37 protein-coding genes, 1 pseudogene and 1 other annotated feature (1 of these 39 only partly in view) are annotated in these 41,000 nt (G+C 46.9%); of the genes and pseudogenes, 15 read left to right on the forward strand and 23 right to left on the reverse strand.

Annotated features, from left to right (window positions below):
* From hisB to B5D35_RS06065, 7 genes are all read right to left on the reverse strand, one after another.
* A protein-coding gene (gene hisB, locus B5D35_RS06035) for a bifunctional histidinol-phosphatase/imidazoleglycerol-phosphate dehydratase HisB (RefSeq protein WP_078751694.1) crosses the window boundary here: on the reverse strand, nucleotides 1-310 show its start. The gene continues 758 nt to the left of window position 1, outside the view; the window shows 310 of its 1,068 coding nt (coding positions 1-310); its start codon is at nucleotides 308-310; its stop codon lies beyond the left edge, outside the window.
* Between the two features lie 26 nt (nucleotides 311-336).
* Nucleotides 337-1,377 carry a histidinol-phosphate transaminase gene (gene hisC, locus B5D35_RS06040; protein WP_170915133.1) on the reverse strand — a complete coding sequence of 347 codons (1,041 nt, stop codon included), beginning with the start codon at nucleotides 1,375-1,377 and terminating at the stop codon, nucleotides 337-339.
* 19 nt (nucleotides 1,378-1,396) lie between these two features.
* Entirely contained in the window at nucleotides 1,397-2,692 is a 1,296-nt protein-coding gene (gene hisD, locus B5D35_RS06045; protein ID WP_078751696.1) for a histidinol dehydrogenase, read from the reverse strand.
* A 3-nt stretch (nucleotides 2,693-2,695) separates the two neighbouring features.
* The gene (gene hisG / locus B5D35_RS06050; protein WP_078751697.1) at nucleotides 2,696-3,592 is read right to left on the reverse strand and encodes an ATP phosphoribosyltransferase; all 897 of its coding nucleotides are present in this window, start codon (nucleotides 3,590-3,592) and stop codon (nucleotides 2,696-2,698) included.
* A 72-nt stretch (nucleotides 3,593-3,664) separates the two neighbouring features.
* Nucleotides 3,665-3,802, reverse strand: a sequence feature (His leader region).
* Nucleotides 3,803-4,089: 287 nt separating this feature from the next.
* Nucleotides 4,090-4,275 (reverse strand): hypothetical protein, encoded by a 186-nt coding sequence (locus B5D35_RS06055; RefSeq protein WP_078751698.1) that lies wholly within the window; start codon nucleotides 4,273-4,275, stop codon nucleotides 4,090-4,092.
* Between the two features lie 63 nt (nucleotides 4,276-4,338).
* Entirely contained in the window at nucleotides 4,339-4,815 is a 477-nt protein-coding gene (locus B5D35_RS06060) for a YchJ family metal-binding protein (protein ID WP_078751699.1), read from the reverse strand.
* 76 nt (nucleotides 4,816-4,891) lie between these two features.
* Nucleotides 4,892-6,301, reverse strand: a complete 1,410-nt coding sequence (locus tag B5D35_RS06065) for a glutamine synthetase family protein (protein WP_170915132.1) — start codon at nucleotides 6,299-6,301, stop codon at nucleotides 4,892-4,894.
* A 320-nt stretch (nucleotides 6,302-6,621) separates the two neighbouring features.
* Between B5D35_RS06065 and B5D35_RS06070 the strand changes: the two genes are divergently transcribed.
* From B5D35_RS06070 to B5D35_RS06105, 8 genes are all read left to right on the forward strand, one after another.
* Nucleotides 6,622-7,401 (forward strand): gamma-glutamyl-gamma-aminobutyrate hydrolase family protein, encoded by a 780-nt coding sequence (locus B5D35_RS06070; RefSeq protein ID WP_078751700.1) that lies wholly within the window; start codon nucleotides 6,622-6,624, stop codon nucleotides 7,399-7,401.
* Nucleotides 7,388-8,734 carry a glutamine synthetase family protein gene (locus B5D35_RS06075; RefSeq protein ID WP_078751701.1) on the forward strand — a complete coding sequence of 449 codons (1,347 nt, stop codon included), beginning with the start codon at nucleotides 7,388-7,390 and terminating at the stop codon, nucleotides 8,732-8,734. Before B5D35_RS06070 ends, B5D35_RS06075 begins: the two co-directional genes overlap by 14 nt.
* Nucleotides 8,735-8,789: 55 nt before the next feature.
* Nucleotides 8,790-10,178, forward strand: a complete 1,389-nt coding sequence (locus tag B5D35_RS06080; protein ID WP_078751702.1) for an aspartate aminotransferase family protein — start codon at nucleotides 8,790-8,792, stop codon at nucleotides 10,176-10,178.
* 141 nt (nucleotides 10,179-10,319) lie between these two features.
* Nucleotides 10,320-11,420: a polyamine ABC transporter substrate-binding protein gene (locus B5D35_RS06085; protein WP_078751703.1), complete on the forward strand. Its 1,101-nt coding sequence runs from the start codon at nucleotides 10,320-10,322 to the stop codon at nucleotides 11,418-11,420.
* An 83-nt stretch (nucleotides 11,421-11,503) separates the two neighbouring features.
* On the forward strand, nucleotides 11,504-12,631 hold the full coding sequence (gene potA / locus B5D35_RS06090) for a polyamine ABC transporter ATP-binding protein (RefSeq protein WP_078751704.1): 1,128 nt from the start codon (nucleotides 11,504-11,506) through the stop codon (nucleotides 12,629-12,631).
* Nucleotides 12,628-13,581, forward strand: coding sequence for an ABC transporter permease subunit (locus tag B5D35_RS06095; protein ID WP_078751705.1), 954 nt, complete (start codon nucleotides 12,628-12,630; stop codon nucleotides 13,579-13,581). The genes potA and B5D35_RS06095 overlap by 4 nt, the downstream gene beginning before the upstream one ends.
* Complete coding sequence (locus tag B5D35_RS06100) at nucleotides 13,578-14,423, forward strand: ABC transporter permease subunit (RefSeq protein WP_078751706.1); 846 nt, start codon at nucleotides 13,578-13,580, stop codon at nucleotides 14,421-14,423. Before B5D35_RS06095 ends, B5D35_RS06100 begins: the two co-directional genes overlap by 4 nt.
* A 43-nt stretch (nucleotides 14,424-14,466) precedes the next feature.
* Nucleotides 14,467-15,795 carry an NAD(P)/FAD-dependent oxidoreductase gene (locus tag B5D35_RS06105; protein WP_078751707.1) on the forward strand — a complete coding sequence of 443 codons (1,329 nt, stop codon included), beginning with the start codon at nucleotides 14,467-14,469 and terminating at the stop codon, nucleotides 15,793-15,795.
* A 12-nt stretch (nucleotides 15,796-15,807) separates the two neighbouring features.
* On the opposite strand, the gene B5D35_RS06110 is transcribed toward B5D35_RS06105, so the two are convergent.
* Nucleotides 15,808-16,119, reverse strand: coding sequence for a hypothetical protein (locus tag B5D35_RS06110; RefSeq protein WP_078751708.1), 312 nt, complete (start codon nucleotides 16,117-16,119; stop codon nucleotides 15,808-15,810).
* A gap of 58 nt (nucleotides 16,120-16,177) precedes the next feature.
* The gene (locus B5D35_RS06115; RefSeq protein WP_078751734.1) at nucleotides 16,178-16,726 is read right to left on the reverse strand and encodes a cupin domain-containing protein; all 549 of its coding nucleotides are present in this window, start codon (nucleotides 16,724-16,726) and stop codon (nucleotides 16,178-16,180) included.
* 327 nt (nucleotides 16,727-17,053) lie between these two features.
* Between B5D35_RS06115 and B5D35_RS06120 the strand changes: the two genes are divergently transcribed.
* The gene (locus B5D35_RS06120; RefSeq protein WP_078751709.1) at nucleotides 17,054-18,358 is read left to right on the forward strand and encodes an NAD(P)/FAD-dependent oxidoreductase; all 1,305 of its coding nucleotides are present in this window, start codon (nucleotides 17,054-17,056) and stop codon (nucleotides 18,356-18,358) included.
* Nucleotides 18,359-18,425: 67 nt separating this feature from the next.
* Here the strand turns inward: B5D35_RS06120 and B5D35_RS06125 are convergent, their stop codons facing one another.
* Nucleotides 18,426-19,922, reverse strand: coding sequence for an aldehyde dehydrogenase (locus tag B5D35_RS06125; RefSeq protein WP_078751710.1), 1,497 nt, complete (start codon nucleotides 19,920-19,922; stop codon nucleotides 18,426-18,428).
* A gap of 184 nt (nucleotides 19,923-20,106) precedes the next feature.
* On the opposite strand from B5D35_RS06125, the gene aptA reads away from it, so the two are divergent.
* Together aptA and B5D35_RS06135 are read left to right on the forward strand one after the other, a co-directional pair.
* Nucleotides 20,107-21,441: an omega-aminotransferase AptA gene (gene aptA, locus B5D35_RS06130; protein WP_078751711.1), complete on the forward strand. Its 1,335-nt coding sequence runs from the start codon at nucleotides 20,107-20,109 to the stop codon at nucleotides 21,439-21,441.
* A gap of 18 nt (nucleotides 21,442-21,459) precedes the next feature.
* The gene (locus B5D35_RS06135) at nucleotides 21,460-22,947 is read left to right on the forward strand and encodes a CoA-acylating methylmalonate-semialdehyde dehydrogenase (RefSeq protein ID WP_078751712.1); all 1,488 of its coding nucleotides are present in this window, start codon (nucleotides 21,460-21,462) and stop codon (nucleotides 22,945-22,947) included.
* 37 nt (nucleotides 22,948-22,984) lie between these two features.
* Here B5D35_RS06135 and B5D35_RS06140 read toward each other — a convergent pair whose 3' ends face one another.
* The 3 genes from B5D35_RS06140 to B5D35_RS06150 all read right to left on the reverse strand — a co-directional run bounded on the left by B5D35_RS06140 (nucleotide 22,985) and on the right by B5D35_RS06150 (nucleotide 25,037).
* The gene (locus B5D35_RS06140; protein WP_078751713.1) at nucleotides 22,985-23,599 is read right to left on the reverse strand and encodes an EAL and HDOD domain-containing protein; all 615 of its coding nucleotides are present in this window, start codon (nucleotides 23,597-23,599) and stop codon (nucleotides 22,985-22,987) included.
* Between the two features lie 164 nt (nucleotides 23,600-23,763).
* Nucleotides 23,764-24,501, reverse strand: a complete 738-nt coding sequence (gene lpxH / locus B5D35_RS06145) for a UDP-2,3-diacylglucosamine diphosphatase (RefSeq protein WP_078751714.1) — start codon at nucleotides 24,499-24,501, stop codon at nucleotides 23,764-23,766.
* Nucleotides 24,502-24,539: 38 nt separating this feature from the next.
* A complete protein-coding gene (locus B5D35_RS06150; protein ID WP_078751715.1) occupies nucleotides 24,540-25,037 on the reverse strand; it encodes a peptidylprolyl isomerase in 498 nt (165 codons plus the stop codon).
* A 282-nt stretch (nucleotides 25,038-25,319) separates the two neighbouring features.
* Between B5D35_RS06150 and cysS the strand changes: the two genes are divergently transcribed.
* From cysS to B5D35_RS06165, 3 genes are all read left to right on the forward strand, one after another.
* Nucleotides 25,320-26,705, forward strand: a complete 1,386-nt coding sequence (cysS, locus tag B5D35_RS06155; protein WP_078751716.1) for a cysteine--tRNA ligase — start codon at nucleotides 25,320-25,322, stop codon at nucleotides 26,703-26,705.
* 313 nt (nucleotides 26,706-27,018) lie between these two features.
* Nucleotides 27,019-27,975: a porin gene (locus tag B5D35_RS06160; RefSeq protein ID WP_078751717.1), complete on the forward strand. Its 957-nt coding sequence runs from the start codon at nucleotides 27,019-27,021 to the stop codon at nucleotides 27,973-27,975.
* Nucleotides 27,976-28,481: 506 nt separating this feature from the next.
* On the forward strand, nucleotides 28,482-29,435 hold the full coding sequence (locus B5D35_RS06165) for a porin (protein WP_078751718.1): 954 nt from the start codon (nucleotides 28,482-28,484) through the stop codon (nucleotides 29,433-29,435).
* A 46-nt stretch (nucleotides 29,436-29,481) separates the two neighbouring features.
* Here the strand turns inward: B5D35_RS06165 and B5D35_RS06170 are convergent, their stop codons facing one another.
* Together B5D35_RS06170 and B5D35_RS06175 are read right to left on the reverse strand one after the other, a co-directional pair.
* Nucleotides 29,482-30,300: an ion transporter gene (locus B5D35_RS06170; protein WP_078751719.1), complete on the reverse strand. Its 819-nt coding sequence runs from the start codon at nucleotides 30,298-30,300 to the stop codon at nucleotides 29,482-29,484.
* A gap of 88 nt (nucleotides 30,301-30,388) precedes the next feature.
* Nucleotides 30,389-31,027, reverse strand: a complete 639-nt coding sequence (locus B5D35_RS06175; RefSeq protein ID WP_078751720.1) for a YchE family NAAT transporter — start codon at nucleotides 31,025-31,027, stop codon at nucleotides 30,389-30,391.
* A gap of 594 nt (nucleotides 31,028-31,621) precedes the next feature.
* On the opposite strand from B5D35_RS06175, the gene adhE reads away from it, so the two are divergent.
* Nucleotides 31,622-34,327: a bifunctional acetaldehyde-CoA/alcohol dehydrogenase gene (gene adhE, locus B5D35_RS06180; RefSeq protein WP_078751721.1), complete on the forward strand. Its 2,706-nt coding sequence runs from the start codon at nucleotides 31,622-31,624 to the stop codon at nucleotides 34,325-34,327.
* Between the two features lie 203 nt (nucleotides 34,328-34,530).
* Here the strand turns inward: adhE and B5D35_RS06185 are convergent, their stop codons facing one another.
* The 8 genes and pseudogenes from B5D35_RS06185 to B5D35_RS06230 all read right to left on the reverse strand — a co-directional run.
* Nucleotides 34,531-35,223 carry an SDR family NAD(P)-dependent oxidoreductase gene (locus B5D35_RS06185; protein WP_078751722.1) on the reverse strand — a complete coding sequence of 231 codons (693 nt, stop codon included), beginning with the start codon at nucleotides 35,221-35,223 and terminating at the stop codon, nucleotides 34,531-34,533.
* Between the two features lie 266 nt (nucleotides 35,224-35,489).
* A complete protein-coding gene (locus B5D35_RS06190) occupies nucleotides 35,490-35,999 on the reverse strand; it encodes a VC2046/SO_2500 family protein (protein WP_078751723.1) in 510 nt (169 codons plus the stop codon).
* Nucleotides 36,000-36,155: 156 nt separating this feature from the next.
* Nucleotides 36,156-37,424: an O-acetylhomoserine aminocarboxypropyltransferase/cysteine synthase family protein gene (locus B5D35_RS06195; RefSeq protein WP_078751724.1), complete on the reverse strand. Its 1,269-nt coding sequence runs from the start codon at nucleotides 37,422-37,424 to the stop codon at nucleotides 36,156-36,158.
* 167 nt (nucleotides 37,425-37,591) lie between these two features.
* Nucleotides 37,592-38,263, reverse strand: a complete 672-nt coding sequence (locus tag B5D35_RS06200) for a YoaK family protein (protein WP_078751725.1) — start codon at nucleotides 38,261-38,263, stop codon at nucleotides 37,592-37,594.
* 188 nt (nucleotides 38,264-38,451) lie between these two features.
* Nucleotides 38,452-38,736 carry a 2Fe-2S iron-sulfur cluster-binding protein gene (locus B5D35_RS06205; RefSeq protein WP_078751726.1) on the reverse strand — a complete coding sequence of 95 codons (285 nt, stop codon included), beginning with the start codon at nucleotides 38,734-38,736 and terminating at the stop codon, nucleotides 38,452-38,454.
* Between the two features lie 158 nt (nucleotides 38,737-38,894).
* The gene (locus tag B5D35_RS06210) at nucleotides 38,895-39,218 is read right to left on the reverse strand and encodes an immunity protein Imm33 domain-containing protein (RefSeq protein ID WP_101210068.1); all 324 of its coding nucleotides are present in this window, start codon (nucleotides 39,216-39,218) and stop codon (nucleotides 38,895-38,897) included.
* A 23-nt stretch (nucleotides 39,219-39,241) separates the two neighbouring features.
* Complete coding sequence (locus B5D35_RS06215) at nucleotides 39,242-39,718, reverse strand: hypothetical protein (protein ID WP_078751727.1); 477 nt, start codon at nucleotides 39,716-39,718, stop codon at nucleotides 39,242-39,244.
* A gap of 956 nt (nucleotides 39,719-40,674) precedes the next feature.
* Nucleotides 40,675-41,000 (reverse strand): annotated as a pseudogene (locus B5D35_RS06230) (IS4 family transposase); the annotation flags it as partial.

Here is a 41,000-nt window from a genome sequence, read left to right on the forward strand (position 1 = left end):
GGCAGCTACAGCCTTCGTTGTCAAAGTGAGGACAAATCAGTACATCCGCAAATTTCACGCCTTGAGATTCGAAAATCTCCATCATCATGTCATGCGGTGCATCGAAGTCGGCTTGTGGATAGCTGTCAGTGCCCAAACCGTCTTGGTTAGTGACCATCACCAGCTTGTAGCCTGCATCCTGCAAAGCCAGCAGTGAGGGGATGACGTACGGCTCAAGCTTGAGCTTGTCGAGTCTATCAACCTGAAAATCCACAGGTGGCTCGACAATCAAAGTGCCGTCACGGTCGATAAAGAGGATTTTTTCTTTCACAACAAATTCCTTTTTGTTTCGCGCTTTTATGCCAACTGTTGGCGGATAAAGGTTAACGTTTTTTCGCACTCTTCACGGTTGCCGACGCTGATGCGAATGCAGCCTTCGATTGGAGAACGGCGGAGAATAATGCCGTGATCCCAAAGGGCACTAAATAGCAGTTCAGCGTCAGGGAATTTCACCAGCAGGTAGTTGCCGTATCCATCAAATACTTCCACGCCAGAGAGCATTGAAAGACCTGCTTGTAAGTAAGCGCGATTTGCATTCAAATCCAGCACTTGATACTTCATGCGTGCTAGGCCTGCTTCGTTCAGTGCCTGACAGGCTATCTCAGTGACTGGCACTGGGACTGGGTATGGTGCGATGACTTTTTGCATCAACTGGATGATTTGCTGATTTGCCAGAGTGAAGCCACAGCGCAAACCCGCCAGCGCAAACGCCTTTGACAAAGTGCGAAGGATGGCCAGATTAGGATAGCGAACCAGAAGGTCAACCGTTGACGCTTCCGGACAGAAATCGATGTAGGCTTCATCCATCACAACTAACGCACGACCGGCCGTCATTTCCAGCAACGCTTCGATGTCGTTCCGGTTGATCAAGTTACCGGTTGGGTTATTTGGGCTACATACAAACACCAACTTCACGGTGTCGAGGTTTTTCTCGATTTCTGGCAGGTTAAGCTGCCATTCATCTGTCAGCGGTACGGTCTTACGTGCAACACCCGCTGTTTCTGCACTGATGCTGTACATGCCGTAAGTAGGTGGGCAGAACAGAATGCTGTCTTCGCCTGTTTCACAGAACGTGCGAACGAGAAGCTCAATGCTTTCATCCGCACCGCGCGAGGTCAGTACTTGCTCTGGGCGAACACCTGCATACTCAGCGTAAGCACGGATCAGCTCTTCTGGCTGACAGGTGCTGTAGCGGTTTAGACCCGCACCGTTGATGGTGTATTCATTGTTGAACGGTGATTCGTTGGCATTTAGCCAAACATCACCAGAGCCACCCAAACGACGGGCGGACATGTAAGGGGTCAATGCTTGAACATCCTTACGGGCTAATTTTTCTATGTCCATAGAAACCCCTAAATCACTGTAATTTGTTGAGCTTTTCGACGCGAATAGTCACTGCATTGCGGTGCGCGTCTAAGCCTTCTGCATTGGCCATCGCCACCACGGTGGGGGCGAGAGCCTGTAATCCGTTCGCTGACAGTTCTTGTACCGTCATGCGCTTGCTAAAGTCTGCGAGACCCAAGCTTGAATAGGTTCGGGTGTAACCGTATGTGGGCAATACGTGGTTGGTGCCAGACGCGTAATCCCCCACGGATTCTGGTGACCATGCACCCAAGAAAATTGAGCCTGCATTGTCCAAAAGGGGAAGAAGTTCACGTGGATTTTTAGTCTGAACAATCAAGTGTTCAGGACCGTAATTGTTAGAGATAGCCACGCATTGAGGGAGGCTCTCTGCAATGATGATCACGCTTGAACCCAATGCTTGGCTTGCAATGTCTGCACGCGTTAGCTGTTTCAATTGTTTTTGAACAGCGTCTGCCACTTTCTCGGCGAGCACAGGTGAAGGTGTTACCAGTACAACTTGAGAGTCTGGGCCGTGCTCTGCTTGGCTGAGAAGATCAGCGGCTACGAAATCTGCATCTGCGTCTTCATCCGCAATCACCAATACTTCAGAAGGGCCTGCGGGCATGTCGATTGCCGCGCCTGAATGATCATTGCTGACCTGACGCTTAGCTTCTGTCACGAAGGCATTGCCTGGACCGAAGATTTTGTCGACTTTGCAGACGGTTTCCGTGCCGTAGGCCATTGCTGCTACCGCTTGTGCACCACCAAGGTTGTATACCTGATCGATACCGCAAAGCTTGGCAACATAAAGAATTTCATCCGCAATCGGCGGTGGGGAACACAGCACCACTTTTCGACATCCCGCGATTTGAGACGGCACGCCCAGCATCAATACGGTTGAAGGCAATGGTGCGCTGCCGCCAGGAATATACAAGCCGACACGGTTGATCGGGCGGGTAACCAATTCACAGACGACACCAGGCATGGTTTCAACCGTGAGAGGCTCTGCTTTTTGCGCTTTGTGGAAACAGACGATGTTGTCGTAAGCCTGCTTCAGAGCAGTCTTAATTTCATCGCCCAGACGAGAAGCCGCTGCATCGATTTCTTCCTGAGAAACACGGATGTTTTCAGGGACGACTTTATCGAATTTCTCTGTCAGTGCTTTGAGCGCAGCATCGCCACCCGTGCGGACATCATTAATGACCGATGTCACCGCATCAGTGATTGATGCGCTTTCAGAGATAGCAGGGCGCTCTAAGGCCTTCTCCTGCTGTTGTTCACCGAGCGATTTCCAAACCACTGTTTTCATGGCTTACTCCATCATCTTCTCAATCGGCAGTACCAGAATTGAGCTGGCACCCAGTTCTTTGAGCTTTTCCATGGTTTCCCAGAACAGATTTTCGGTACTCACCAGATGTACAGCGACGCGCTGTTTGTCGTGTGCCAGTGGCAAGATGGTAGGGTCCTCTGCGCCTGGAAGCAGCTCAACAATCTTCTCCAGCGTATCACTTGGCGCATGAAGCATGATGTATTTGGATTCTTTTGCTTGAATCACGCCGTTTATACGGGTCAACAAGCGGTCGATCAGTGCCGCTTTATCTTGGGCAAACTCGCCCGTGCGTTGAATTAGCACTGCTTTTGAACGGAAGATGACTTCAGCTTCTTTCAGACCGTTCGCTTCCAGCGTTGCACCTGTTGAAACCAAGTCACAGATAGCATCAGCCAGACCCGCGCGTGGGGCAACTTCTACTGAACCATTCAACATACAGGTGCTGAATTTCACGTCTTGCTTATCAAGGTAATCTTTAAGAATGTTAGGGTAGGTAGTGGCAATACGTTTGCCTGCCAAATCTTGAGGGCCGTTATACTCTTGGCCTTTTTCGACGGCCACAGAAAGACGACACCCACCAAAACCGAGTCGGCGAAGTTTATTGAATTCGCTTGGTTCTTCTAGTGCAACACGCTCTAGTCGAACTTCTTCCAGTTCGTTTTCGCCAATCACGCCAAGATCTACCACGCCATCCATGATAAGGCCGGGAATGTCATCATCACGAACCAATAACAAATCGATAGGCATGTTCTCTGCGTGAACCACTAAGCGGTCACCGGAAAAGTTGATTTTCACACCGCAACGCTTGAGCAGTTCCTGACACTCTTTCGCAAGGCGGCCTTTTTTCTGAATGGCAATTCTTAGACGTTCTGTTTGCATGATCTATTCCCTGTATCTTTTCGCTCGACCGCTATTTCCTTGAAGTCTGAGCGCAATTTTTAAATCCTAAAAAGTAAAAAACCCCCGGAAGGTGCTCTTCCGGGGGTCTGAAACTTATGTTCGCGTTTTATGACCTTGGAAGAACTTCTCCTCGTCTTCCAGTCGAAACCAACTCTCCCGAAAGACTACTCAGGATGGTGATGATGGTGAATGGTCATTAGCGATTGCTGCATACTGCGTATCTCGTTCCGTGATTCAAATTTGCAGGACGTTTAACGTCTACTTGGTAATCACACTAACAAACTCACTAAATATTGCAACAAGTAATTGAGGGATTTTGCCATTTAGCGGTGCTGTTAACACAGAGCCATAAAAAGTCGGTATTTTGAAAAAAAAGGACGCGAGCATATGAAAGGCAAGTGACGGTAATATATAGGAATAAGTGCAAACGAAGGTGGGGCCGTGCGATGTGCTCGCGCACCCAGAAATAGTATTCGTTATATGTATATATCCAGCAGACTGTTCTTCTTCTTTTGAGTCTCTGATGGCGACGGTTCTTGTTCGACCTCTTCGCGCTCTTCTTCCTCAGTGATTTTCTGCTGCTGTTGTTTTGCTTTATCTTGTTTCAACACCGTGTGCACTTTTTGAGGTGACAGGTCTGAAATTTTGGGGAACCAAGTCATCGCAATGCTCCATGATTTGCTCCCCCATGTTATCGGCTAACTATTGAACTTCTTGAGTGTTTTTTAACCGCAGCACTTTTTGTGCTTTTTACCGCTTCCACAAGGACACGGATCGTTACGTCCTACTTTTTCCGCTTTTGGGTATTCGCCGTCGATATAAAACCAAAGGTTTTTACCGTCTTTTTCTTCATTCAAAAATCGTGACTTTTCATGCAGCGTGTATTGCTTCCCGTCATCAATATAATGGGCTTTAAATTCGACGAAGCCTTGTTTGCCATTGGCGTCTACAGAACTGTTCAGCACTTGGAGCATCAACCATTCGCTGTTAATGGAATCGGCAATGGCATCTCGATGTTGTTCCGCACCGCAGAAAGAGTGATAGGTATTGACGACATAATCGACCAAACCTTTGACGTGCGCACTGTAGCGAGAACGCATCAATTTCTCTGGATGATCGGCTTTCGCGTGATCTAAGTGGATAGGTTCACAGCATTGACTGTAGTTAGCCTGACTACCACAAGGGCAAAGTTCTGCGGTCATGAATAAGACACCGAATTAATAAAAAATCGCGCATATTCTCTGAATCGTTCTCGTGTTAGTCAAGTTGTTCAAGACGCTAAAAGGTTCTTAAGTACCAGTCATATTCCAGCGTTGTAATATGTTGCTCGAACTCTTCCAGTTCCTTCTCTTTGCACGTTACAAAGACATCAATGAAATCTGTGCCCAGATACTGACGGAGAATGTCACAGTCACTCAGTTCTCGCAGCGCATCACGAAGGTTATTTGGCAAGGGAGTATTTGGCACATCGTAGGCATTACCGACGATCTCCGTTGGAGGCTCAATGTTGTTATCCATGCCATGCATGATGGAAGCGAGAAATGCACTCATCATTAAGTAAGGGTTCGCATCCGTGCCAGCTACGCGGTGTTCGATTCGGGTAGCTGCGGGAACATCGCTTGGGATGCGCAACGCTGTTGTGCGGTTTTCTACGCCCCACGTTGCCGCACTGGGGACATAGAAATCAGGGCTGAAACGGCGATAAAAGTTGATGTTTGGACACAGAATGGCGAGGTAATGGGGAAGCAAAGAGAGTAAGCCACCCAGTGCGTGTTTCAAGGTGTCGGTCATCTCGCCTTGCTGCGCGGGTTCAAACACATTGTTACCGTCGTCATCGAGTAAGCTGAGATGAAGATGCATGCCATTGCCCGCTTGATCGGCGTAGAGCTTGGCCATGAAGGTGACATCATATTCGTGGTTATGCGCCACTTGTTTTATGACACGTCGAAGCAGCAGAGCATGATCACAAGATGCAAGTGCGTCATCTGTGTGCTTTAAATTAATCTCAAACTGCCCCGGTGCGGATTCTGCCACTATGGTATCCGTAGGGAGCCCTTGCGCGCGTGCAGCATCAATGATTTCCGTCAGCAGATCGGCATACTCATCGAGATCATCCAGCGAGTAAACTTGTGTGTTTTCAGGACGTTTGCCGGTCACAGGGGAAATAGGGGGTAAGGGAGCTTTACCTGCATCTTTCGCATCGATCAAATAGAACTCCAGTTCAAATGCAGATACTGGCGTTAGACCGCGCGCTTTCATTTGTCTCAGCGTGCGACGGAGGATCATTCTTGGGTCGCCAAAAAAGGGCGTCTCTGGCGATTCGTACATCTCCAGAAGTAATTGAGCAATCACGCGTTTTTGCCATGGCTGGCGTGCAAGCGTGCCTGTGACAGGAAAACAAATGGCGTCCGATTCGCCAATCTCCAGACCTAATCCGGTTTCTTCTACGGGGGTACCTTTGATGTTCATTCCATAGATGGAGATGGGGAGTGCGATACCCAACTCGTAGGCTTTTGTGAGCTTGCCTTTTTCAACACGTTTGCCTCGGACAATCCCATTCATATCCAAAAGCAACAGGTCGACAAACTCAACATCCGGGTTGTCTTTCAGAAACTGAACGGCTTCGTTTATATCCGGTAAATTGGCATCGGCTGAAGTAAACATTTCCCTGTCTGTTTGATATCGCATGTGTCACCTACCTGGGTGTAAATTATATCAATCACTCCAAATGATATCCCTGAGTGAATAGTAAACCGCCCATTTTGTCAACCGAGACCAAGATCACGATTTGCATCTTTTGGCGTTAAATCAATGCGATAAATCCTTATGAATTGGTGGATTACCAATGTTAAGAAAATGTTTGATAATTTAACTGGAAGTGTTGATTAGCTCTCTTGCGTCATTTATTTTTAACGTGTAGCGTGTGAAAAATTGAACGCTTTGTTCATGTGAACGATTTGTCTTTCTGGGTAAGCAGTGCTTTTTAACGATAGGAAGTCGAGGTGTTTATGCCCAAATCTGTCATGCCATGTGTTGGTGTAACAGCGTGTACCAGCCAGCTTGGTCTGCATTCTTTCCATATTGCCGGCGACAAGTATGTCCGAAGCGTTGTAGACGGCGCGGGTTGCTGCCCCATTATTCTTCCTGCTTTGGCAAATACCTTACCCATCGATCAACTTCTTTCTAATGTTGATGGACTGATGTTTGCAGGGTCTCCTTCTAACATCGAACCTCACCATTACGCTGGCGAAGCCAGTGATCCTGATACCCATCATGATCCTGCGCGTGATGCCACCACACTGCCTATGATGAAACGCGCGATCGAGCTAGGTATTCCTGTATTAGCAATTTGCCGAGGTTTCCAAGAAATGAACGTGGCGTTTGGTGGTTCCCTTCATCAAAAATTGCACGATGTGGGTGGCTATATTGAACACCGTGAAGACAAAACAGCACCTGTAGAGGTGCAATATGGTTTGTCTCACACAATTGAAATTGAACCGGGGGGCGTGCTCTGCGAGGTGTGGGGCCGTTCCTCTGCTGATGTTAACTCTGTTCATACTCAAGGCATAGACAGATTAGGCAAGGGATTGCGGCCGGAAGCGTACGCGCCAGATGGTCTCATTGAGGCTGTCTCTGTCATACATGCTAAACATTTTGCTCTAGGGGTTCAGTGGCATCCTGAGTGGGAGGTCACAAAAAATCCTTTTTATTCAGCTATCTTCGAAGTATTCGGAAACGCCTGTCGGCTGAGGGCAAAGGAACGTGAGAAAGACTATGAACAAGCTTAAGAAATGGTTAAAGGACAACGAAATCACCGAGGTGGAGTGTGTCGTCAGCGACCTGTCAGGGATTGCTCGCGGTAAAATTGCACCCGTCGATAAGTTTCTCCACGAAGGAGAAATGAGGCTGCCTGAAAGTGTGCTATTACAAACCGTCACGGGAGACTATGTCGACGACGATTTGTATTATGCATTGCTTGATGAAGCGGACATCGACTTCATTTGTAAGCCCGATGAAGATGCAGTTTACCTGCTCCCATGGACGATTGAGAAAACTGCGCAAATCATTCATGACACCTTCGATAAGATGGGAAATCCTATCGACCTGACACCTCGCAATGTACTGAAGAAAGTGCTGAAGCTATACGAAGACAACAATTGGAAACCTGTTGTTGCGCCTGAAATGGAGTTTTATCTCACGGCGCGTTGCGACGATCCTGATTTGCCGTTGGAACCCCCGATTGGCCGTTCAGGGCGCGTGGAAACGGGGCGTCAGTCATTCTCTATTGATGCTGCCAACGAGTTCGATCCGCTGTTTGAAGACATGTATGACTGGTGTGAAACGCAAGGACTCGCCATTGACACCTTGATCCATGAAGAAGGTGTGGCACAGATGGAGATCAACTTCCGTCATGGTGACCCTCTCGTATTAGCCGACCAGGTGTTTTTGTTTAAACGTACCTTACGTGAAGCGGCTCTCAAGCATGAAGTCGTGGCGACCTTTATGTCCAAACCCATCACGGATGAACCCGGTAGCGCGATGCACCTTCACCAAAGCATTGTGAGTACTGAAACCGGCAAAAATATTTTCACCAACGAAGACGGAACCGGCTCGTCGCTGTTCTATGGGCACATCGCTGGCCTTCAACAATACATTCCGCAAATGCTTCCCATGTTTGCGCCGAATGTGAATTCATTCCGCCGATTCCTTCCTGACACCTCTGCGCCCGTCAATGTGGAGTGGGGAGAAGAAAACCGCACTTGTGGCCTACGTGTTCCCAGTTGTTCGCCACAAAGCCGTCGTGTTGAAAACCGGTTACCGGGAGCGGATGCGAACCCCTATATCGCGATAGCGGCAAGTCTGCTTTGCGGCTACATAGGTATGGTGAAAGACCTCAAACCCACACCACCAGCCCAAGGCAGAAACTATGAACTTCGGAGCCCTGCGTTGCCTTACACCTTAGAAAATGCACTGGAGCGAATGGAGGATTGTGATGAAGTGGCGGAGTACTTAGGTGAATCTTTCGCCCGTGGTTACATCGCCGTGAAACGAAAAGAACAGGAGAATTTCAAACGAGTGATCAGCTCGTGGGAACGTGAATTTCTGCTACTAACAGTGTAATCGGGGACAACCTACAGGTTGCCAATCAGTCACGTACAAGGATGTGGGAGGCGATATGACTCACGCCGCGCAAAATCTAGATACACGATCTCTGCAAGCATTGGACAACGCACATTATTTGCACCCGTTCAGCGATCACAAGTCGCTTCGAGAAAAGGGAGCGAGAATGATTGTGCGTGCGGAAGGCGTCTATATCTGGGACAGCGACGGCAACCGTATTCTTGATGGTATGGCAGGCCTTTGGTGTACCAATATCGGTTATGGTGAAAAACGCCTCGCGGATGTGGCTTACGCCCAAATGATGGAACTCCCTTACTACAACAGTTTCTTTCAGTGTGCGCATCCACCGGTTGTTGAATTGGCAAAAGAAATTGCCGCATTGGCACCTGAGCATATGAACCAAGTGTTCTTTACGGGATCAGGGTCCGAGTCCAACGATACGGTTCTTCGCATGGTGCGTCACTATTGGTCAGTCAAGGGTCAACCTGAAAAGTTCACCATTATCGGACGTCACAATGGCTATCACGGCTCCACTGTCGCGGGTGCCAGCTTGGGTGGCATGAAAGCCATGCACAAACAAGGCGGCCTACCTATTCCTGGAATTCACCATATTCCCCAGCCTTATTGGTTTGGGGAAGGTGGTGATCTTTCTCCTGAAGCGTTCGGTATTCAGGCAGCACAGGAATTGGAAAAAGCGATCCTCGACATTGGAGAAGACAAGGTGGCAGCGTTTATTGCTGAGCCTATTCAAGGCGCGGGTGATGTGGTGATCCCACCGTCAACCTACTGGCCTGAAATCAACCGCATTCTGGCGAAATACGACATCCTAATGATTGCCGATGAAGTTATTTGTGGATTTGGGCGTACTGGCGAATGGTTTGGTAGCCAATATTACGGTATCAAACCTGACTTTATGCCGATTGCGAAAGGAATGACATCGGGATATATGCCGATGGGTGGCGTGATTGTGAGTGATAGAGTTGCCAATGTTTTTGAGGAAAAAGGCGGTGACTTTAACCATGGTTATACCTATTCAGGTCATCCTGTTGCTGCAGCGGTTGCACTGGAAAACCTTAAAGTCATCAAAGAAAAAAACCTCATTCACTATGTAAAAAGTGACATTGGACCTTACCTTCAAGCGAAATGGCAAACACTGGTAGAGCATCCGTTGGTGGGTGAGGCGCGTGGGGTGGGATTGGTTGCTGCAATTGAGCTGGTGAAGGATAAAGCAACACGCACGCGATTTGGCGAAAACGTGGGTATTGGCGAGATTTGCCGGGATCTCAGTGTCGAGAACGGTCTCGTCATGCGTGCCTGCGGTGACACCATGATCATCAGCCCCCCGTTGGTGATCACCCATGAAGAAGTGGACGAATTGATTGAGGAAGCCTGGTTGGCATTGGAATTGACGCTATCGCATTTGCAGGCTCAGGGCGTTGTTTGACGCTTCGTTAAATAGCACCAAAACGGTTTAAAGCGCTGGTGCTCTTGAGCATCAGCAAACCATCAACACTGACGCTCTCTTTAGTGATGAGTTAATCAGTGTGGAGCTAACTCCGAAAAGAAAGCACCCAAAGGAGAGAACATGAAGATGGCAACCCGACTCAAGGTCACGGCAACCGTGCTTGCAGGCCTAATGGTTTCAACTGGGCTACATGCTGAGGAAATTCTTCGTATTTATAATTGGAGCGATTACATCGCCGAAGATACGATTGAAAACTTCGAGAAAGAAACGGGCATCAAAGTCACTTACGATGTCTATGACAGTAACGATGTACTCGAAGCGAAGTTGCTGTCAGGCAACTCAGGCTATGATCTCGTCGTACCGTCGAACAACTTCCTCGCTAAACAAATCAAAGCAGGTGCATTCCAGCCATTGGATAAGGGCCTACTGACGAACAGCGGAAACCTTGATCCAAAACTGATGCAACGCCTTGAAATGGCCGATCCAGGCAACCAATACGCGATCCCCTATATGTGGGGAACCAATGGCATTGGCTATAACGTCGATAAAATCAAAGCGCGCCTTGGCGATGACATTCCAGAGAACAAACTGGATTTACTGCTTAATCCGAAATACGCCGCCAAGCTAAAAGATTGTGGTATTGCGATGGTGGATTCCGCCGATGAAGTTATGCCACAAGTGCTGCAATACATAGGTCACAATCCAAACTCCACGAAGAAAAGTGACTATAAAGAAGCGGGAGAAGCATTAGCGAAAATCCGCCCCTATGTGACCTATTTCCATTCTTCTCGCTATATCACTGACCTTGCAAACGGTGATATTTGTCTTGCTTACGGTTTTTCTGGAGACATTTTCCAAGCCGCATATCGTGCTGAAGAAGCCGGGAATGGGCAGGTCATTGACTACGCCATTCCTAGTGAAGGCGCACAGCTGTGGTTCGACATGATGGCCATTCCTGTTGATGCTAAGAACGCTAAAAATGCACACGCCTTTATGAATTACATCCTGCGCCCTGAAGTGATTGCACCGATCACGGACTACGTGGCGTATGCCAATCCAAATCCAGCATCTAATAAGCTGGTGGATCCTGACGTCCTGAATAACCCTTCCATCTATCCTTCCCAAGAGGTTATGGCGAAGCTTTTCGTGTCCGAAGTGTTACCGCTTAAGATCAGTCGCTTAAACAACCGAACGTGGACCCGAATGAAGACGGGCAGGTAATGAGGAGGGGAAAGTCTATCGTGGGCTTTCCCCCAAATACAAAACCTGAATAAAGCCTGAGAAGTGACAGGGAGGAACGGGGTGTGACCAATAATCTACAGGCCGCCACAGCCGGGCAGCCAAAACAAGAACTGCTAAAGATAGATCGCGTCAGCAAACTTTTTGGTGATGTGCGTGCTGTTGATGATGTTTCATTGACGATTGAACAGGGTGAGATCTTTTCTCTGCTTGGTGGTTCAGGTTCAGGGAAATCAACCTTGTTGCGCATGCTCGCAGGGTTTGAAAAGCCCTCTAGCGGGCGCATTTTTCTCGACGGTGAAGATATCACCGACATGCCGCCGTATGAGCGCCCGATCAATATGATGTTCCAGTCTTACGCGTTGTTTCCTCATATGACCGTGGCTCAAAACATCGCCTTTGGCCTCAAGCAGGACAAGCTGAAAAAAGCCGAAATTGACGAGCGCGTCAGTGAAATGCTGCGTTTGGTTCACATGGATCAATATGCAAAACGTAAGCCTCATCAGCTCTCAGGTGGTCAGCGACAGCGAGTTGCATTGGCACGCTCGTTAGCGAAACGCCCAAAACTTCTGTTACTTGACGAATCCATGGGCGCACTGGACAAAAAACTCCGCACCCAAATGCAACTTGAAGTGGTGGAAATTCTTGAACGTGTCGGCGTGACCTGCGTGATGGTGACCCATGATCAGGAAGAAGCCATGACCATGGCTGGCCGCATTTCCATTATGCATGAAGGATGGATTGCACAGACGGGTACACCTACCGATATCTACGAAAGTCCGAATAGCCGCATGATTGCGGAATTCATTGGCTCAGTGAACCTGTTTGAAGGTGAAATTGTGGTGGATGAAACCGACCACTGCATTATCGAATCTCATGAAACCGTGAAACCCATTTATGTCGGGCACGGCGTTGATACCAATGTGGAAGATAAAAAAATCTGGTTGGCTCTGAGACCAGAGAAAGCCTTGCTGTCTCGCGATGAACCCCAAGAAGACTACAACTGGTCAAAAGGGGTCGTGCATGACATTGCCTATCTCGGTGGTACTTCTGTGTACTACGTAAAACTGCCCAGCAACAAAGTCGTGATGTGTAGCATGGCAAACATATCTCGCCGACAGGAACGCCCTACCTGGGATGATGAAGTGTTTATCAGCTGGGAGGCCACCAGTGGTGTGGTGTTACGCGTATGACCGTATCAACGAAACCCAAAACCTCAGTGTCTGATTTGATCAAAGCGCCCCATAAAAACCGTGTCTTGTTCCCAAAAGGCCGGCACATCACCATGGGGATCCCTTATCTTTGGCTGTCGCTGTTTTTTGCGGTCCCGTTTCTGATTGTTTTCAAAATCAGTTTCTCCATGGCGGCACTGGCGATTCCACCCTATGAAGCTATTTTCGAATACGTTGATGAAGTGATTGAGATTTCACTCAACCTTGAAAACTACCTACGTATTCTCGATGACGATCTCTACTACCTTGCGTATTTAAGCTCACTGAAAATCGCGTTTATTTCGACGCTCGGCTGTTTGTTTCTGGGCTACCCGATGGCGTATGCCATAGCGCGTGCGCCTGCCAAAATGCAGACAGTTTTGCTGCTTCTCATCATGCTCCCTTCATGGACCTCTTTTCTCATTCGCGTTTATGCATGGATGGGGCTGCTGAGTAACACTGGCATCATCAATAATACCTTGATGTGGATTGGCATCATTTCAGAGCCGATCCAAATATTGAACACCAATGTCGCCGTCTATATCGGCATTGTGTATACCTACTTGCCGTTTATGGTGCTGCCTCTCTACGCCAATTTAGTGAAACTGGATGGCAGCCTACTGGAAGCCGCTTCAGACCTCGGCTCCCGCAACTTTAATACCTTCTGGACGGTCACGTTGCCTCTGTCAAAAGGCGGCATTATTGCCGGCTCCATGCTGGTGTTTATTCCTGCTGTCGGGGAAGTGGTTATCCCAGAATTACTGGGTGGCCCGGAAACGCTGATGATCGGCAAAGTGCTGTGGCAGGAATTCTTTAATAACCGTGACTGGCCGGTAGCGTCGGCACTGGCGATAGTGATGCTGTTACTGCTTATTATCCCCATCACGCTGTTCCACCACTATCAGTCCAAGGACATGGAGGCTGACCGATGAAACGCTGGGAGTTTTCCACGGTCATGCTTTGGGTAGGATTAGTGTTTCTCTACCTGCCCATGCTGATCTTGATTATTTATTCTTTCAATGCATCCAAACTGGTGACGGTGTGGGGGGGCTTTTCCGCAAAATGGTATGGAGAGCTGTTCAAAGATGAACAGATACTTCAAGCCGTTTGGACGAGTCTACGCATCGCGTTTTACAGCTCAACCATGGCAGTGATCATCGGCACATTAGCTGCTTTTGTGATGACACGTTTCAGGCGTTCATGGGGCAGGCTAACGCTCTCGAACATGATTACCGCGCCACTCGTTATGCCAGATGTCATCATTGGCCTCTCGCTTCTACTTTTGTTCGTGCAGATGGGAGAGCTCTTCGGTTGGCCAGCAGAGCGAGGCATGACAACGGTGTGGATAGCACACTCTACGTTCTGTGCGGCGTATGTGGCCGTGGTGGTGTCTTCCCGATTACGGGAGCTGGACTTTTCTATTGAGGAAGCGGGAATGGACTTGGGGGCAACGCCACTTAAAGTGTTCTTCGTGATCACTATGCCTATGATTGCCCCCGCGTTAATTGCTGGTTGGTTGCTGAGTTTCAGCTTGTCGTTGGATGATTTGGTGATCGCGAGTTTTGTCTCTGGCCCGGGTTCAACGACTTTGCCTATGGTGGTCTTTTCCTCGGTAAGGCTAGGTGTGTCACCGAAAATTAACGCGTTAGCGACGCTTATTATTGTCGTTGTATCCCTGTTTGCTTTCTTATCTTGGTATATCGCTAAGCGTGCGGAGCAAAAATCGCTGGAAGAAATGAAACGACTGAAAGAGGAAACAGAACAAGCTTCATGAGCATTGCAGCCATTAAAACAGCATAAATCAGGACGGAATCATTATGTTGGAACAAACAGAAACGCTAACGTTGCAGCAAACAAAACAGGCGATTCAAACGGAACATGCGCCGTCCTATTATGCGGCGTCTGCCAACCCTTCGCCCAAAAGAGACATACTGCGTGATGATATTCAGGCCGATGTTTGCATTATCGGTGCGGGTTATACAGGGTTGTCCTCAGCACTACATTTGCTAGAGGCCGGCTTTAATGTTGTCGTGCTAGAAGCTGCTCGGGTTGGGTGGGGCGCATCTGGGCGAAACGGCGGACAGATTGTAAATAGCTACAGTCGCGACATTGATGTAATTGAAAAGACCGTCGGCAAAGAGAAAGCCGTATTGTTTGGTGAAATGGCGTTTGAAGGCGGCCGTATCATTCGAGAGCGCGTCGAGAAGTACAACATTCAATGCGACCTGAAAGACGGTGGCATCTTTGCTGCATTGAATGACAAACAAATGAAAGAGCTGGCGCATCAAAAAGCCCTTTGGGAACGCCATGGGAATAACCAGCTAGAGCTTCTTTCAACCACGGATATTCGCAGCATGGTGAATACAGAGTGCTATGTCGGCGGTTTGCTGGATAAAAGCGGTGGCCACATTCATCCGCTCAACCTTGCTCTGGGTGAAGCTGCGGCGGTTGAAAGTCTGGGTGGGATAATCTACGAGCATTCTGCAGCCGTTCGAATTCAACGTGGAGAGCCTGCGGTTGTATTTACCGAAGAAGGCTCAGTAACGGCGGATTTTCTCATCGTGGCTGGTAACGCGTATCTCGGCGGATTGATGCCAGAGTTGCAAGCCAAATCCATGCCGTGCGGCACGCAAGTGGTCACGACAGAACCTTTGTCCGATGAGATGGCGGCGAGCCTGTTACCACAAGATTACTGCGTCGAAGACTGTAACTACTTGTTGGATTACTTCCGTTTATCGGGCGACAAGCGTCTTATTTACGGTGGTGGTGTGGTTTACGGTGCGCGTGATCCCGCCAACATCGAAGCGATTATTCGTCCCAAAATGCTGAAGACGTTCCCACAGCTCAGGGAGGTAAAAATCGATTATTGCTGGACAGGCAATTTTTTAATGACGTTGTCACGTTTACCCCAAGTGGGGCGAATCGGCTCAAACATATACTATTCCCAAGGTTGCAGCGGTCACGGTGTTACCTATACCCATTTGGCGGGACGCTTGATGTCAGAAGTGCTGCGTGGTCAGGCTGAACGTTTTGATGCGTTTGCCAGCTTGCCGCACTTTCCTTTCCCCGGTGGTCACATGCTAAGTGTGCCATTTTCCGCGCTGGGCGCGTGGTATTACACATTGAGAGATAAGCTGGGGGTTTGATAATGATCGAGGTTAGTCTTGGTCATTATCAATAGGTTGGCAATCATTGCATTGGTCTGTGTGATCGCCAGTGCTCAAAATGATGACCCATGAAAGAAACAACAGATTGACCAAAGGCCATCCCCGCTTCTTAATTTGGGCGATGTCATCTAGCACGGCATAGAGTATGACGCATGGACCTATTACTGGAACCAGCCAGCAAATGGATAAAGCGCCTAGCTTTTGGTAAGCGGTAAAACTGTCGGAAAGCATGACACAGTATGTGACGGCAAGATTGAAATACAGGATGAGTACCAGAGTAATCACTGTCATTGCTTCTGCCATTTTCTGTTCCTCAGGACGCCCCAATAGAGGTCGACTTCAATCAGCGACGTAAATTGCGCTAAAAATTCGCTGGCGTTGTCGCGCTGAAAAGGCGGCATGTCGCATCAAACGGGTTGGCAAATTTGTGCGGCTTATTACTGTCGAAGTAGTAACTGTCGCCCTTTTCCAATACGAAAACCTCTTCGCCCACGGTGAGTTCTAATCGACCTTCAATGACAATGCCGGACTCTTCGCCGTCATGCTGAAGCATGTCGTCACCAGAGTCTGAGCCGGGTGGGTAAATTTCAGAAAGTACAGACAGGGCACGATTTGGAAATTCTTTTCCAACGACTTTCATAGAGACGGTATCAGAGCCGATTTCGAGCAAATCTTCTTGACGATAAACCACGGGCGTCGTGTCGCTTTCTGCTATGTCAGCTGAGAAGAATTCAACCAATGACATTGGAATACCTGACAACACTTTCTTGAGTGAGCTGACAGAGGGACTGACACTGTTTTTCTCAATCATTGAGATGGTGCTGTTGGTGACACCAGCACGTTTTGCCAATTCACGCTGTGAAAGCCCGCGGCCTTTTCGTACTGCCTTGAGGTTTGCACCGATATCCAATGTCTCATGCTCCCTGTGTGTATTTATTGAAATGTAATAGATATTGAACATTTCATCCTACTTACCTAGTGCGCCATATCAAGTTTTTTGTCTCCCTTTGCGGGTTTCGTAAAGAATATCGAGCAAAATGGTGGTTAAGGTGAGATTTGCCAGACGCAACACGCTGTTTATTTTTCACCAACCACCTCTGCCTTTAGGGGTATTCACAAAGAAAATCGGTAACGTGACACAAGCATGATATTGATTGGAATGTGTACAATTTATGCTTCACCCCTTTTGTGAAAATGCGTTAGTCTTTGTTAATTATATTTTACAAAGGAAGTCGTTATGGGTATGCCTCTTACTCAACTCCCTCATACGCAGTCTTACTACGCAGCCACGGCTAAGTACCTGCAGCGATATCCTGAACTGACTGAATCCATCGACGTCGATGTGTGCATCGTCGGTGGGGGGCTTAGCGGGGTGAACAGTGCCATTGAATTGGCGCAAAGAGGCTATTCCGTAGCATTGCTGGAAGCGAACAAGATTGGTTGGGGGGCATCAGGCCGCAATGGCGGTGAACTTATCCGTGGCATCGGTCATGGCATTGAACAGTTCACCAATCAGATCGGTCGAGAAGGGGTGGATGCCATCAACCAAATGGGCGTGGAAGCGGTTCAGATCGTTAAAGATCGCGTTGGTGAATTTAACATCGATTGTGATCTTGTCATGGGATATTGCGATCTCGCGTTGAAACCTTCGCACATGAAGGAACTTCAGGACGATTTTGATTCGTTGGCTGACAGCGGCTATCCCCATGAAATTCGTATGCTTGATAAGGCAGGGCTAGCCGAAGTGATTGGTTCAGAGCGTTATATCGGCGGCATGTTAGATATGGGGAGTGGTCACTTACATCCGCTTAACTTAGTGGCGGGGGAAGCGGTTGCCGCAGCTGGTCTTGGGGTTCAGTTGTTTGAAGACAGCCCAGCGGTTGAAATACAAAAAGGCACTAAGCCACTTATCAAAACGCCCAAAGGACAGGTGACATGCAGTTACGTGTTACTGGCTGGCAATGCGTATATTGGCAATAAACTTGAACCCTACATTGGCGGGAAAGTGCTACCTGCGGGAAGTTATATCATTGCGACGGAACCACTTACCGATGAGCAAGTGACGAGAACGATTCCCAAGAATATGTCGTTCGCTGATCTGAGTATTGCGTTGGACTATTACCACCTTTCTGGTGACAATCGGCTTTTATTTGGTGGTTTGTGCACCTATTCAGGCAAAGACCCGCGTGACATTACCGCAGCGTTATTACCAAACTTAGAGCGGGTGTTTCCGCAGCTAAAAGGTGTGAATATCGACTTTGAATGGGGTGGCATGATTGGCATTGGCGCGAATCGTCTACCTCAAATTGGTACCTTGCCCGACGCACCGAATATCTTCTTCGCTCAGGCATATTCAGGACATGGCCTTAACGCGACACACATGGCGGGTAGAGTGGTCGCAGAAGCGATTTCAGGCACGGCAGAGCGGTTTGATGTGTTTGCCAAGGTAAAGCACATGACCTTCCCTGGGGGACCATTGTTGCGCTCTCCGCTGCTGGCCATCGGGATGACGTATTACAAGATTCTCGAAGCGCTAAAATGATTTTTGTCTTTCCATGAAAAACGCCCCAAATCGGGGCGTTTTTCATTACAGGGTTGTCTATTGCGAACTATATCGAAATCCAAGTCGCCTTCACTTCGGTGTATTTCTCAAAGGCATGCAGCGACTTATCCCGTCCGTTGCCGGATTGCTTATAGCCTCCGAACGGTGCTGTCATATCGCCGCCGTCATAATGGTTAATCCACACCATACCTGTTTTCAACGCTTTGGCCGTTTTATGTGCTTTGCTGATATCTGATGTCCACACCGCAGATGCGAGGCCATAGGCAGTATCGTTTGCTATCGTGATGGCTTCTTCAGGTGAGTTGAACGTAATGACCGACAGAACAGGGCCAAAAATTTCCTCTTGTGCGATCGCCATTTCGTTATTCACATTATCGAACACGGTTGGCGCTACGAACAGACCACCGGTTTCTTCCATAATGGGTTTTCCGCCGCAAAGCAATGCGGCGCCAGCTTCTTGTCCTTTTTCGACATAGGCAAGCACAGTATCGAGTTGCTGTTGGTCTACCATGGCACCGACCTGTGTTTCGGGATCCAGAGGGTGGCCCGGTTGCCACGCCTTAAGTGCTTCAACAACTTTAGAGACGAAGGTGTTTTTGATTGAAGCTTCAACGAGCAAGCGAGAGCCTGCGGTACAAACTTCCCCTTGATTGAAGGCAATTGCTGCGGCAGCAGCCTCTGCGGCGGCATCTAAATCCGGCGCATCTTCAAACACGATGTTAGGGCTCTTTCCGCCAGCTTCGAGCCAGACGCGCTTCATGTTGGATTCGCCTGCATAAATCATCAGTTGCTTGGCGATGCGGGTAGATCCGGTGAACACCAAGGTATCAACGTCCATGTGTAAGGCGAGCGATTTGCCTACCGTGTGCCCAAAGCCCGGAAGAACATTCAGTACGCCTTTTGGCATGCCGGCTTCTAACGCTAATTGGCCTAGCTTAATAGCGGTTAAGGGGGACTTTTCGGACGGCTTAAGGATCACCGAGTTACCGGCAGCGAGCGCTGGGCCGAGCTTCCAACATGCCATCAACATGGGGAAATTCCAAGGAACGATAGCGGCAACAACACCGATAGGCTCACGGGTGATCATGCCGATTTCATTGTGAGGCGTGGGGGCGAGTTCGTCATAGATTTTGTCGACGGCTTCGCCTGACCAGCGAATAGCACGTGCTGCACCGTACACATCTACCGTTTTTGAATAGCGGATAGGCTTACCCATATCGAGCGTTTCAAGCAGTGCCAGTTCATCGCCATTTTCTTCGATGAGCTCAGCGAAGCGGATAACGATTTTTTTCCGTTCAGCGGGTGGAAGGTGAGACCATGCGCCGCTCTCAAAGGTTTCTCGCGCACTGACAGCGGCCTTGTTTGCGTCGTTCAAATCACAACTTGCAACCTTAGCGAGTAATCGTCCATCAATAGGACTAAAGCAGTCAAAGGTGTCACCAGAGGCGGCGTTTTGGTATTCACCATCAATAAATGCACGGCCTTCGATGGTCAGAGTTTGCGCCATCAATTCCCAGTCATTGCGAGACAATCGAGCACTCATAAATTCCATTCCTTTCGTCTGATTTATACCCAACACACACAACGTACTCACTGTGCACCATTTCAAAATATTTTACAATTTCGCAAATTATTCTTTTTATCTTGAACACAGTTTATATACTGTTCATTATATTTGACATGGTGTTGTCTAAACGACAACGTGTAACGAGTAAGGAAACGTGACGATGGCAGTGCAGAAAACACACAGCGAAGGGACGGGTCTGAACAACTTTTGGATGCCGTTTACGGCTAACAGACAGTATAAAGCTACTCCGAGGTTGCTCGTCAAAGCACAAGGTATGTATTACACCGATGTAGAAGGCAATTCGGTGCTGGATTCCACCGCAGGCCTTTGGTGTTGTAATGCCGGACACAGTCGACAGGAAATCACCGAGGCGGTGAGTCGACAAATTTCTGAGCTGGATTATGCGCCGACGTTCCAAATGGGACATCCTCTCCCGTTTGAACTGGCTGAGCGATTGGCTGACATGGCACCCGGTGATTTGAATCATGTTTTCTTTACCAACTCGGGCTCAGAGTCAGGTGATACAGCACTGAAAATTGCGTTAGCGTATCAGCGTGCAAGGGGCCATTCTAACCGCACCATGTTTATCGGTCGTGAGCTTGGTTACCACGGTACTGGCTTTGGCGGGATTTCTGTGGGTGGTATGGTGAATAACCGTAAAGCCTTTAACAGCCAACTCCTTCCGAGTGTTGCCCATCTTCCCCATACTCTCGATATTGAACGCAATGCATTTTCAAAAGGCTTGCCAGAACACGGTATTGAAAAAGCCGATTACCTTGAGCATTTGATAGCGCAGCATGGCGCAGAGAATATCGCCGCTGTGATGGTGGAACCCATGTCTGGCTCGGGTGGTGTTGTTCTTCCACCTGTGGGTTACCTAAAACGCCTTCGCGAAATCACAGCCAAGCACGACATCCTGCTTATTTTTGATGAAGTGATCACGGCATTTGGTCGTGTGGGGGATGCGTTTGCAGCCCAACGTTGGGGCGTGGTACCCGATATGATTACCACGGCTAAAGCACTAACGAACGGTGCGATTCCAATGGGCGCTGTGATTGTCAGCGAGAAAATCTACGACGCGTGTATGCAAGCGCCTGAAGATACCATTGAACTTTTCCACGGTTATACCTATTCCGGACACCCAGTAGCGGCCGCTGCGGCATTGGCAACCATGGACATCTATCGCGATGATAAGTTATTTGAGCGTTCGCGCGAGATGGAAATGGAGTGGCAGGACGCCGTGCACTCATTGGCCGATTTACCTAACGTTATCGATGTGCGAAACACGGGACTTATCGCAGGCATACAGTTTGCGCCAAGTGAAGAGGGCGTTGGCAAGCGTGGCTATGATGTGTTTACACAATGTTTTTATGATGGCCTGTTGGTGCGTGCGTCTGGAGATATTATCGCTATGTCGCCACCGCTCATTATTGAATCGAAACACATTGATCAGATTGTAAGTACGCTAGAAAAAGCGATACGAAACGCAATATAACTTTCAAGGAAGAACAGCATGGCATCAGTAACGCACTATATCGATGGACGACATACGGAACAAAGCGAACGCAAACAGGCATTGTATAACCCAGCGACGGGCGAAATCAGTGGGGAAGTATCTCTAGCATCTGTAAGTGAAACCGAGGCGGCGATTGCCTCTGCCAAAGCAGCGTTTCCAGCATGGTCTGAAATGTCACCACTTCGTCGAGCGCGGGTGCTTTTTAAGTTCAAATCATTGGTGGAAGAAAATATCGACGAGCTTGCCGCGTTGATTACCCAAGAACATGGCAAGGTATTGGATGATGCCAAAGGCGAACTGACGCGTGGTTTGGAAGTGGTGGAATTTGCGTGTGGTATTCCGCATCTGTTGAAAGGTGAAATCACTGAACAAATCGCGAATGGTGTTGATTCGTGGTCGCTCAACCAACCGCTCGGTGTGGTGGCCGGCATTTCCCCGTTTAACTTTCCCGTAATGGTGCCGATGTGGATGTTCCCGATAGCGATCGCGTGCGGTAATTGCTTCATCATGAAGCCGTCAGAAAAAGATCCAAGTTCAACCATGCGTATTGCAGAACTTCTGAAAGAAGCGGGTCTCCCTGATGGTGTCTTTAATGTGGTGAATGGAGACAAAGAAGCCGTCGACGTATTGCTGACGCATCCCGATGTTCAGGCTGTTAGTTTTGTAGGGTCAACCCCGATTGCAGAATACATCTACAGCATGGCCTCACAACACGGTAAACGTGTTCAAGCCTTAGGCGGTGCGAAAAACCACATGGTGGTGATGCCGGATGCAGATTTGGATCAAGCCGTTGCTGCCTTAATGGGCGCTGCATATGGTTCGGCGGGTGAGCGTTGTATGGCAATTTCTGTCGCCGTCGCCGTGGGTAACGTTGCGGATGCTTTGATAGAAAAGCTGACACCAAAAGTTGAAGCTCTGCGCGTTGGCAACGGGGTAATCGAAGGGATGGAAATGGGACCATTGGTGACCGCTGACCATCTTAGAAAAGTCGAAGGTTATGTTGCCGCTGGTGTGGAAGAAGGTGCCACGCTGGTGGTCGATGGACGTGGTGTTGAACCTGAAGGTGGCGAAGGCTTCTTCCTTGGCGGCTGTTTGTTCGATAACGTCACGCCGGAGATGACGATTTATCGCGATGAAATCTTTGGTCCGGTGCTTGCCGTCGTGCGTGTGCCAGATTATGCCACCGCAGTGACACTGATTAATGAGCACGAGTTTGGCAATGGTACGGCCATTTTCACCCAAAATGGTGATGCAGCCCGTCAGTTCTGTCATGAAATTCAAGTGGGGATGGTGGGTGTCAATGTACCTATTCCGGTGCCGATGGCGTTTCATAGCTTTGGCGGTTGGAAACGCTCTTTGTTTGGGCCATTACATATGCATGGACCCGATGGCGTGCGTTTCTATACCAGACGCAAAGCCATCACAGCACGTTGGCCCACGGGGTTAAGGGCTCAAGCAGATTTTATTATGCCCACAATGAAATAGGTCGAAACAATGAGAAAGGAGCCACTGGCTCCTTTTTTCATGCGACTTTTGAGGCTTCAGCGTGTTCGAGACGTTCTGGCTTACTAAGCTGGTACCCTTGAAACAAATCAAACCCTAAATCAAAAGCAAACTCATATTCAGCTTTTGTCTCAACTTTTTCAGCTAACAGTTGGAAAGATAGGGCGTTCCGGTACTCGTTAACGAAAGCTTCAATTTCCATAAACGACAGCTGTTGAAAATCCAGTTTGATGATATCCGCGAGAGGGATAAACGACAGCCAGCGTTCGCTCGGTACAAAATCATCGAACGCAATTTTATAGCCATGGGATTTGAGCGTAGTGAGCGCCGAAAACAGGGCAGCATTGGGTTCGCAATCTTCTAATACTTCGACGATGAGAGAATCTTTTGGGTATTGCAACGCGGTGCCGTCCACCAGACTTTCAAAACCAAAATTGATGAAAACGGGCTTATTGTCTGACAGTGAGATTGGTTGCAACCCTTGGCAAAACAAAATATCCAACACTGATTGAGTGGCATACCTTGAAGGTACACAAGGAAAGCAATCACTTTGACCTTCGCGAAAGAGGAGTTCGTAAGCCACAACGTTGTGTTGTCGGTCGAAAATGGCTTGTCGTGCGATGCGAGAACTCATAAAAAATTCGATGTGCCTTGAAATTAAGATACGAGACTAAGTGTATAAAATATCATCAATGATGAGAGTGTTAATTAAGTCTGATATTTCGCGATGAAAATTAACGGCGTAAACCATACTTTTCTCATCTTGATCTGGCAAACTTTTCTTTATGAGATTTATCGTTAAGGAGGTATCGCGTCAAATGCGCGGGTTTCTAACTCGCATCCATTGGCGGTGCAACGCAATATGGATCCTTGCGTATACCAGTCACCAAGTACAATTCGACGTGCAGATTGATTGCCAATATTCATCTCATGCTTAGCAGGGCGATGGGTATGACCGTGAATCATTTGGGTTACGTTTTCATCATTCATTACACGAACAACTTCGGCAGGGTCCACGTCCATGATGTCATACGACTTGTATTGATTACTGTCACTACTGCTTTGGCGTAGCTTCTCTCCAATATTCTTTCGTATACGTAAAGGCAAGCGGAAGAATAGCCATTGAATCAGTCTGTTATGTACTTTTTTACGGTATCTTTGGTAGGCTTCATCTTGAATGCAAAGCGTATCACCGTGCATGATCAGTGTCGGTTTACCAAACAAGTCAATGACGCAATGCTCTGGCAGTAAGGTCATTTCCGCCAATTTTGCAAAACGCTTTCCAACCAGAAAATCACGGTTGCCGTGAATGAAATACACGGGAACACCATGATCGTGCAAAGACTTAAACGCCGCTGCAACACTCAAGTGTAAGGGGGTTTCATCATCATCGCCTATCCAAGACTCGAAAAGATCACCTAACACATAAAGTGCAGATGCCTTTGTTGCCTCTTCCTTTAAGAACCGAAAAAAGCAATGTGTTATTTCCGGATGAGATGGGCTGAGATGGAGATCTGAAATAAATAGTACGGTCATAGAAAGAGGACAGTGGAATTCCACTGTCCCTCAGAGTCTTATTCTTCGATGGTAACGCTTTCGATGATAACTTCTTCTACAGGTACGTCTTGGTGAACGTAACCCCAGTTACCTGTTGCAACATCTTTGATTTTGTTCACGATGTCCATGCCTTCAACGACTTCTGCGAAAACACAGTAGCCCCAACCGTCCATAGACTCAGATTTGAAGTCTAGGAAATTGTTGTTGTTCACGTTGATGAAGAACTGAGAGCTTGCTGAGTGTGGTTCCATAGTACGCGCCATCGCCAGCGTACCAATTTTGTTGCTCAGACCGTTGTTTGCTTCGTTCTTGATCGATGCGCGAGTTTCTTTCTCTTCCATGCCAGAAGCCATGCCGCCGCCTTGGATCATGAAACCATCGATTACACGGTGGAACAGCGTACCGTTGTAGAAACCGTCGCGGCAGTATTGCAGGAAGTTTTCTGCAGTTACTGGTGCTTTCTCAGTGTTAAGTTGGATTTTGATGTCACCAAAGTTGGTATGAAGCGTAACCATGATATGTTCCTAATGACGGACTGTTAACGTTGCAACCCAAGGACTCAACATGTAGCAACACAGGTCCCTGAACGCATTTGGCTTTAAACGGTCGATTCTATCGTAGTGGTAGGTACATTCAACCGATCTCAGTAGAAAAAAGCAGATAGATCGCGCCAAGTGCTTTTCTCTTGGTCGAATTCTTTAACCTTCCCCTGTATTGCCTTGCCTAAAACGGATGGAAAGGGTGTAATATGCCTTTATCATTTTCACTGTTTTATTGTAATGGGTAATCCGACTACCATGTTGAAGATCTACAACTCCCTCACCAAGCAAAAAGAAGAATTTAAACCTATTCAGCCTGGCAAGGTTGGCATGTATGTGTGTGGGGTTACCATTTACGATTTGTGTCACATCGGCCACGGTCGTACTTTCGTTTCATTTGACGTGGTTTCTCGTTATCTACGTTTTTTGGGTTACGACCTGAATTTTGTTCGCAACATCACCGACATTGATGACAAGATCATCAAACGTGCTGCCGAGAATGGTGAAAGCTGTGATTCACTCACTAACCGTTTGATTGGCGAAATGCATGCAGATTTTGATGCGTTGAACATGAAACGTCCTGATGTTGAACCGCGTGCGACGCAATTCATTGCCGAAATCATTGAGCTGGTAGAGCGTTTGATTGAACGTGGCTTTGCATACGTTGCATCCAACGGTGACGTATTGTTTGAAGTGGCGAAATTTGATGAATACGGCAAATTGTCTCGTCAAGATCTAGACCAACTTCAAGCGGGTGCACGTGTTGATGTAGAAGAAGCCAAAAAGAGCCCGCTGGACTTTGTGCTTTGGAAAATGTCTAAGCCAGGCGAACCAACGTGGGAATCACCTTGGGGGCCAGGTCGTCCAGGTTGGCACATTGAATGTTCTGCAATGAACTCTGCCATTTTGGGTAACCATTTCGATATTCACGGTGGCGGCTCAGATCTGACTTTCCCGCACCACGAAAATGAAATTGCACAATCTTGCTGCGCACATGACACCCAGTACGTAAATACGTGGATGCACAGCGGTATGGTGATGGTTGACCGCGAGAAAATGTCAAAGTCTCTGGGTAACTTCTTCACTATCCGTGATGTTCTGGCACATTACGATGCAGAAACGGTTCGTTACTTCCTGATGTCCGGTCATTACCGTAGCCAACTAAACTACAGCGAAGAAAACCTGAAACAAGCGCGTGCTTCGGTTGAGCGTTTGTATACGGCAATGCGTGGTCTTGATTTGTCTGTGGTTGCTGAAGGCGGAGAAGCATTCGTTGAGCGCTTCAAAGCTGCGATGGATGACGACTTTAACACACCAGAAGCATATTCAGTGCTGTTTGAAATGGCGCGTGAAATTAACCGCATCAAAGCGGAAGACGTCGTTGCAGCATCTAAGTTGGCGGTACGCATGCGTGAACTGGCGGATGTGTTAGGTCTGTTGGGCCAAGAGCCAGAGGCATTCCTACAAGGTAATGCGCAAGGCGGAGATGATGAAGTGGCCGAAATCGAAGCACTGATCAAAGCGCGTAACGATGCGCGTGCAAGCAAAGATTGGGCCGCAGCAGATGTGGCGCGTGATGCGCTGACGGCAATGGGTATCGTCCTTGAAGATGGTGCGGCAGGCACGACTTGGCGTCGTAAGTAATTCGAAACTTTCTTCTCAAAACGGCGCATTCGCGCCGTTTTTTCTAGCTCAATCCGTGACTTAAAAGTTGTATTTCTCATACAGAATCCAATGCCGCACCGCTAACAATTCTTTCCGTGTTATGGAACAGGATTACTATCTTTCGCTGTTTCTCACTAGTTAGAACTAAAGAGTGGCTGTTATCGACAATCCTTCACTGGTGGTCTTATGATCAAAGGTGGCTTTGCGTGGCGGCGAGTGTTGGATAAAGCATAAACCTATTCCTACATGCACCTGAGCCATCGTTTTCAAGTTCGGATTTGAGGAAGGAAGTATGAACAAGCTAACGACTATCGCATTCTTAATCAGCAGTACGATTAGCTTTGGTGCACAAGCAGTCAATATCTACAAAACCGCAGATGCGTCATTAGACATAGGTGGCCGGGTTGAACCTCGTTTTAATATATCAGATGCCAACGAACTGAATTCGAGCAGTTCAAGTTCATTTGATGACATCAGTCGTGCTCGCCTTTACATCGACGGTAAAACAAAAGTCACTGATAATATTCATGTTTTTGGTTATTACAATGGGGAAATGTATTCGGGGAGCTCCGATATCAAAAATCGCTATATGTACGCAGGTATTGGTACGGCGTATGGTGCCTTCTCTTATGGTATTCAAGATTCAGCGCAGGTCATTGTCACTAACGTGACCGATATTATGGAAACATTTGGTGGTAACTCGGCAGATATCTTGAACGGCAATGCGGATGAACAAGAAAACAATTTTGTTTACCTCGCTCAGCTTCCGATGGATCTGACGCTGACACTGAACTACATCAAAGATGATGACAAAGGAAATTACACGGGCGGTGGGTCGGTATTTTACACGTCACCGATCGGCATACAGGTAGGTTTGGGTTATATCTCTGGTGAACAAAGTAGCGTCGATGCTAACCAATATAACTTTGCCCTAGCTTATACATGGGAAGACTTTTATATCGGCGCACTATATGTATCAGGGGATATAGATAAAGTAGACGTTGAAGGTTATGAAATTGCCACGCAATATACAATTAATGATTTTATATTTAGGTATGTTTATAACTATAGAGACTCAGACTATAAGTCAGCGACTCAAATAAGTGAATATGCGGTGAATAGCAATGCTATAGAAGGCGTTTACAATATAACTAATAACTTTGTCACATACGCAGGTTATGAATTTAATCGTTTGGATGGAAAAGCAAACGACAATCAATTGCAAGCGGGTATTCGCTACAGCTTTTAATTGGGAGCGGGCGAGGAAGGAGACAGAATCGCTGCGTTGAGACGGCATTCTGCAAGGGGAGATCTTCCAGTCAAGGTTACTAAAGGACAAGAAGTAACCTTGCCTGCCTTCCTGGCCCGCAGTTGAAGGCGGCTAACTAGGTCCCTCTCGTTCTATGCTGCCTTCAACGCTACTTTAATAAACTAACCTGAATATAAGTTGAATCTATATTTAAAATGAAAAAATTGTATCCGTTGCATGGGTGTAATTATCTGATTTTCGACTATTAACACACTTTCTTGAATGATGCCTGAATGGACATAAGGTATAATAATTAATTAAAATATACACCAACGCCATTGCTCCTTTAATTGGTAAAGGTGTCATGAATGAAAATCCTATCCTGTTAATCTAATTGAAATAAACCTTAATGTATCCTAAACAACTTCTCGAATTGTATTTCATCAAATAGAAAGAGACGTTACCTTCATTTCAGGAGATTAATTCCTGAACTTATAGGTAATAAAATGAAAAAAGTTGTTTTAGCTACTGCTATTTTGGGTACATTTGCTGCCGCTTCCTCTCAAGCTATTACGGTCTATTCTGACGATGATTCAAGCCTGGAAATTGGTGGCCGTGCAGAAGCGCGTTTCAATATCTCGGATGCGAATGAGTCAGACTCGACCTCTTCATTTGATGATATTAGCCGAGCGCGTATCAATATCGCAGGTGAGACGAAGGTGAATGACGACGTGTCCGTGTTTGGTTTCTACGAAGCCGAGCTAAATGCAGAAACGTCAGACATCGATAACCGCTACCTCTTTGCGGGTTTTGACACGACATACGGTGCATTTTCCTACGGTAAGCAAGACTCGGCACAGGTTATACTGACTAACGCCACTGACATCTTATATACCTTTGGTGGTGATGCGGCAGACCTGACCACAGGTAACGCGGATAAAGTGGACAATAACTTTGTTTACAGCAACACCTTTGCAGAGTCTGTGATTGTTACGCTGAACCACGCCCAAGAGGAAGAGAAAGGTAACTACAGCTCTGGTGCGTCTGTTGCCTATGAACTGCCATTTGGCCTGCAAGTGGGCGCAGGCTATGTAGACGGTAAACAAGACGACGAGAGCGCGAAGCAATACAACCTATCTGCTGCATACTCGCTGAATGATTTGTACTTAGGTGCGTTAGTGACCCGTGGTGAAATCGACGATGTCGATCTGGAAGGCTACGAGCTGGCTGCTTCGTACACCCTAAACCACTTTGTTGTTCAGTACGTTTATAACTACAAAGACGTAGATAGCAACAGCAAGCTACAAGGTGTTGATGAAGTTAACTACCACGCGATTGAAGGCGCGTATAACGTAAGCAACGATTTTACGGCGTATGCGGGTTACAAGTTTGATCGTATGGAAACCAGCGGTCACCGCAATGATGACCAAGTCCAAATTGGTCTACGCTACGATTTCTAAAATCCCCAAAAAAAGCAAAGGAGCCGAAGGGCTCCTTTATTCAATGCTAGGGTTGTTCGGGCAACTCTGTTCCGCACTTCCGGCAGTAATCTGCATCAATATCATGGCCGCTCGTTGAGCAATTGCTACAACGAACAAGGTTTCGGCGATGCTTCATTTCTTGGTTGATTTCTGCCGTGATAATGCCCGTTGGCACCGCAAGGATGGAATAGCCTAACAGCATGGTAAATGCCGCAATGAATTTACCCACGTCGGTTTGCGGCACTATGTCACCATATCCCACCGTCGTGATCGTCACGATTGCCCAATAGATACTCATTGGAATACTGGAAAACCCATTGTTAGGGCCTTCTAGAGCGTAAAGTAGCGAGCCTAGTACCGTCACGATAATGGCGACAGTGCTAAAAAACACAATGATCTTTCGCTGCGCCATTAAGAGAGAGCGCAGCAGAATATTGGAATCTTGCAGGTATCTCGTTAATTTCAAAATGCGGAAAATACGCATAACGCGAAGCAGGCGGATCATCAATAATCCGCTGGCACCCGGCAGAATCAGGGCTAAATAACTCGGTACAACAGCAAGAAGATCTACGATGCCATAGAAGCTTCTGGCATAGGCCCAAGGTTTTGGCGAGCAATACAAGCGTAACGCATATTCAATCGTAAACAGAATGGTGAATACCCATTCTAATCGCGTTAGCCAAATGCTGAATAATGATTCGACATCTTGTACGGAAGAGAGGATGAGAAGCAGCTCCGAAAACAGTATCGCGCCAATAAGGGCGATATCGAAATACTTTCCGGCTTTCGTTTCTGTACCAAATATAGTGTCGTATAGGGCTTTCTTCGCGGTTTGGTGGTTCACCGTTTTATCCTGCTTGGACGAGTTTTATGCTTAGGGTGTTGAGAAGGGATGAGCGATGCTCGGCCAGCAATCACTGGCCGAGCATTGTTTAGACTAAGCCAGGGAAGAGGGCACGCATGCCATTCGCGATAAACTCGATACCGAGTGCCGCGAGAATCAAACCCATGATACGTGTGATCACGTTAATACCAGTCTGACCCAAGAATTTTACAATGGTTGGCGCAAGTTTGAGTAAACCCCAAATACCCGCCGCAAATACACAGATAGACACAATCAAACCTACTGTGTCGACGGAGCTAGGATAGCGACTGGCATAAACAATCGTTGAACTTATAGCACCGGGTCCTGCTAGCAGAGGCATTGCAAGTGGAACTACGCCAATTTGCTCTCGGCTAACGGATTCAGACTGTTCTTGCTTGTTCTGTTTATCTTCACCGAGTTTACCGCTCATCATAGTAAACGCAATGCTAACGAGCAGCATACCGCCGGCAACGCGGAATGAATCCAGTGAGATGCTGAAGAAATCAAGCAGTAACTGACCTGCCAGCAGGGAAACAGTCAGAATCGCAGCGACAGCGATGCTGGCCGTGTAGGCCGTTTTGTTTCGTTCAGCAGGATCTTGATGCGCAGTTAGAGAAACAAAAATGGGCATTATTCCCAAAGGGTTAACTGCGGCGAACAAACCAATAAAAAATTGAAAAAATATTACAAGCTCGATGCTATTCATTCCCATTCACTCTGTGGGCGTATAAAGGACAGAACCTGACGTGGATCTCATAACCCGCGTCTCGGGACGCTAGTATAGCGACGAAAGATTAAATGCCAATAAGGTGAGAGTGTTGCAGGTGAAAATTCTTTTTATCGGAACTAAGGCAGTGTTTACTTGGATTTACAGTAGGACAATTAAACAATTTGAGTTTTAAGGTTTTTATTGAAATGCATCTAAAATAGACTGAAAGTTTGATGTGTGTCGCAATTAATTTCGCGCTTCGAAATATGTGAACTAACGCACCTAAAATCACATTTGAGACACGAATCACATGTGGTACATTCACGTAGTTTTCTTGCGGTTTTGATTGTTTTAAGCACGGATTCCGCATGAATTGATGGGTATTTAACCGATTAGTGAAAAAGATTATGAAAGTTTACTACACATGATCCGGATCAACTTTCTGCTTTAGCGAAATTCTATAATCGGTTTTGAAAGTTATTTACTAAACGCTTGCCAAACAGCACGGAGGGAATGTGTTGTTTAGGCCTCTAAGCAAAGAGCGTGTGGTTACTAAATAATTTTCAAACTTTAGGTATGTAGGAGACAACTATGCCTGTAACTAACGTAGCCGAACTCAACGCAATGGTTGAACGTGTTAAGAATGCGCAAAAAGAATTTGCAACTTACTCACAAGAGCAAGTAGACAAAATCTTCCGTGCTGCATCTCTGGCTGCTAACAATGCTCGTATTCCTCTGGCGCAACAAGCGGTAGAAGAGTCTGGCATGGGTATTGTCGAAGACAAGGTAATCAAAAACCACTTCGCTTCAGAATTTATCTACAACAAATACAAAGATGAGAAGACCTGCGGCATTCTGGAAGAGAACGAAGAGTTCGGTACTTTCACTATTGCTGAACCAGTCGGCATCATCTGCGGTATCGTCCCAACTACCAACCCTACTTCAACAGCGATCTTCAAATCTCTGATTTCTCTGAAGACACGTAACGGTATTATCTTCTCGCCACACCCACGTGCGAAAAACTCAACGAATGATGCAGCAAAACTGGTTCTAGACGCAGCAGTAGCAGCGGGCGCACCAAAAGACATCATTGGCTGGATTGATGAGCCTTCTGTAGAACTGTCTAACCTTCTGATGAAGCACGACGACATCAACCTGATCCTTGCGACTGGCGGTCCAGGCATGGTTAAAGCGGCTTACTCTTCTGGTAAACCAGCTATCGGTGTTGGCGCGGGTAATGTTCCAGTTGTTATCGATGAAACTGCAGACGTAAAACGTGCTGTTGCTTCTATCCTGATGTCTAAGACATTCGATAACGGCGTAGTGTGTGCTTCTGAGCAAGCAGCGATTGTTGTTGATTCCGTGTATGACGAAGTGAAAGCACGTTTTGCTTCACACAAAGGTCATGTACTGAACAAAGACGACGCAGCGAAAGTACGTAAAGTACTTCTGATTGAAGGTGCGCTTAACGCGAAAATCGTTGGTCAGCCAGCAGTTAAAATTGCTGAAATGGCAGGCGTAACGGTTCCAGCAGACACCAAAGTACTTATCGGTGAAGGTCTTGGTAAAGTGTCTTATGACGACGAATTCGCCCATGAGAAACTGTCTCCAACACTGGGTCTGTTCCGCGCTGATGATTTCGAAGATGCCGTTGCTCAAGCAGTAACCATGGTTGAAATCGGCGGTATAGGTCACACATCTGGCCTATACACTGACCAAGACGTAAACCAAGATCGCATCCGCTACTTCGGTGACAAGCTGAAAACTGCACGTATTCTTGTCAACATCCCAACCACTCATGGTGGTATCGGTGACCTGTACAACTTCAACGTTGCACCTTCACTGACTCTGGGCTGTGGTTCATGGGGCGGTAACTCAATCTCTGAGAACGTTGGTCCTAAGCACCTTATCAACAAGAAGACTGTAGCGAAGCGAGCTGAAAATATGCTGTGGCACAAACTACCTAAATCTATCTACTTCCGCCGTGGTAGCCTGCCAATCGCACTGAGCGATTTGGAAGGTAAAAAACGCGCAATGGTTGTGACTGACCGCTTCCTGTTCAACAACGGTTACTCTGATGAAATCGTTGCGCTGCTTAAAGCACAAGGCATGGAAGTTCAGACGTTCTTCGAAGTTGAAGCTGACCCAACACTGTCTGTTGTTGAAAAAGGTGCAGCAGCAATGCAAAGCTTCCAACCTGACGTAATCATCGCACTGGGCGGCGGTTCACCGATGGATGCAGCGAAAATCATGTGGGTAATGTACGAGCACCCAGAAACGCATTTCGAAGAACTATCAATGCGCTTCATGGATATCCGTAAGCGTATCTACAAGTTCCCTAAAATGGGTAAAAAAGCTGAGTTGGTATGTATCACAACCACTTCAGGTACAGGTTCAGAAGTTACACCGTTCGCTGTTGTAACTGACGACAAAACTGGCGCGAAATACCCGCTGGCTGACTACGAATTGACACCACAAATGGCAATCGTAGATGCGAACCTGGTAATGAACATGCCTAAGTCTCTGACTGCGTTCGGTGGTTACGATGCCGTAACTCACGCACTGGAAGCTTACGTATCTGTTCTGGCGAACGAATACTCTGACGGTCAGGCTCTGCAAGCACTTAAGATGCTGAAAGAATACTTGCCTTCAAGCTACACGAACCTTGCAAAAGACCCAATTGCACGTGAGAAAGTTCACAACGCAGCAACTATCGCAGGTATCGCGTTTGCTAACGCATTCTTGGGTGTATGTCACTCAATGGCGCACAAAATTGGTGCTGAGTTCCACCTGCCACACGGCTTGGCGAACGCACTGCTGATTTCTAACGTTGTACGTTACAACGCGAACGACAACCCAACCAAGCAAACTGCTTTCTCACAATACGACCGCCCACAAGCACGTCGTCGTTATGCAGAAGTTGCTGACTATTTGGGTCTGTCTAAAGCTGGCGACCGTACTTCTCAGAAAATCGAGCGTCTGCTGGGTTGGTTGGAAGAGCTGAAAGGCGACCTAGATATCCCACTGTCTATCCAAGCTGCGGGTGTATCTGAGTCAGACTTCCTGGCGAAAGTTAACGAGCTAGCTGTTGAAGCGTTCGATGACCAATGTACTGGTGCGAACCCACGCTACCCTCTGATTGCTGAGCTGAAAGAAGTTCTGTTGGCTTCTTACTACGGTAAAGCATTCGTTGAAGGCGAAACAGTAGAAGGCACTTCTGTTATCAAGAAGAAAGCTGACCAAGAAGCTGCTGCGAAACCAGCTGCAAAAGAGAAGAAAGAAGCTGCTAAAGCGTAATTCTCTGAAAGCATGAAAAAAAGCCCGCATTAAGCGGGCTTTTTTATTGGCAGTGGCATACCCAATATTGCGCTGTACATGGAATCAAAGAGAAAACGTCCTTTTGCCAGCTCGCGGTTAAGCGATGGAGGCTTCCTTTTGATTTCAGACTTTACAATATGATTAGGTAGTCGAAGCGGCTACGGCAAACTCTCACTGGCCGTTTAACTTGCTGCTTCTAAGATACGGCCAGTGAAACTGTCGTTTTCAACGATATACGCGGCACCGTCAATCATGTCGTAATTGATGGCGGAGTGATAATGAACAACACCATCATCATAGTGGCGCATTCTAGGAAGAACACCGCCAACGCGAATGTTGGCGTGTTCAAGTTCTTGCGCCCAGCTTTGGGTCAAGCCACGGATGACGGCGTTTGAACTGTCTAAATTGAGACTTGCCTCGTTAGCAGAGCCAAGGCCAGGAATATTAACGATCACCCCTTTACGGCCACAATCAAGCATATTAATGGCAGCACCTCGTCCAAACAGGTAGAGGTTTGATGCAACATCAGCAATGGTTTGATCCGCAAGGGTTTGATCGACAATGGTATTGCTTGCGAGCAGGCTAGGAACGCCGCCTCCCGCTTGCCAGTAATTGATCAAAACATCCACAGCGCCCATCTCACGATTCACTTCCGTAAACAAATGCGAAATGTTTTCCACGCTACGGCTAGGAAGACAGAACGAATAACAGATCCCTCCGACCTTCAGACAATTCTCATAGGTTGTCTGCAGAGTTGGGCTATCCGTATCGACGAGTGCAACGCGGGCATTGAGTCTACAAAAGTATTCAGCCATTGCTCTTCCGGTTGGGGTGCCAGCGGCAGTAATCACGATGACAGATTTCGCTATGTCCATTGTCTGACCTTTTCTTATATTTTCGACCGATCTCATTTTGCACCCAGAAAGTTAACAACTTACACCCAGCTTTTTCAAAGGTGGATAACAATCTTGGACCAAGAATTGTGAATATGGTGTGAATTTGTTCAAAAAAGGTTGTGCAAACTGTGTGCAAAATTAAATTATTAGTTAGTGATCACAGATTGCTTTTTTCGGGTGGAAGAAGTTGATTTAGTAAATTAGCTATGATAGGAAATGGTGATAATTGTATTAATTACAACGTCTTACGCGGTAGTGTTGAGCTCTTGAAACCGTTTGGAGAGTACCAGTTGGTTATAGAGATTTACCGGATTATATGCGGTGAGGTTTGGTTTTTCTTCCGCAAGTTGTCTTCTTTGGTGACCAGACAAATTGTGATAAACATCTTCACCCAATTCATGCGTGCCGTGAGCAGGAAAATGTAAGGCACTAGGTGTGACGCAGTGATTTAAACGCGCGCTAGTAATGCTTGAAGTATGGAATGCGTTTGCTTGTGCACCACAGAGTTCATAGTCCACATCTTCGGCGAGTAAACGGCTTGGCTCGGGCAATTCGAGTACTTTTCTTAGCTCGGCATCTGTCGGCTTTTCTGGATAGGCTGGAGTAAGAGGGGTTGTTTCAGTGGCATCGCCAGAAAGAAGGGCTAACATGAGAGCAAAATCCGAGCGACGACCTTGCGTAACGGCGTGGCCAAGGTGATTCCCTAGCTGTACATCCGTTATAAGCGTGGCTTTGTCGAGCGCGTGAACTTGCATAATTCTCAGTCAGTATCTTCGTTACCTTTTGTTTATCGGCAACATTAGTCTGAGCTTTAGCAAAATCGTGCGCTTTTCTAAGGCTTAGAACCCTTTTTCTTTGGCGTAGAAACAAAAAAGCCCACCGAGAACGGTGGGCTGAATAACATTCGTCGGTTAAGCGTTTAACACCTGCTCCAGATCGGCAAGGATATCGTCGATATGCTCAATCCCCACTGACAAGCGAATCATCTCTGGCGACACGCCTGCTTGTGTTTGCTCTTCGATATTTAGCTGACGGTGCGTTGTTGAAGCCGGGTGGCAAGCCAGTGATTTTGCATCGCCGATGTTCACCAAGCGTTTGAACAGACCCAGCGCATCATAGAAGCGTACACCTGCGTCGTAGCCGTCTTTTAGGCCAAAGGATAAGATCGCCGAAGGATTACCCTTCATGTATTTTTGCGCCAAGGCATAGTGTTCCGATTCTGGCAGGCCTGCATAACTTACCCAACTCACTTTTTCATGATGTTGTAAGTATTCCGCTACTTTCTTCGCATTTTCCACATGGCGCTCCATACGCAGAGACAGGGTTTCTAACCCTTGCATCAACATAAAAGCGTTCATTGGTGAAAGAGCAGAGCCTGTGTTTCGCAGCGGTACGGTACGCGCACGCCCAATGAATGCCGCTTCGCCAAATGCTTCGGTATACACCACACCATGATAAGAAGGCTCTGGCTGATTGAATACCGGAAAACGGTCTTTATGTTGTGCCCAAGGGAATTTACCGGAATCGACAATAACGCCACCAAGCGTCGTACCGTGCCCACCAATGTATTTAGTCAGTGAGTGAACAACGATGTCAGCGCCAAATTCGATCGGTTTACAAAGCACTGGCGTCGCGACAGTGTTATCGACAATAACGGGGACACCTTGTGCGTGAGCCAATTCGGCTACTTTCGCTAAATCGATGATGTTGCCGGCAGGGTTGCCAATGCTTTCGCAATAAACGCCCTTGGTATTCTCGTCAATTAACGCAGCCAGAGATTCCGGCTTGTCGTCTTTCGCGAATTTCACCTCGATGCCGAGTTTCGGCAACATATGGGCAAATAAGGTGTAAGTGCCGCCGTAAAGCTGTGGCGTAGAAACAATGTTATCGCCAGCTTCGGCCAGTGTTAGAATGGCATAATGAATAGCGGCGCTACCAGCACTGACAACCAGTGAAGCAATACCGCCTTCAAGTGCAGCCATGCGTTGCTCTAACACGTCATTGGTTGGGTTCATTATGCGGGTATAAATGTTGCCCGGCACTTCAAGATTGAACAGGTCAGCACCGTGTTGCGCACTGTCGAATTCGTAGGCAACGGTTTGGTATATAGGCGTAGCGACAGATTTGGTGGTTGGGTCCGTTTGGTAGCCAGCATGGATAGCTAACGTTTCGTCTTTCATTGTTCTTCCTTGAATGAGGTGAGGACGGTAATTCTTCACTACGGCACAAACAAGGAAGGCGAAATTTGTCGAGGCTCAATATTCTTCGATGAGAGACAATTGGGCGGGAAGGGGATAATGAGTAGAACAGACGGCGCGGCCGAAAGCGCCCGCGCCTGGTGTTTGGGTTATCTCATACGAATCCGTGCTCGCCACATATAGATACGATAAACAATAGCTAACGATATACAAACAGCTGCTGGCACGACAAAGCTATACGCCCCCATCATAGGAAATAATATACCGCTCAATACACCACCCAACACAAAACCAGCGACGATGACGAGAAACAAAATCAGTTTGCGTTTGTTAAGTGGCTGACCACGTAGCAAGGCACCAAACATCAAGCCAAGATCGGTAATGATGCCAGTAATATGTGTGGTACGTACAATGGCACCGCTATAGCTGGTAACGAGTGCGTTTTGTAAACCGCAGGCCGCAGAGGCGAAGTACAATCCATAAATGGCGTTATGAGAAAGGGGATACACAGCGCCGAGCAACAGCATTGCTTCAATAACCAGCAGTAAATCGTAACGGCGACCGAGTGACAAGGTGCCGTCTTTCAATACCAAGCCAGAGAGCGTGGCCCCACCGAAAAATCCCGCCACAATAAGTAATAAATGAACCAGCTTAACAGGATGGTCGTTAATGAAATCCGTTCCAATCAGTGTTGCCGTCCCAGATAAATGCGATATGGCCTGATGCTCGAAACCTAGCAAGCCAATGCCGTTTATACACCCAGCGGTAAGGGCGAGAATAAAAGCACCGTATTCGACCCATTTGGGCAGTTTGGAAATCACGCGTTAACCTTTGAAGAAAGACGAGAACAAGGGAGTATTCCGTATTATCACGGAAAAGGGCGGGAATTCTACACCAATTGCAGGTAAAACTCGCGGGTTAGATCAAGCAATCATTGCTTTCAATCCACTGGTTTCGCCGGCCGTTTTAACAGTCTGATTTAAACCCACGCCACAGATTGTGTGTAGGCTTAATTCAGGGGATTCACAGTGATGTCGCCGTGAATTTTGCACTGGCAAGCGAGACGACGATTTTCACCATCCATATCAAGATCGCTCAAAAGGTCCTGTTCTTCTTCTGTGCGTTGGTTGAGATTACTCATTCCTGTGACAACATCAATCAAGCAGGTACCACAAGTCGCCGAACGACAGCCGAAGGGGACTTCGCTTTTACCTGTGTCTTCAAGATCGATCAATGAGCTACCAGTAGTAAGCTCGACAGCGTTGCCTGTTCTACTGAATGTTACTTTCGGCATGACGATTGCTCCTTCGCATCACTTTCTTATAGATAAAGAATAGCGGGGAAGGGAGTATCATGCTGTTGATATTGAGGGAAAATAGATGTTGAAGGCAGAAATGTGTTTTGGTCGAAGCTATTGATTGATCGTTTTATACCTTTAACCATGCCAATGCATTAGCTCTCGATTTCTACGTATTCTGTTCCATTCCACTCAAACTCGACTGGTGCTTTTGTCTCTAAGAATGAAGCTATTTCTGGATGGAGAACCGTTAGTTTGGAAGCTTTGTAGAGCATGAAATTTTCTGCGTTATCAGAGAACTCTTGTGTTTCATATCCGGTAAAAAACCGCCAACCACTGTCTCGTTTGTCATCAGTAACTTCACGATAGAAATAACCAATATCCTTTGTGTTGTGGATGATTTCTTTGTTGACAATAACATAGCCCATGGGTGTTAGAGAGTTAACGCTCTCTGTATGCGTAGTTATAATGTGTGCCATTTTAAGTGACCATAATATTTGTTTTAAGGTTTGATTGAAATTGATTTGCTATTGAGTACCCATTTATTATTACTGCATGCTTTTTTAATGTTTGTGTTGTTTATTGATGTGAGTTTTGTTGTGCAAAATAGAGTGTTATAATCTCCTTCACTATAAATAAGGTGTCCGACCCCCTTATTTTTATATGACCACTGTATGAAAAAGTCACCGAAGTGGGTTCCTTGTCCTTCAGAATTTAATTTTGAACCCATTTTAAAGTTGCCATTCTTGAACCCTAGGCTTGGGTCTTCGAATACGTACCAGTCATAAGATAATAAATTGTGTGCTTTAGATTTGGTTTGTGCTCGTAGGACGAATGCACCATATTTGTAGTTGATGTCCTGTTCAATTTCTCTCATTTTCACTATCACAAATTGATTGTTTAGCACATTTTGTGTTTCATATGACTCGATGCAACCTTGAATAGCCAAGAGGGAAGTAAACACTAGTAATCCTTTCATTTATATCACCCTTTTTAGATTCCTGTGTAATTGATTGTCTCTTAGTATATCTAATTCAGTTAGTTGTGTCGTAAATCATATCTGTGGCTTTCGTCTATTGTTAGCTATTGACTTGTAAAGTAAGAAAGCTCCAACTATAGGGAAAAGTAATGATACAAAAAATAGCAAAGCTCTATCATTAATTTCTTTTTCAATTACAATAATAAACAATGGCAAAACCCAAAGGAATAATGTTAAAGAAAATAGAGAAACTCCATATATAGTGTAAATGAATCTATTTGTAGTTTCGGGTAGACTTAAGGTTGGGGTGAGGATTGTTAGAGTTAGAGTTAGAGTTAGAGTTAGCGTTATGAAAAATGCCACTAATGAATAATATAAAATCTTTTCTTTTTTTATTTCCACTTTATTTCCTGATGTATGTTTGAAATTGTGAATGTTGGGGATGTTTCGTTTTTTCTATGCTTGGCATGAACTCGTACGAAATCTGATCATTAAACGTCATTGAGACTTTGGTAGTAAAAACACCTACCTAACAGATGGTTGCAGACAGATGGGGTGCTGGGCATCTCTGAGGGGGTCTTGTCCCGCCAATCCATATCCAATCTAATCGAGTAGTGCAATAAAGAAAACCAACAACATTACACCACCATTAACAGATAGAAATAACATAACTTGATTTTTATTATTGTCAGTGTGGCTTTTGAAATAAAATGCAGGAGGGCATAACCTATCCGTGAATGCATCAACAAATATAGATTCAAATAAAATTGACATTGCAATTGAAAATACAATATTCCTGGAGAAAACATAAATAATAAAGGATAGCGAAAGTATGAGTATGATTCTATTTTTGGTTTTTCCTTGGTGCTTAGTGACTATTGGGGTCATTTTTTTGATAAAATTATTTACCATCTGATACTGCCTCCAACGATTACTTTAAGTGCTGAAGGATCCCCTCATAATTCGCCCAACCCTGATGAATGCGTCAGCTTCTGGTATTCGAGCATAGCCCATTGATATTGCTTTTCATTGATGCAATATCGCCGATGATTTCTCACCTCGCGGCCCAGACGAGGAATGGAAAGAACACGCCGATGCTTAATAGTATTTGCTTGAAAGTCGTATTGCCATTTGGCTTTTGTCGCAATGAGGCCGTTCCACCACATGAGTATCTCTGCCAACAGCGCAATCAATAGCAAGATGTTGAGGCGCTTAATACAACGCGTTCGGTTGTGTCTCAGAGCCAGTCCATATGCGGGACTTTTCAAGTCGCGGAAGGCTT

It is taken from the genome of Enterovibrio nigricans DSM 22720 (genome assembly GCF_900167155.1).
In the GTDB taxonomy this organism is placed as follows: domain Bacteria; phylum Pseudomonadota; class Gammaproteobacteria; order Enterobacterales; family Vibrionaceae; genus Enterovibrio; species Enterovibrio nigricans.

Coding starts and splice junctions, on each gene's coding strand:
- aptA (WP_078751711.1), top strand. CDS start 20,107: ATGGCAGTGCAGAAAACACACAGCGAAGGGACGGGTCTGAACAACTTT.
- B5D35_RS06190 (WP_078751723.1), bottom strand. CDS start 35,999: ATGCAAGTTCACGCGCTCGACAAAGCCACGCTTATAACGGATGTACAG.
- B5D35_RS06195 (WP_078751724.1), bottom strand. CDS start 37,424: ATGAAAGACGAAACGTTAGCTATCCATGCTGGCTACCAAACGGACCCA.
- B5D35_RS06185 (WP_078751722.1), bottom strand. CDS start 35,223: ATGGACATAGCGAAATCTGTCATCGTGATTACTGCCGCTGGCACCCCA.
- B5D35_RS06080 (WP_078751702.1), top strand. CDS start 8,790: ATGACTCACGCCGCGCAAAATCTAGATACACGATCTCTGCAAGCATTG.
- lpxH (WP_078751714.1), bottom strand. CDS start 24,501: ATGACCGTACTATTTATTTCAGATCTCCATCTCAGCCCATCTCATCCG.
- B5D35_RS06110 (WP_078751708.1), bottom strand. CDS start 16,119: ATGGCAGAAGCAATGACAGTGATTACTCTGGTACTCATCCTGTATTTC.
- B5D35_RS06175 (WP_078751720.1), bottom strand. CDS start 31,027: ATGAATAGCATCGAGCTTGTAATATTTTTTCAATTTTTTATTGGTTTG.
- hisG (WP_078751697.1), bottom strand. CDS start 3,592: ATGCAAACAGAACGTCTAAGAATTGCCATTCAGAAAAAAGGCCGCCTT.
- B5D35_RS06125 (WP_078751710.1), bottom strand. CDS start 19,922: ATGAGTGCTCGATTGTCTCGCAATGACTGGGAATTGATGGCGCAAACT.
- B5D35_RS06085 (WP_078751703.1), top strand. CDS start 10,320: ATGAAGATGGCAACCCGACTCAAGGTCACGGCAACCGTGCTTGCAGGC.
- B5D35_RS06135 (WP_078751712.1), top strand. CDS start 21,460: ATGGCATCAGTAACGCACTATATCGATGGACGACATACGGAACAAAGC.
- B5D35_RS06070 (WP_078751700.1), top strand. CDS start 6,622: ATGCCCAAATCTGTCATGCCATGTGTTGGTGTAACAGCGTGTACCAGC.
- B5D35_RS06140 (WP_078751713.1), bottom strand. CDS start 23,599: ATGAGTTCTCGCATCGCACGACAAGCCATTTTCGACCGACAACACAAC.
- cysS (WP_078751716.1), top strand. CDS start 25,320: ATGTTGAAGATCTACAACTCCCTCACCAAGCAAAAAGAAGAATTTAAA.
- B5D35_RS06060 (WP_078751699.1), bottom strand. CDS start 4,815: ATGACCGCAGAACTTTGCCCTTGTGGTAGTCAGGCTAACTACAGTCAA.
- B5D35_RS06095 (WP_078751705.1), top strand. CDS start 12,628: ATGACCGTATCAACGAAACCCAAAACCTCAGTGTCTGATTTGATCAAA.
- B5D35_RS06065 (WP_170915132.1), bottom strand. CDS start 6,301: ATGCGATATCAAACAGACAGGGAAATGTTTACTTCAGCCGATGCCAAT.
- B5D35_RS06160 (WP_078751717.1), top strand. CDS start 27,019: ATGAACAAGCTAACGACTATCGCATTCTTAATCAGCAGTACGATTAGC.
- B5D35_RS06055 (WP_078751698.1), bottom strand. CDS start 4,275: ATGACTTGGTTCCCCAAAATTTCAGACCTGTCACCTCAAAAAGTGCAC.
- B5D35_RS06210 (WP_101210068.1), bottom strand. CDS start 39,218: ATGGCACACATTATAACTACGCATACAGAGAGCGTTAACTCTCTAACA.
- B5D35_RS06105 (WP_078751707.1), top strand. CDS start 14,467: ATGTTGGAACAAACAGAAACGCTAACGTTGCAGCAAACAAAACAGGCG.
- B5D35_RS06150 (WP_078751715.1), bottom strand. CDS start 25,037: ATGGTTACGCTTCATACCAACTTTGGTGACATCAAAATCCAACTTAAC.
- B5D35_RS06215 (WP_078751727.1), bottom strand. CDS start 39,718: ATGAAAGGATTACTAGTGTTTACTTCCCTCTTGGCTATTCAAGGTTGC.
- B5D35_RS06100 (WP_078751706.1), top strand. CDS start 13,578: ATGAAACGCTGGGAGTTTTCCACGGTCATGCTTTGGGTAGGATTAGTG.
- B5D35_RS06205 (WP_078751726.1), bottom strand. CDS start 38,736: ATGCCGAAAGTAACATTCAGTAGAACAGGCAACGCTGTCGAGCTTACT.
- adhE (WP_078751721.1), top strand. CDS start 31,622: ATGCCTGTAACTAACGTAGCCGAACTCAACGCAATGGTTGAACGTGTT.
- B5D35_RS06120 (WP_078751709.1), top strand. CDS start 17,054: ATGGGTATGCCTCTTACTCAACTCCCTCATACGCAGTCTTACTACGCA.
- B5D35_RS06075 (WP_078751701.1), top strand. CDS start 7,388: ATGAACAAGCTTAAGAAATGGTTAAAGGACAACGAAATCACCGAGGTG.
- hisD (WP_078751696.1), bottom strand. CDS start 2,692: ATGAAAACAGTGGTTTGGAAATCGCTCGGTGAACAACAGCAGGAGAAG.
- B5D35_RS06165 (WP_078751718.1), top strand. CDS start 28,482: ATGAAAAAAGTTGTTTTAGCTACTGCTATTTTGGGTACATTTGCTGCC.